The organism is Lysobacter brunescens (genome assembly GCF_042677005.1).
GTDB classification, from domain to species: Bacteria; Pseudomonadota; Gammaproteobacteria; order Xanthomonadales; family Xanthomonadaceae; genus Lysobacter_I; species Lysobacter_I brunescens.
This window is the reverse complement of record NZ_JBHTIF010000001.1, coordinates 2,403,559-2,460,131: the sequence shown is the minus strand read 5'-3', so window position 1 is coordinate 2,460,131 and position 56,573 is coordinate 2,403,559. Positions and strand designations below refer to the sequence as shown.

The following is a 56,573-nucleotide window of genomic DNA, read 5'->3' as shown; positions in this document are numbered from 1 at the left end:
TCGTCGATCCAGCGCACCGGCACGATCTTGATGCGATCGGTGACGGTCTTCGGGATATCAGCGAGATCCTTGCGGTTCTCTTCCGGGATCAGCACGGTGCGGATGCCGCCACGCAGCGCCGCAAGCAGCTTTTCCTTGAGTCCGCCAATCGCCGTGACCTTGCCGCGCAAGGTGATTTCGCCGGTCATCGCGACGTCCGCACGCACCGGCACCTTCGTCAGCGCGGACACCAGTGCGGTGGTCATCGCGATGCCCGCGCTCGGGCCATCCTTCGGCGTCGCGCCATCGGGCACGTGCAGATGCACGTCCTGCTTCTGCAGGAAATCCGGATCGATGCCGAGTCGCTCGGTGCGCGCGCGCACGACCGACAGCGCCGCCGATGCCGATTCCTTCATCACATCGCCAAGCTGGCCGGTGAGCAGCAGCTGCCCCTTGCCCGGCATCAGCGTCGATTCGATCTGCAGCAGATCGCCACCGACTTCCGTCCACGCCAGGCCCGTGACCATGCCGATTTCGTTGTCCTGCTCGGCGCGACCGAAATCGTACTTCTGCACGCCCAGGTACTTGTCGAGGTTCTTCGAAGTCACGGCGACGCGCTTGACGCCCTTGGTCGCGGCCTTCGCGGCCGCCTTGCCCGCGCGCTTGCCCTTCTCCGCCGGCTGCGCACCGGCGAGCGCGATTTCCTTCACCACCTTGCGGCAGATCTTGGAAATCTCGCGCTCGAGGTTGCGCACGCCCGATTCGCGCGTGTAGTAGCGCACGATGTCGCGCACGGCATCCTCGGCGATGCTCAGCTCGGTCGGCTTCAGGCCGTTGGCCTTCAGCTGCTTCGGCAGCAGGTAACGCTGCGCAATGTTGAGCTTTTCTTCCTCGGTGTAACCCGGGATTCGGATCACTTCCATGCGGTCGAGGAGCGGACCCGGAATGTTCAGCGAGTTGGAGGTCGCGATGAACATCACTTCTGACAGGTCGAGATCGACTTCGAGGTAGTGGTCGTTGAACGCGGTGTTCTGCTCGGGATCGAGCACTTCCAGCAGCGCCGCCGACGGGTCGCCGCGGAAGTCCATCGACATCTTGTCGATCTCGTCGAGCACGAACAGCGGATTCTTGCTCGCGGCCTTGTTGAGGTTCTGCACGATGCGACCTGGCATCGAGCCGACATAGGTACGGCGATGTCCGCGGATCTCGGCCTCGTCGCGCACGCCGCCGAGCGACATGCGCACGAACTTGCGGTTCGTCGCCTTGGCGATGCTCTGGCCCAGCGAGGTCTTGCCCACGCCCGGCGGACCGACGAGGCACAGGATCGCGCCCTTCATCTGCTTCACGCGCGTCTGCACCGCGAGGTATTCGAGGATGCGTTCCTTCACCTTCTCCAGACCGTAGTGGTCGGCATCGAGCGTGTCCTGCGCCAGCTTCAGGTCCTTGCGCACCTTGGTGCGCTTGTTCCACGGCACGCCGAGGATCCAGTCGAGATAGTTGCGCACGACGGCGGCTTCCGCCGACATCGGCGACATCTGCTTGAGCTTGTTGAGTTCGGACTTCGCCTTGGTTTCGACCGCCTTCGGCATGCCGGCCTCGGCGATGCGCCGGGTCAGGTCCTCGATGTCGTTCGGCGCGTCGTCCAGGTCCCCCAGTTCCTTCTGGATGGCCTTCATCTGTTCGTTGAGGTAGTACTCGCGCTGGCTCTTCTCCATCTGCGACTTCACGCGACCGCGGATGCGCTTCTCCAGCTGCTGCACGTCGATCTCGCCGTCGACTAGGCCGACCAGGAGTTCAAGGCGCTGCGACACGTCCACCGCTTCGAGCAGGCGCTGTTTCTCGGCCAGGCGCACGCTCAGGTGCGCGGCGATGGTGTCTGCCAGGCGATTGGGTTCGTCGATGCCCGACAGGGTCTGCATCAGCTCCGGCGGCAGCTTGCGGTTGGTCTTGATGTACTGCTCGAACAGGCCCATCAGCGAACGCACGATGGCCTCGACCTCGCGCGGTTCGGACGGGACGTCGGATTCGAGCAGTTCGGGGCGACCGGCGAGCGCGCCTTCGAACTCGCGCACCTGCTTCACGCTCACGCGCGAGACGCCTTCGACCAGCACCTTGATCGTGCCATCGGGCAGCTTCAACAGTTGCAGCACCTGGGCCAGCGTGCCGACTTCGTACAGGTCGGCGGCGGCGGGATCGTCGGTTTCGGGCGACTTCTGCGCGACCAGCAGGATGCGCTTGTCGAGGTCCATCGCGATGTCGAGCGCCTTGATCGACTTCTCGCGACCGACGAACAGCGGGATGACCATGCTCGGGAACACCACCACGTCGCGCAGCGGCAACACGGGCAGTTCGGGCAGGGCGGTGGCGACGGGGTCGGACATGGGGCGTCTCCTGTGGGGTGGCACAGCGCAACGGCGCGGCCGATAGCCACCTTATGGGGGTCTGCGGGTCTGGATGCAAGCGCGGCCCGCCAGAAGGCGAGCCGCGCATGGGAAGCCTCGCGAATGGGCGGGCTTACTCGGCGGACGCGACCTTGTTCGGCGGCGTCTGGTAGATCAGGTAGGGCTCGGACTTGTGCTCGATCACCGACTCGTCGACCACCACCTTGCTGACGTTCTCCAGCGACGGCAGGTCGTACATCGTGTCCAGCAGGACCGATTCGACGATCGTGCGCAGGCCGCGCGCGCCGGTCTTGCGCTTGAGCGCCTTGCGGGCGATGGCCATGAGCGCGTCCTGGCGGAATTCCAGCTCGACACCCTCCATCTCGAAGAGCTTGCGGAACTGCTTGCTGATCGCGTTCTTGGGCTCGGTCAGGATCTTGATGAGTGCAGTCTCGTCCAGCTCCTCCAGGGTCGCGACCACCGGCAGGCGGCCGACGAACTCGGGGATCAGGCCGAACTTGATCAGGTCTTCCGGCTCGACATCGAACAGGACCTTGCTGACATCCGCCTTGCGCTCCGCACTCTTGAGCTTGGCGCCGAAACCTATACCGCCGGCCTCGGTGCTGCGCTGCTGGATGATCTTGTCCAGGCCCGCGAACGCGCCGCCGACGATGAACAGGATGTTGCGCGTGTCGACCTGCAGGAATTCCTGCTGCGGATGCTTGCGTCCGCCCTGCGGCGGCACGCTGGCGACGGTGCCTTCGATCAGCTTGAGGAGCGCCTGCTGCACGCCTTCGCCGGACACGTCGCGGGTGATCGACGGGTTCTCGCTCTTGCGCGAGATCTTGTCGATTTCGTCGATGTAGACGATGCCCTGCTGCGCCTTCTCGACGTCGTAGTCGCACTTCTGCAGCAGCTTCTGGATGATGTTCTCGACATCCTCGCCCACGTAGCCGGCTTCGGTCAGCGTGGTCGCATCGGCGATCGTGAACGGCACGTTGAGCAAACGCGCCAGCGTTTCGGCCAGCAGGGTCTTGCCCGAGCCGGTCGGGCCGATGAGCAGGATATTGGACTTCGCCAGCTCGATGTCGTCGTTCTTCTGACGGCTCTCGATGCGCTTGTAGTGGTTGTAGACCGCGACGGCCAGGGTCTTCTTGGCGCGCGACTGCCCGATCACGTACTGGTCGAGCACCTCCAGGATCTCGCGAGGCTTCGGCAGGTGGCTGCGGGTCGCCTGCGCCTTCTCCTCGAGTTCCTCGCGGATGATGTCGTTGCACAGCTCGACACATTCGTCGCAGATGAACACGCTCGGGCCCGCGATGAGCTTGCGGACTTCGTGCTGACTTTTGCCACAGAACGAGCAATACAGGATTTTGTTGCTGTCGCCGCTGCGGCCTTGCCGGTCTTCGCTCATGCTGCTGTCGATTTCTTTCGCTGGTATCGGGAGGATAGCATCCACGCCCCGGGCCGCAAGCGCGATCCGGGGCGGAATTCCATGCTTTTATGAATCAATCACTTAGGCCGGCTGAATCGATTCTTCCGGCCGGCGCTCGAGGACGTGGTCGACCAGACCGTAGTCGCGGGCGGCCTCGGCGCTCTTGAAATTGTCGCGTTCGGTGTCGCGGGCGATGGTGTCGATCGCCTGTCCGGTGTGGCTGGACAGGATCTCGTTCAGGCGCTGCTTCATGCCCAGGATCTCGCGGGCATGGATGTCGATGTCCGTGGCCTGGCCCTGGAAGCCGCCGAGCGGCTGGTGGATCATCACGCGGGAGTTCGGCAGGGCGTAACGCTTGCCCTTGGCACCGGCCGACAGCAGCAGCGCGCCCATCGAGGCGGCCTGGCCGACGCAGATCGTGCTCACATCCGGCTTAATGAACTGCATGGTGTCGTAGATCGCCATGCCCGCCGTGACGATGCCGCCCGGCGAATTGATGTACAGGCTGATGTCCTTCTCGGGATTTTCGGCTTCGAGGAACAGCAGCTGGGCGACGATGACGTTCGCCATGTAGTCGTCGATCCCGCCGACCAGGAAGATCACGCGCTCCTTGAGCAGCCGGGAGTAGATGTCGTAGGCGCGCTCGCCGCGGCTGGTCTGTTCGACCACCATCGGCACGAGGTTCAGGGCTTTGGTTTCCATGCTCACGTGACACCTGTCTTTGTGGGGGAGGTCCGCGCGATGCGCGCGGACCGGGGCGGAACCGTCTTGAGCGATGCCGCCGGGAGACGGAACCTTACAGCGGCGCGATGGCTTCCTGGAAGCTGAGCGGATGGTCGGTATGGGTGGCGCGCTCGGCGATCCAGTCGATCACTTGCTCTTCCATCACGCGGTTCTGCAGGCCCGACATGAGCTGGCGGTCGTTGCGGTACAAATCAATGACCTGCTGCGGCTCTTCGTAGGTCGACGCGATGAGACGCAGCGTTTCGTTCACGCGCTTCGGGTCGAGGGTCAGGCTGTTGCGGCGGGCGATCTCGCCGACCAGCAGGGCGACGGTGATGCGCTTGCGGGCCGGTTCAAGCACTTCGCGCCAGGCATCGGCCGGCGCTTCGACCTGGCGGCCCTGGCGACGGGACTGCTCGACGGTCTGGGCAACGATGGCGCGCGCCTCGTTCTCGACCAGACGCGGCGGCATTTCAACGTGGGCATAGGCGGCGATCAGCTGCTCGCCGACCTCGCGACGCAGGCGGTTCATCAGCGCGCCCTTGAGCTCGCGCTCGAGGTTGTTGCGGATTTCGACGCGGAACTGCGCCATGTCGCCCGACTTCACGCCGAAGCTCTTGATGAAGTCGGCGTCGGCGTCGGGCAGATGGGCTTCGGAGATCTGTTCGATCTTGACCGACACCTCGGCTTTCTTGCCGGCCAGCTGCGGGACGCGCCAATCGGCCGGGAAATCGACGGTGACGGTCTTCTCGTCGCCGGCGCTCATGCCGACCAGCGCGTTCTCGATCTCGGGATACATGCCGCCGGTGCCGATCACTGTGACGCCGCGCTCGGCGCCTTCCGGCGGCAGGCGCTCACCGTCGACGACCGACCAGGTTTCCAGATCGACCGCATCGCCGGCCTGGGCCGGGCGGGCGACCAGGGTCCAGCTGCGACGCTGCAGGCGCAGGTTCTCGATCATGCGATCGATGTCGTCTTCGGTGACGTCCGCGGTGTGGCGCACGACCTGCAGCTTGGTGACGTCGATGTCGCCGAAGTCCGGGACGATTTCGAAGGACGCCACGAAGGCCATCTCGCCCTCGCCCGCCTCGGCCGACGGCTCGATGCGCGGAGCGCCGGCGACACGCAGTTCGTTCTCGCGCACGCCGCGCTCGAAGCCTTCCTGCAGCAGGTCGTCGAGGATCTCGCCACGGACCTGCGCGCCGAAGCGCTGCTCGATGACCTTGGACGGCACCTTGCCGGGACGGAAGCCCTTGATGCGGGCGGTGCGCGCGATCTCCCGCAGACGACCACCGACCTGGCCTTCGACGCTCTCGGCCGGCACGCGCAGGGTCATGCGGCGCTCGAGATTGCCCACGGATTCGACTGAAACTTGCATGCTGGCGACTCCTGCAGCCGCGCGCGTGTCCGCGGCCCGAAAATTGGTGAAGGTGGATGGGGCGCCCGGGCCTCGAAGGACCCTCGGGCGAAACCGGGGCCAGGGCCCCGGTGGAACGGGATAGTTTGGCGGATTACGCGGCCGGCCGCCAGTTTCAGGGCACAACCCCGACCGGATGCACGATCCGGTCACACAGGTCTCGGTGCGGGCCCATCCCTGAGGTGGTGCGAGAGGGGGGACTCGAACCCCCACACCTTGCGGCGACAGAACCTAAATCTGTTGCGTCTACCAATTTCGCCACTCTCGCATCGGCCCCGGGCGACCGGGGCGCTCAAAGCAAAACGCCCGGCCGAAGCCGGGCGTTGCTGATCTGGTGGGCCGTCAAGGATTCGAACCTTGGACCTATTGATTAAGAGTCAACTGCTCTACCAACTGAGCTAACGGCCCGATCTGGAAAGAATACCGCATTCTTCGGGTCTTCGACAAGCACCCCGTGATTCACGGGAAAGATGCGAGGCGTTCGACGAACAAGAACGACATTCTCGATATGGGGTGGCTGAGGGGACTCGAACCCCCGACAACCGGAATCACAATCCGGTACTCTAACCAACTGAGCTACAGCCACCATTGAAACCTGGTATCACCTGCGGTGCGCTTCCTGCGAAGCGGCCCATTCCGGGCGATCCGCCGCACGGCGTCCTGCCATGCGCTGAAATCCTGTGTCGCGAACCACATGCAGCATTGGCGCGCCCGGCAGGACTCGAACCTGCAACCGCCGGCTTAGAAGGCCGGTGCTCTATCCGGTTGAGCTACGGGCGCAATGCGCTGGATAGCCGATCGGACGAACGGGGCACGCCGGCGGGCGTGCCTGGCTGACGGAAGCGCGCCGACGGGAGCCTTGCCGGCGCGAGCCGGAAGTGGTCGGGGTAGAGGGATTCGAACCCCCGACATCCTGCTCCCAAAGCAGGCGCGCTACCAGACTGCGCTATACCCCGCCGTCGAGCGGCGACTGATGCGGGTGCCCGCAATCCAGCCGGCCCGCTATTTTGCGAATGTCGGCGCGGGATGTCAACGCGGCGGACGACATCGCGAATGGGTATGCTTGGCGCTTCGACCGTACGACACACACACTCAGGAGTTCCCATGCGCAGCGGCAATCCGGTTCTGAAGGATTCGACGTTCCTCGACCTCAGCAGCGGCACCGTCTATCCCGGCAGTGCGAATGCGATGACGCTCAACGGCACGGTCAACAAGACCGGGCTGATGCTGCTGATGCTCACCCTCACCGCAGCCTTTTCGTGGTCGCAGGCCGTCGTGCAGACGCCGGACGGCCCGCAGCTCGCACCGGGCGCGATGCTGTACATCCTCGGCGGCGGCATCGGCGGTTTCGTGCTGGCGCTCATCACCGTGTTCAAGAAGGAATGGTCCCCGGTCCTCGCCCCGGCCTACGCGCTGGTCGAAGGCCTGTTCCTCGGCGCGATTTCGGCGTTCTTCGAAGCCCGCTACCCGGGCATCGTGATGCAGGCGGTGATGCTGACCTTCGGGACGCTGTTCTCGCTGCTGTTCGCCTATCGCTCCGGCCTGATCAAGGCGACCGAGAACTTCAAGCTCGGCGTGGCGGCGGCGACCGGCGGCATCTTTCTGATCTACCTGGCCTCGTTCGTGCTCGGTCTGTTCGGCATCAAGGTGCCCTACATCCACGAGTCGGGGATCATCGGCATCGGCTTCAGCCTGTTCGTCGTGGTCATCGCGGCGCTGAACCTGGTGCTGGATTTCGACTTCATCGAAAGCGGCGTCGAAGCCGGCGCACCGAAGTACATGGAGTGGTTCGGCGCCTTCGGCCTGATGGTCACGCTGGTGTGGCTGTACGTGGAATTCCTGCGCCTGCTGGCCAAGCTGCGCGACTGACCGGCAGCGTGCTTCACCCAGGAAAAAGGGCGCCATCGGCGCCCTTTTTCATTGCCTGCGGCTCAATCTGCCTGCAGGCCGACAGCTGCGGCTCAGAGCCGGCTGGCGATCGCCCTGGCAAACGACATCGTGTTGCCCTCGCCGCCCAGGTCCGGGGTCACCGAATCCTTCGCTTCCAGCGTGGCGACGATCGCGTTGCGCAGGCGCGTGGCGTTCTCCGGCTGGCCGATGTGATCGAGCATCTGGCCGACTGCGAGCAGCAGCGCGCAGGGATTCGCAAGGCCCTTGCCGGCGATATCCGGGGCCGAGCCGTGCACGGCTTCGAAGATCGCCGCCTCGGTGCCGATGTTGGCGCCCGGGGCGAGGCCCAGGCCGCCGACGAGACCGGCGCAGAGGTCGGAGATGATGTCGCCGAACAGATTGGTGGTGACGATGATGTCGAACTGCTCGGGACGCATCACCAGCTGCATGCAGGTGTTGTCCACGATCATCTCGTTGCACTGGATGTCCGGATACTCCGCGGCGACGACGCGCGCGGTGCGCAGGAACAGGCCCGAGGTCGACTTCAGGATGTTGGCCTTGTGGACCACGGTGATTTTCTTCCGGCCGGTCTTGCGGGCCAGCTCGAAGGCGTACCGGACGATGCGCTCGGAGCCGCGACGGGTGATCTTCTGGGTCAGCATCGCGGTTTCGCCGTCTTCCGACAACGACTGGCCTTCGCCGATGTAGGCGCCTTCGGTGTTTTCGCGGACGGTGATCAGGTCGACGCCCGAGGGGAAGCGCGACTTGGTGTTCGGGAACGACTTGGCCGGGCGCACGTTCGCGTACAGGTCGAAGCGCTTGCGCAGCTCGACGTTGATCGAGCTGAAGCCCTCGCCGACCGGGGTGGTGAGCGGGCTCTTGAGCGCGATGCGGTTGCGGCGGATCGAATCCAGGGTCGACTGCGGCAGCAGCTCGCCGTGCTTTTCGAGGGCGACCATGCCGGCATCGGCTTCTTCGTACTGCAGGCCGGCGTTCATGGCGTCGAGCACGAACAGGGCGGCCTCCATGATCTCGGGGCCGATGCCATCGCCACGGATGACGGTAATCGTTTGGGTCATTGTCGGTTCCAGTCAGGCCTGCGCGGACGGTTCCGCCAGGCGGGCCCGGCGCTGCGCGCGGGGCCGCGTTCGTTCGGGTTTGCGGAGGTTGCGGGGTGTCGCGGGTTGCGTGTCTGGCGAAGGCGCGGGCGGCAGAACCGGCGCCTACAACCCGCGAATTATGCCTCAACGGCGCCGATCATGCTCGATCGGCATATCCACATGCCCCCCGACCATCGTCGCAGGCGATCGTCGAATGGGTGGTCACAGACCCCGCTGCGCCCCTGCCGCTCAGCCGTGGTCGTGGGCCGGGACCGCCCCGGTCTCGCCCTGCTCCAGGCGGTCGAGGAAGTCGACGGCGCGACGCAGATGCGGGATGACGATGGAACCACCGACCACCAGGCCGACCGAGAAGGTCTCGAACATCTCGTCCCGGGTGACCCCGGCTTCCTTGCACTGGGCGACGTGGTAGCTAATGCAGTCGTCGCAGCGCAGGACCAGCGAGGCCACCAGGCCGAGCAGCTCCTTGGTCTTCACGTCGAGGGCGCCGGCCTGGTAGGTCTGGGTGTCCAGCGCGAAGAAGCGGCGGACGACTTGGTTGGGCTCGGCGAGGATGCGCTCGTTCATCCGCTTGCGGAAGGCGGTGAACTCGGCGACGCGGTCCTTCTCGTCCTGCCCGCCGCTCATGCGCCCGCTCCCGAAAGCAGCGGCTCGAACTTGCCGTCCCGATGCAGGGCCATCATGTCGTCGAAGCCGCCCACATGGACGTCGCCGACGAAGATCTGCGGCACGCTGGTGCGGTTGGCGCGGGCGACCATGCGCTCGCGCTCGGCCGGATCGGTGTCGACCCGCACCTCGGTCCAGCTCAGACCCTTGCTCTTGAGGAAGTTCTTGGCGGCCACGCAATAGGGGCAGACCAGGGTGGTGTACAGGGTGATCGGCGCGTGCGCCGCGTCGCCGGGGGCGTCGTTCCGGGGGTCGTTCAAGGCCGTCTCCTGTCCGCGTGGGCGCGGCATCTGCTGTCGGGACCGGGATGATGGGGGCCCGCGCCGGGCTTTTCCAGACAGGATTGGGCGCGTGGCGCGCAACACTGCAATGCAGGGAACGTCCGCAGCGCCCGAAGGTCATGGCGGCAGACGCTTAACAGCACATTCACGCCGCCATCGTCCGCAGGCGTCATCCTGTCGCACATCGCACCTCGACTTTCCCGGATACCGCCCATGCGCCTGACGGCCGTCATCGCCGCCCTCACCTGCCTGCTCGCGACCGCGGTCAGCCCGGCCCAGGAGACCCGCCTGCCCGATATCGGCTCCTCCGCCAACGAGGTGCTCAACCCGACCAAGCAGGCCGAATACGGCAGCATGATGCTCAGCCAGCTGCGGCATTACGACTATGTCCTGGACGATCCCCTGGTCGACGCCTGGCTGCAGTCGGTGGGCCACCGCCTGGCTGCGGCCAGCGACCGCCCGGACCACCCCTTCGTCTTCTTCATGCTGAAGGACCGCCAGTTCAACGCTTTCGCGACCCTGGGCGGCTACATCGGCACGAATGCCGGCCTGGTGCTTGTGGCCGAGAGCGAGGACGAGGTGGCCGGCGTGCTGGCGCACGAAGTCGCCCATGTGACCCAGACCCATGTGCTGCGCAGCGTCGAACGCGCACAGAAGGACAGCGTGCCGATCCTGCTGGCGATGCTGGGGGCGATCGCGGTCGCGCAGGCAGCGGGTGGCAACTCCGCAGACGACGCCTCGATCGCGGCGGTGTCCTCGATGCAGGGCCTGATGATCCAGCGCCAGATCGACTACACCCGCTCCAACGAATCGGAAGCCGACCGCCTCGGCATCCAGACCCTGACCCGTGCCGGCTACGACCCGAACGCGATGACCAGCATGTTCGGCCGGATGCAGACCCTGTCGCGCGTCAACCAGGGCGGCGAGCGCGAGCGCACGCCGGACTACCTGCGCACCCACCCGGTGACCACCACCCGCGTCAGCGAAGCGCGCAGCCGCGCCGCCGAACTGTCCCAGCGCGCCCCGGCGCTGGTGCCCGGCAGTGCGATCACCAGCGAAAACCCGCTGATTCCCGCTTCGCTGCGCGTGCAGGGCGGCCAGCGCAAGGCGGAAAACCCGAATTTCGGCTGGGCGCGCGAACGCATCCGCGTGCTGAGCGCGAACACGCCGGTCGAGGCCATCCGCGAGTACGAGCGCATGCGCCAGGCCCGGCCGCTGACCGATGCGCAGCGCTACGGCCTGGCCATGGCCCGCGCCCGCAACGGCGAATACGCAGCCTCCGCCCGCGAGCTGGCGCCGCTGCTCGAGTCGTACCCGGACGACGCCTGGATCGCCATCGGCATCGCCGAAGCGGAAGCCCGAAACGGCCAGATCGCGGCCGCCGACAAGCGCCTCGAAGGGATGCTCGCGCGCATGCCCGGGCATCGCGCCGTCGCCCTGAGCTACGCCCGCCTGCTGGCCGAGCGCAACGACCCGGAAGCCGGCCGTCGCGCCCAGGCCGTGCTGCGTCCGCTGGCGGTCAGCGCCAAGGACGATCCGATCTTCCAGAAGACCTTCGCACGCGCCAGCGAAGTCGCCGGCGACCCGATCCGCGCCGGCGAGGCCCACGCCGAGGCCGAGTACATCAACGGCCGCCCCGAGCGCGCCCTGGTCCAGCTCAACACCCTGCTCAAGCGCGAGGACGTCGATTACTACGCCCGCGCCCGCATCGAGGCGCGGATCGCCTCGATCACCCCGCGCGTGCTCGAACTGCGCCGCCAGGGCGTGCGCGACGACGAACTGCGGCGGCGCTGAGCGGCGGCCCGGGAAAGACCCCGCGCGGCACCCGGGGCAGCCCTCGCGAACGGGCCTGCGCCACCGTCACGGATCAGTCACAAAAATGTCGTCTACTGTGGGCCATCCCCCTCAGCGACCGCCGGAATACCGGACCGACAGCCCCATGCAGAAGCGCATCCTGATCGTCGACGACGAACCCGCGATCCGCGACATGGTCGCCTTCGCCCTGCGCAAGGGCGAATACGAACCCGTCCACGCGGGCGACTCCCGCGAAGCCCAGGCCGCCATCGCCGAACGCGTGCCGGACATGATCCTGCTCGACTGGATGCTGCCCGGCACCAGCGGCCTGGAGCTGGCCCGTCGCTGGCGTCGCGATGCGCTGACCCGCGACATCCCGATCATCATGCTCACTGCGCGCGGCGAGGAGAACGATCGCGTCGGCGGGCTCGAGGCCGGCGTCGACGACTACGTGGTCAAGCCGTTTTCCGCGCGCGAACTGCTCGCCCGCATCCGCGCCGTGCTGCGCCGATCGCGCGAGGACGACGAGGACGGCAGCGTGCAGATCGGTGGCCTGCGCATCGACGGCGCCTCGCACCGCGTGTTCGCCGGCGACGCCCAGGTGCAGATCGGCCCGACCGAATACCGCCTGCTGCACTTCTTCATGACCCACGCCGAGCGCGTCTACACCCGCAACCAGCTGCTCGACCATGTCTGGGGCGGCAATACCTATGTCGAGGAACGCACGGTCGACGTGCACATCCGCCGCCTGCGCCGGGCGCTGGAGCCGGTGCAACTCGAAGGCATGGTGCAGACCGTCCGCGGCGCCGGCTACCGCTTCTCCGCGACGCTGTAACCGCATGCGCGGAGACGCGGCGCCTGTCATTCAATTGAAATAGACTGCACCGATGACCTCCATCGCGCGCTCCGCATGGTTCAAGACGCTCGGACAGCTGGTGCTGATCCTGGCGGGCGCGGTCGCGCTGGGCTTCGCCCTCGACCACGTCTGGCTGGTGGTGACCGTCGCCGCGCTCGGCGTGGTGACCTGGCATTACTGGAAGCTGCGCAACGTGCTGCTGCGCCTGACCGCGCGGCAGCGCGCCATGCCGCCCGAGGGAGACGGCGTCTGGAACGAGCTGGACCGCCTGCTGCACCGCAGCCAGACTGAAATGCGCACGCGCAAGCGTCGGCTGGTCGACATGCTGCGCGCCTACCGCGCCGCCACCGCCGCGCTGCCGGACGCCATCGTCGTGGTCGAGCGCAACAGCCAGCGCATCCAGTGGTTCAACGAAGCCGGACAGCGCCTGCTCGGCCTGCAGTACCCGCGCGACATCGGCGCCGCGCTCAGCGACCGCCTGCAGCCGCTGCCGGTCGCGCAGTGGCTGGCCGCCGGCCGGCACGCCGAACCGTTGCTGGACGTGCCCTCGCCGGTCCAGCCGGACATGCACCTGAGCCTGCGCCTGATCCCCTACTCCGACGAGCTGTGGCTGCTGGTCGCGCGCGACGTCAGCAAGCTGATGCGCCTGGAGCAGATGCGCCGCGATTTCGTGGCCAACGTCTCGCATGAGCTGCGTACCCCGCTGACGGTGGTGCATGGCTACCTGGACATGCTCGATCCGGCCGAGCAGCCCGACTGGGCGCCGATGCTCACCGAAATGCAGCGCCAGTCGCAGCGCATGACCCAGCTGGTCGAGGATCTGCTCACGCTGTCCCGGCTCGAAGCGCAGGAGCAGTTGCCCGAAGAAACGGTATCGATGTCCTCGATGCTGGCCACGCTCAAGCGCGAGGCCGATGCCCTGAGCCAGCAGCGCCACGAGATCAGCGTGGAGGATGCGGCCGGCGTCGACCTCATGGGCTCGACCAAGGAACTGCACAGCGCGTTCTCCAACCTGGTCAGCAACGCCATCCGCTACACCCCGGCCGGCGGGAAGATCCGCATCCGCTTTCTGCCCGAACGCGACGGCGGCGTGAGCCTGGCGGTGGAAGACACCGGCTATGGCATTCCCGCAGCCCATCTGCCGCGCATCACCGAACGCTTCTACCGCGTCTCGACCAGCCGTTCGCGCGAGAGCGGCGGCACCGGGCTGGGCCTGTCGATCGTCAAGCATGTGCTCAACCTGCACCAGGCGCGGCTGGAGATCGAAAGCGAAGTCGGACGCGGCAGCCGCTTCGCCTGTCGTTTCGGCCGCGAACGCGTCCGTGCGCGCGACCACTTCCTCTTCGACGACGAGCGCCTCGATGGCGATCGTGCAGACGACCACGCAGAAGACCACCACAGATGAGTCCCCGCCCCTCCGCACGCACCGCCCCGGCCACCGAATTCCCGCAGGACGACGATCCGCTGCGCGACCCGTCGTTGTACCTCAACCGCGAGCTGTCGCAGCTGGACTTCAACTTCCGCGTGCTGGAGCGGGCGCAGGACGCCAGCATGCCGCTGCTGGAACGCCTGCGCTACCTGTGCATCTCCTGCACCAACCTCGACGAATTCTTCGAGATCCGCGCCGCCACCGTGCGCCATTCGCTGGATTTCGGCATGCCGCCGGCCGCCGACGGCATCTCGCACACCACCCTGCTCAAGCGCATCCACGAGCGCGCCGCGGACCTGGTCGACGCGCAGTACCGCTGCTGGAACGAAGTGCTGCGCCCCGCCCTCAGCGACGCCGGCGTGCGCGTGCTGCACCGCCAGCACTGGACCGCGCGACAGACCCGCTGGCTGCGCGCCTATTTCCGCGACGAGATCATGCCGGTGTTGTCGCCGCTGGGCCTGGACCCGGCGCATCCGTTCCCGAAGATCCTCAACAAGTCGCTGAACATCGTCGTCGTGCTCAAGGGCAAGGACGCATTCGGCCGCGCCGGGCACCTGGCCGTGGTGCGTGCGCCGCGCTCGCTGCCGCGCATCATCCAGCTGCCCGAGAAGATCTCCGGCGGCGAACACGATTTCGTGTTCCTCTCGGCAGTGCTGTCGGCCTTCGTCGACGAACTGTTCCCGGGCATGGAGGTCAAGGGTGCGTACCAGTTCCGCGTGACGCGCAACTCCGAGCTGATCGTCGACGAAGAGGAAGTCGAGAACCTCGCGCTGGCGCTGCGCGACGAGCTGGCCGGGCGCGGCTACCTGCGCGCGATGCGCCTGGAGATCGCCTCCGACTGCCCCAAGCCGATCGTGCACACGCTGCTGCAGAACTTCGACCTGACCGAGAACGCGGTCTACCGCATCAACGGACCGGTCAACCTGAACCGCGCAGCGCAGATCTACGACATGGTGCAGCGGCCCGAGCTGAAGTTCCCGCAGTACCAGCCGCGCCTGCTCAAGGACATGGACAGCATCTTCGAGCGCGCCGCGAGCGGCGACATCCTGATGCACCATCCGTTCGACGCGTTCACGCCGGTGCTGGAGCTGATCAAGCAGGCTGCCGAAGACCCGAACGTGCTCGCGATCAAGCAGACGCTGTATCGCGCCGGCAAGGATTCGCCGATCGTCGAGCATCTCATCCAGGCCGCGCGCAACGGCAAGGACGTGACCGTGGTGATCGAACTGCGCGCGCGCTTCGACGAGGAAGCGAACCTGCGCCTGGCCGATCGCCTGCAGGAAGCCGGCGTGCAGGTGGTGTACGGCGTGGTCGGCTACAAGACCCACGCCAAGATGCTGCTGATCGTGCGCCGCGAGGGCAAGAAACTCGTGCGCTACACGCATCTGGGCACCGGCAACTACCACGCCGGCACCTCGCGCGCGTACACCGACTTCGGCCTGATCACCGCCGATCCGGACATCGGCAGCGACGTGCACCAGATCTTCCAGCAGATCTCCGGCCTGGCACCGGCGATCAAGCTCAAGCGCATCCTGCAGTCGCCCTTCACGCTGCACGCGGGCGTGCTCAAGCGCATCGAGCGCGAGGCGAAGCTGGCGCAGTCCGGTCGTCCCGGCCGCATCGTCGCCAAGATGAACGCACTGAACGAGCCGCAGGTCATCCGCGCGCTGTATCGCGCGTCGCAGGCGGGCGCGAGCATCGACCTGATCGTGCGCGGCGCCTGCACGCTGCGTCCGGGCATGCCCGGCGTGTCGGAGAACATTCGCGTGCGCTCCATCGTCGGCCGCTTCCTCGAACACAGCCGCGTCTGGTGGTTCGGCAACGACGGCGAGCCCGAGCTGTACTGCTCCAGCGCGGACTGGCTGGAGCGCAACCTGCTGCGCCGCGTGGAAGTCGGTTTCCCGATCGTGGCGCCGGACCTCGCCGCGCGCGTGCGCGAGGAATCGCTGGACAACTACCTGCTCGACAACCTCAATGCCTGGGAGCTGCAGGCGGACGGCACCTATCGCCAGCTCCATCCCGTGGGCGATGCCATGCCGCATTCTGCGCAGGCGATGCTGCTGGCACGGATCTGCGGCTGATCGGTCGACGAGGCCCTCCGCCCATGGCGGAGGCCGTCCCGACAGGCTCAGACTTTGGTCCAAGCGCATCCCGGGCGCCCTTGCAAGCCGTTCCGTTCAGCCTGCCGTGTTGGTAGGCTTCGCGACATTCGCCGGCGCATGTCGGCATGCGACACCGGCATTCCCCCCTCCGCTCCGCAGGTCAGCCGCTTGAACCGATCCGCTTCCCCCGGTCGCGCGCCCGCCGCTCCCCTGCAGGACGGCGACTCGCTCGCCGCCATCGACCTCGGATCGAACAGCTTCCACATGGTCGTGGCCCGTACGGTGCTGGGCCAGCTGCGCATCATCGACAGGCTGCGCGAGACCGTGCGCCTCGCCGATGGCCTGGACGGCAAGGGCGGGCTGACCCAGGATGCGCGCCAGCGCGCGCTCGACTGCCTGTCGCGCTTCGGCCAGCGCATCCGCGACCTGCCCTCCTACCGCGTCCGCGCCATCGCGACGAACACCGTCCGCGCGCTGCGTGAACCACAGGTGTTCCTGTCCGATGCGGAAGACGCGCTCGGCCACGGCATCGAAGTCGTGTCCGGCCGCGAGGAAGCGCGCCTGATCTACCTCGGCGTCGCGCATGCGCAGCCGCCCAAACCCGAACAGCGCCGGCTGGTGATCGACATCGGCGGCGGTTCGACCGAATGCATCATCGGCTCAGGCTTCGACACGATCGAACGCGAAAGCCTGCAGGTCGGCTGCGTGGCCAGCACGCGACGCTTCTTCGCCAACGGCAAGCTGTCGAAGAAGCGCTGGAAGGAAGCGCTGACCGAGGTCGAGGCCGAATTCCAGCAATTCGCCGGTCTCTATCGCACGCTGGGCTGGCAGGAAGCGATCGGCTCATCGGGCACCAACAAGGCGATCGGCGAGATCTGCGCGGCGATGAAGCTCACCAAGGGCGCGGTCACCGCCGAGGCGCTGCCGGTGGTGCGCGATCGCCTGCTCGCCGCCGATCGCATCGAGGACATCGACCTGCCCGGCCTGTCCGACGACCGCAAGCCGATCATCGCCGGCGGCATCCTCGTGCTGGAAGCCGCATTCGAGACGCTCGGCCTCAAGCGCATGCTGGTCAGCAAGGCCGCGATGCGCGAAGGCGTGCTCTACGACATGCTCGGTCGCGGCGGCGTGGACGATCCGCGCGACACCTCGATCGATGCGCTGATGCACCGCTACGGCGTCGATCACGCCCAGGCCACGCGCGTGGAAGTCACTGCGATGCGCCTGTTCGACCAGGTCGCGGAACGCTGGAACCTCAATGACGACGACCGGCGCATGCTGGTCTGGGCCGCGCGCGTGCACGAACTCGGTCTTGCCATCGCGCACAGCCAGTACCACGTGCACGGCGCCTATCTGCTCGAACACTCCGACATCGCCGGCTTCTCGCGCCAGGAGCAGCTGTTCCTCGCCGCGCTGGTGCGCAACCATCGCCGCAACATCTCCAACAAGTCGCTGGAAGTGCTGCCGGACCGCCTGCTCGCACCGGCGCGACGCTGCGCTGCCCTGCTCCGTCTGTCGGTGCTGCTGCATCGTTCGCACGAAGCCGGCGCGATCCCGACGCTGGAAGCGCGCGCCGGCGGCAACAGCCTGACCCTGTCGCTGTCTCGCCCATGGCTGCAGGACCGGCCACTGCTGTGCTCGGACCTGGAGCACGAACGCGATGACATCCAGGGCCTGGCGATCGAACTGCGGCTGGATCCCTGAGCGAGGCCCGGCCGTAGAGCGGAGCTTGCTCCGCTCATGCTCTTCATGGCACGCCTGAGCGGAGCAAGCTCCGCTCTACGAAGTGCCTGCGGAGCAAGCCCCGCGCTGCACATGGGCGATCCCGAACCTCAAGCGATTCGCGCCGTCGTCGCGCCGGGGATCATCAGCCTGGCGACGGCGTCATCGCGCTGTCACTGCCCGGCAACGACCGCTTCATCGCGCGCATCCAGACTCTCCCAAACGAGAGGAAGCGGATGCGCTACGCGATCATCACCGAGACCTACCCGCCGGAAGTCAACGGCGTCGCCCTCACCGTGCAGAGCCTGGAGCAGGGGCTCCGCGAGCGCGGTCACGAGGTGACGCTGTACCGGCCGCGACAGTCCCGCGACAGCACGCCCGCCGCCCACGAACACCTGCTGCCCGGCCTGCCGATCCCCCGCTACCCGGGGCTGCGTTTCGGCCTGCCGGCGACAGGCACCCTGGTTCGCCAATGGAAGGCGCATCGCCCGGACGCGATCTACGTGGCCACGGAAGGGCCATTGGGCTGGTCGGCACTGCGCGCGGCAAGGAGGCTGCGCGTACCGGCGGCGACGGGCTTCCATACCCGCTTCGACCACTACATGCGCGACTACGGCGTGCCGTTGCTGCAGCCGGTCGCGCTGCGCTGGATGCGCCACTTCCACAACAGCGCGCAGGCCACGCTGGTGCCGACCGAGGAACTGCGCGCGTCGCTCGACGACATGGGCTTCCGCGACGTGGTGCGCCTGCCGCGCGCAGTGGACACCACGCTGTTCCATCCCGAGCGCCGCGATGATGCGCTGCGCGCGCAATGGGGCCTGCGACCGGAGGCGCTGGCGGTGATCCACCTCGGCCGCATCGCCCCGGAGAAGAACCTCGCGCTGGCGGTACGCACGTTCCGCGAACTGCAGAAGCAGCAGCCCGACGCGCGCTTCGTCTGGGTCGGCGATGGCCCGTCGCGCGAACAGCTCGCACGCGAGAATCCCGACTTCGTGTTTTGCGGCATCCAGCGCGGCGAAGCCCTGGCGCGGCATTTCGCCAGCGCCGACCTGTTCCTGTTCCCCAGCCGCACCGAAACCTACGGCAACGTGACCCTCGAAGCCCTCGCCAGCGGCGTGCCGACGATCGCCTTCGATTCCGGTGCCGCACGCGAATACCTGCGCAACGGACGACACGGCGCGGCGGTGCGCGACGGCCGCGATGGCGATGACGCCTTCATGCGCGCCGCGTTGCACATCACCCGCGACGCACGTCTCCTCGGCGCCATGCGCATGGCCGCGCGCGAGGCCGTGGCATCGCTGCGCCCGGGCCAGGTGGCCGCCGATTTCGACACGATCCTGCAAGGTCTCGCCCACTCGAGGAATGCGCATGAACACGCCCCTGCTGCGTCAACGACTGCGCACCAATGAGGCGCGCTGGTGCCTGCGCGCCAACGCGCTGTGCGACTACGGGCTGATCCGCGGTTTCTTCGCAGTGGTCAGCCGGCTCGGCGACGGCGTGTTCTGGTACGCGCTGATGGGCGCGCTGGCGCTGTTCGGCGGCCGCCTCGGCCTGTCGGCAGCGCTGCACATGGCCGCGATCAGCCTGGTCTCGCTGCTGCTGTACAAGGGCCTGAAGCGCTGGACGCGACGGCCGCGTCCGTGCGCGTCGGACCTGCGGATCCGCGCCTGGGTCGCGCCGCTGGACGAATTCAGCTTTCCCTCGGGCCACACGCTGCACGCGGTCGGCTTCACCATCGTCGCCCTCGCCTACGTGCCCGCGCTGGCCTGGCTGCTGATCCCCTTCGCCGCCAGCGTCGCCGCCTCGCGCGTCGTGCTCGGCCTGCACTATCCCAGCGACGTGCTCGCCGCGACCGGCATCGGCAGCGCGCTGGCGCTGGGCTCGTTCTGGGTGCGAGACGGGATGGTGTTCTTGTAGAGCGGAGCTTGCTCCGCTCGTGGTGTTGTCGGGATATGGGAGCGGAGCAAGCTCCGCTCTACAAGAGCATGGGCGGAGCAAGCTCCGCTCTACAAGAGCATGGGCGGAGCAAGCTCCGCTCTACGGGAAGGTCAGCGGATCTTCGATCCGCTCTACAAGAGCATGGGCGTAGCAGGTTCCGCCCTAAAACGATGGCTCGAGCTTCGCGCGCAGCAGGTTCGGCGCGAGTTGGCCCGGCCAGTCGCGATCGTTCGCGACCTGCGCACCGGCACGACTGTCGGCCAGCGTCGCGATATCGATCTCGGCAAACGTCCACCCCTGGCTCCCGCTGGCCGTCGCGACGATGCCGTCTGCGGGCAGTCCGACATCCATCGGCGCGTACACCGATGCGTCGCCGGTGTTCACGTCCAGCGCCGGACTCCACGCCGCCTCGCCTGCCGTCACCGCCTGCGCGACGAAGCAGCGATTCTCCAGCGCGCGCGCCAGGCAACCGACGCGCACCCGGGTCGCACCCGCAGCGGTGTCGGTGCAGCTCGGCACCAGCAGCAGGCGCGCACCCGCTTCGCACTGCGCGCGCACCGGCAGCGGGAATTCGATGTCGTAGCAGATCGAGAGCCCCGCGCGCAGGCCCTCGATCTCGAACACCTTCAGCGAGTCCCCGCCTTCGATGACGCCGGTCTTCTTCTCGAAACCGGTGAGCTGCAGTTTGTCCTGCCAGCGATGCGTGCCATCGGGCGACAGCAGGTCGGCGCGGTTGCGATGGCGTCCACCGCCGACATCGAGCAGGAAGGTACCGGCGAGGATGTGCATGCCGGTCTCGCGCGACAGGTCGGCGAACAGGCGCAGCCAGTCCTCGCGATACGGCTGGATGCCAGCCAGCGAGGCCGCCAGGTCGCCGCGCACCTCCGGTGGCAGGATCGAGGCCAGCTCCAGCGAGAGGTACTCCGGCAGCACCGCGATGCGCGCATCGGCGTTCGCCGCCTCGTGCAGCCAGCGCCACTGCTTCGCCGCGAAATCCTGGAAATGCGTGAACGCGTCGATCGGATAGGTCGCGACCGCGATCTTCATGCAGCACCTCCTCCCAGCCTGCGCATCCAGAACGTCAGCGCATGTTCGATGTCGCCAAGACCAATCTCGTTCCAGTGCAGGCGCATGGTCATGCCCGGCTGGCGCACGTAGCCGCGTTTGGTCCAGAACGCGTCATTGTCGCGATGTCCGGCGGGCCGGCGCGGATCGGTCGGATCACGATCCACCGCGCAGAACGCGGTCAGCCCGAAACGGCCCAGCGCGCGCGCATGCGCCTCGCGATGGTCGAAGAAGGCATGGCCGATGCCCCGCCCGCGATGCGAGGGCAGCAGCACCGATTCGCCGCAGTAGAACACGCGCGCGGCATCGATGCCGGCGGCGTCGAACGGTGAGCGGAACTCGGCGCTGTCGTCCGCCAGCGGCAGGCCGGTCGAGGCACCGACGATGCGGTCGCCGTCGAAGGCCAGAACAAAGACGCTGTCGGCCGATGCCGCATAGGCCTCCAGGTATTCGCGTTCGTAGGCGACATCGCCGTCGTAGAGGTAGGGCCAGTCGCGGAACACGACGATGCGCAGCGCGGCGACGGCGTCCAGGTGGCGGCGCACGTCGGCGCCGACGACACGTTCGATGCGGAGGTCATGGGTCATGCTCCGGATTCTATCCCCAGCGTCCCGCCCACGAAAAAGCCGCGGCTCTCGCGAGCCGCGGCCTCCACCCGGACGCTGGGGATTGGGCGTCCGGGAAACCGTATCAATCCGTGATCACTCCCTCGGCAGCGGCGGCGGCGTATTGGCGCCGAGGCTGTACCAGTCGACCCGGCGGGTGACGACCATGATCGCGGCGAGGATCAGGAACAGCAGGCCCGCGCCCATCACCATCGCGTTGTCCTCGGAAATCAGCAGGCCATAGAGCACCGCGTAGAGCAGCGAGATCATCAGCGCGAAGCCCAGGCCGCGCATCCATGAGCGAAGAACATGGCTGACGTAGTAACCGAGCAGGCCGATGCACGCGGCGCTGGCGATCAGGTAGGCGATGCCGAAGTCGATGTGTTCCGACAGCGCGACCAGCAGCAGGAAGAAGATCGCCAGGGCCAGGCCGACCAGACCGTACTGGATCGGGTGGATCCGCAACTGCTTGATCAGCTCGAACATGAAGAAACCGACGAAGGTCAGCACGACGAACAGGATGCCGTACTTGCTGGCGCGGTCGGCCTGCGAATAGATGTTCACCGGATCGACCAACGACACCGCCACCGCATCCATGCCCAGGTCCGCTTCGCCGCTCAGGCCAATCGCGCCGGGATTGGGCACCGTGCGACCGCCCAGATACTGCGACTGCGCATTGCTGGCCAGCGAAGACACTTCCCAGTCGGCCTTGAAGCCCTTGTCGCCGATCGACTTGTTGCGCGCGGTGAACGAGCCGCTGAACTGCGGATGCCGCCAAGGCGAGGACAGGGTCACCTGGTTGTTCTGCGCGAGCGGCACGACGGCCAGGTGCTCGGTCCCTTCCAGCGCGAAGCCGAGGTCGGTCGAGAAGCGCAGCGCATCGCCGGCCTTCGGCGTCGCCAGGATCGCATGCAGACCGGTGCCTTCGCGTCCGACGATGCCGCGATTGAGCTTCACCTCGCGCCCATCGACCATCAGCTTCGGCACGCCCGCCACACCACGCACATCGGCGATGCCGAAGTTCAGCACCGGCTGGCCGATCTTCCTCGGCAGGTCCGGATTGGCGTCGGCGGGGATGTTCACGTCGAAACGGGCGACGACCTTGCCTTCGACCTCGTAGCTGCGCACGTCGTGCAGGCCGAGCGATTTGATCCGCGGTTCGATCGTGCCGTCGACCGTCATCGTCGTCGGGAAGAACAGCCACTGGCCGGATTCGCCGTCCTGCTTGACCTTGCGGATGACTTCGCCGTTGGCGTTCTTCTCCTCGACTTCCACGGTGTTCGTGTACGGGACCATCAGCACCGGGCCGGACAGCGCCTGCGGCCCTGCCGTGCCGCGCGCGACCGAACGCACCGCCTCGTCGCGATAGAACTGCCGTTCCTGGATCACGCCCCGGATCATCAGCAGCGGTACGAGCAACAGGATGGTCATGCCGACCACCATCAATATCTTCAGCATCAGGCGCATGGCCGTCTCCGGTGTTGTTGGACGCCGGCAGTGTCGGCGGCAGCGGAGAGGCGGCGATGGTGCGTGCGTGAAGTCCGGGTGAAGTCGGGCCCGGCGCGATGCGATCAGGCCAGCGGCAGCCGCAGGACGGCCACCGCGCCGCCTTCGGCATGGTTGGCCAGCGACGCGCGGCCGTCATGCAGTTCCATCGCCTCGGCGACGAAACACAGGCCCAGGCCGCTGCTGCGGCTGGCGCCTTCGGGACGGGCGAGCGAGTAGAAGCGCTCGAAGACGCGGTCGAGTGCGTAGTCGGGTACGCCCGGCCCGCAGTCGCGGACTTCGAGCAGGGCATCGTCGCCGTCGCGCGCCACGCGCATCACGACCGCGCTGCCGGCCGGCGCGAAATCCGCCGCATTCTCCAGCAGGTTGACGATCGACTGGCGCAGCAGGAAGGCATCGCCGGACACGGTCACGGGCGGGCCGTCCTCGACGATCTCCAGGCGTAGACCGCGCTGATCGAAGCGGGTCGCGACGCGCTCGGCGGCATCCCCCACCACCTCGCGCAGCGCGAGCCGCTGCGGCTGTTCGATGCGCTGGCGGTGCTCGACGGAGGCCAGCGCCAGCAGCTTGTCGATCATTTCCGCCATGCGCCCGCTCTGCGCGCGGATGGTCGCGACGAAGCGCGCACGGTCGGCTTCGGGCATCGGCGTCGCGCCGGGTTCGCCGTCGAGCAGCTCGGCGCTGCCGCGGATCGCGGCGAGCGGACTCTTGAGTTCGTGGGTCAGCGCATGCACGTACTGCTCGACGTACTGCTTGCCTTCCAGCTTCGCGCGCATGGTTTCCAGCGCGCGGCCGAGGTCGCCGAACTCACCGGCGCTGTCCGGCAGCGTGGCGCGCTCGCCGGCAGTCACGGCATCGGCGTAGCGACGCAGCGCACCGAGCTGCCGCGACAGCCACCAGGCGGCGACCAGGCCGATCAGCAGCGCGGCGCCGAGCAGCACGCCGCCCCAGCGCAGGATCACCGCCTGGCTCTGCGCGATGAACGGCGCGATGGTCTGGTTCGGCTTGGCCACGGTCAGCACGCCGATGATGCGGGAGCGTCCCGCTTCACGGACCATGCCGTCACGGATCACGATAGGCGCGGCCACGTGCATCACCGAGCTGTCTTCGTCATTCGGATCGGCGCGGCTGGAGCGCGCGCCGTAACGACCGCGCAGGGTGAGATAGACATCGTTCCACCGCGAATAGTCCTTGCCGACATCGCGGCCGTCGGAATCGAAGACCACGATGCCCTGTGCGTCAGTGACGTAGATGCGCGTGCTGAGCTTGCGCTTGCTGAAGCCCCAGATCTCGGCGCCGATGTCGCGATCGGTCAATTCGCGCACGTTCGATGCGAAGGCGCCGTCGGCGATCCGCCCGGCCAGCAGGTCGTCGCGCGCCTGCGCCGCGAGCAGGTTGGCGGTGTCGACGAGCGTGTCCTCCATCGCCTGTCGCACACCCGGCTTCACCTGCTGCAGGAATACCTTGCCCAGCAGCAGCGCCGCGATCGCGACGATCACGAAATAGCCGAGCAGGATGCGCAGGCCGATCTTCATGTCGCGAGGATCTCAGCCGGCGCCGACATCGATCGAATACCCCAGGCCGCGATGGGTGCGGATCGCATCTTCGGCGGTGACGTCCATCTCGCGCAGCTTGGCGCGCAGTGTCTTGATGTGGGTATCGACGGTGCGGTCCCCGCTGTCCAGCGCATCCGACCACACCCGGTCCATGAGCTGGGCGCGCGACAGCACCGCGCCGGGGCGCTGCAACAGGGCTTCGAGCAGGCCGTATTCGTAGCGGGTCAGGTCGAGCGCCTGGCCGGCGAAACGGATGCGCCGGCCTTCGCGGTCGATCGCGAAGCGACCCAGCGCCTGCCACTCGGTGCTGGCCGGCTGCGCGCGACGGCGCAGGCGCGCACGCACGCGGGCGACCAGTTCGCGCGGCGAGAAAGGTTTGACCACGTAGTCGTCGGCGCCCAGTTCCAGGCCCACGACGCGGTCGATCTCGCCGTCGCGCGCGGTCAGGAAGATCACCGGCAGGTCGCTGAACGTGCGCAGCTGACGGCAGACCTCGAACCCGGTGATGTCCGGCAGGCCCACGTCGAGCACGACCAGATCGACCTTGCCGGACCTCACCTTCGCCGCGACCTCGCCGCCCAGCAGCACGTGCTCGGCCGCGAAGCCCTCGCTGCGCAGCGCGTACAGCACGGTATCGGCGATGGCGGTCTCGTCTTCGGCGACGAGGATGGTCGGGGCGTGCGGTGCGGCCATGGGGCGGAATCGAAACCGGGAAACGGATGGCATCGGCATTGTAGGCCGCATCCCGCGCCCGGTTGGTACCATGCCAGCGATGAACTACCGCCACGCCTTCCACGCCGGCAACCACGCCGATGTCCTCAAGCACGTCGCCCTGCTGGCGCTGTGCGACGCCCTGACCGCCAAGCCCGCGCCGCTGTTCGCGCTGGACACCCATGCCGGTGCCGGCCTCTACGCACTGGCTGGCGAAGAGGCGGGACGCACCGGCGAGGCCGTGGACGGCATCGGCCGCCTGCTCGCCGCGTCTCCAACGGGCACGCCGGTTCACCCCGCGATCCGCCGCTACCTCGACGCCGTGGCCGACTGCCGCGCCGCGCACGGCGAAGACGGCTACCCCGGCTCGCCCTGGCTGCTCGCCCACGCGCTGCGCGAACAGGACCGCATCGCCTGCTGCGAGCTGCGCGACGAGGAAGCGGCGCTGCTGAAGCGCCACGTCGGTGGCGACCCGCGCGTGGCGGTGCATGCGCGGGACGGCTATGCCGCGATACGCGCACTGCTACCGCCGAAGATCGGCGCCGTGCGCTACGCGCGCGGCCTGGTGCTGATCGATCCGCCCTACGAGGCCCAGCTCGCCGAGTTCGACACCGCGCGCGCCGCGCTGCGCGACGCCCTCGTCCTCTGGCCGCAGGCGGTCTACGCCCTGTGGTATCCGATCAAGCGCCGCAGCGCCCTGAATCCCTTCTACCGTTCCGCCGCCACGCTCGAAGCGAAATCGGTGCTCGCCTGCGAACTGCTGGTGCGTCCCGACGACTCGCCGCTGCGCATGAACGGCAGCGGCCTGTTGATCCTCAATGCGCCATGGCAGTTCGATGCCGTCATGCGCAGCGTGCTGGACGCACTGCGCGCCAGGCTCGGCGACACAGGCGCCAGCGCACAACTTGCGTGGTTGAAAGCACCGGCCTGAGCCTGTCGCAGTCGCCGTGGAACGGAACCGGCTCCGCGCACATCTCCCGGAACATCATCAGCGCAGCAAGCTGCGCTCTACGCCAGGCGTGGCGGCAGGATCTCGATCACGCGCTCGGGCGGACGCGCCAGCCGTGTGCCGAGCGGCGAGACCACGAACGGCCGGTTGATCAATACCGGCGTGGCAACCATGGCAGCAAGCAGGTCGTCGTCCGACAGCGATGGATCACCCAGTCCCTGCTCGACATGGACCGCTTCCTTTTCGCGGATCGCCTCGCGCACCGTCAGCCCGGCCGCCGCGATCACCTCGGCCAGACGCGCCTTCGACGGCGGCGTCTTCAGGTACTCGACCACGACCGGCTCGATGCCGGCCTCGCGGATCAGCGCGAGGGCGTTGCGCGAGTTGCTGCAGGCGGGGTTGTGCCAGAGTTCGACGTGCATGATGCGCAAAACCGTGCGGGACTCAGTCGGCACCGGTGGCGATGGCACGCGCGGGATCATCGATCCAGCCGCTCCACGATCCGGTGAACAGGGAAGCGCCGGGCAGGCCGGCATGGGCCATCGCCAGCAGGTGGTGGCAGGCGGTCACGCCCGAGCCGCACATCGCGATGACCTGCGAGGCCGGGCGTCCCGAAAGCAGCGCACCGAACTCCTCCGCCAGTCGCGAGGCCGGCTTGAAGCGGCCGTCTTCGAGATTCAGCGGATACGGCCGGTTGATCGCACCGGGGACGTGTCCGGCGACGCGATCGATCGGTTCGACCTCGCCACGGAAGCGTTCGCCGCCGCGCGCATCGAGCAGCAGGTCGCCGGCGGCGACACGGGCAGCGACGGCGTCGGCGTCGAGCAGGCGTGCATCATCGAAGCGCAGCGGATACGACGTCGCCGCGACATCGCTTGCATCGGCATCGGTGGGCAGCCCCAGGGCAGTCCAGCGCGCGAAGCCGCCGTCGAGCACCGCCACGCGCGCATGCCCGGCGACGCGCAGCATCCACCACAGGCGCGCCGCGAATGCGCCGTCGCCTGCGTCGTAGGCGACGACCTGGATATTGGGTGTGACGCCATTGCGGCCGAGCCAGTCGCCGAACGCCACCGCCGACGGCCAGGGATGACGCCCCGCGCCGGGCGCATGCGGACCGGACAGATCGCGATCCAGGTGCGCGTAGCGTGCGCCCGGCAGATGCGCCTCGGCCCATGCGCGCTCGCCTGCAGTGGTGTCGTTGAGCGCGAAACGGCAGTCGAAGATGCGCAGGTCGGCCTGCTTCGGATCGGCTTCGTGGAGATGCGACGCGAGCGTTTCTGCGTCGACGAGCGTGGTCCATGCAGTCATGCAGCCTCCGGGATGCGTCCGCTCAGGCGGATTCGCGCGCGAGTCGCTCGCGCAGGTTGAACAGGATCGAAGCGGTGACGCCCCAGATGCGATGCTGCGGCGCTTCGGGCGCGCTGCGGAATTCGAGCACGTGCCGCGTGCGCCCGCGATGCTGCAGCTCGATGCGCCGGAGGTTGTCGGGGTGCATCAGGAAATCGAGGCCGACCTCGAAGACTTCGGCGACTTCGCCGGGATCGGGCACCGGCTCGTAGTGCGGTTCGATGCAGGCCACCACCGGCAGCACGCGGAACCCGGTGATCGTGACGAGCGGATCGAGCAGGCCCAGCGGCACGACCAGCGACGGCGCCAGGCCGATTTCCTCCTGCGCTTCGCGCATCGCGGCGGCGATGGCATCGGCATCGTCGTGCTCGATGCGGCCGCCGGGAAAGCTCACCTGCCCGGCATGGTTGCGCAGGCTGTCGGTACGCCGGGTCAGCAATACCCGGGGGCCGTCCGCGCGCGGCACCAGGCCGACCAGCACGGCGGCATCGACCGCAGGGGCATCGCCGAGCAGGTCGGCGAGTTCGTCCAGGTTCCACGGCGATTGCGGCAGGGGCGCACCGGGCGCATGCAGGGCGCGGGACAATTGCGGCAATGACCAGGCCGGCGTCATCGGCGGACGGCGTCCAGCGGCAGCCCTGCGGCGTCACGGGCCTCGCGATCGGGCAGGATCACGGACATGAAGTGCTCGCGGGCGGCATCGCCCATCGACGACCACATCGCGATCTCGGTGCCTGTGCGCCGGCAACCGTCGCAATAGCCCTGCGGATCGAGGGTGCAGACGCCGATGCAGGGGGTGAGCATGGGACGCATGGGCGAGGTCATCGGCGCGGGAATGGGGGGGGGCGACAGGGGGGGCATCGGGTCACGATACGAAATCGCGGCCCGGAAACACATCACGCCGGGCGAACCGGCGTGATGCGGAACCACTGGGGCGAACCGCAGGTCAGTTGCGCGGCTGCGCGGCGCCCTGCTGCTGCGTCGGGGCCGCCACGACCGGACCGACGTTCACCAGCTTGATGTTGAACAGCACGACCTGGTTGGCCATCGGGCCGGCCTTCTCGATGCTGTCGCCGTGGGCGAGCTTGCCCGGGATCGCGACTTCCCAGCGGGCGCCGGACGGCATCTGCTGCAGCGCTTCGCGCAGGCCCGGCAGCGGGATCTCGCTCAGGCGCACGGTGACCGGACCGGCCGGCTGGCCTTCGCTGGCGACGCTGGTGTCGGCGACCACGGTGCCGTCGGGCAGCGTGCTCTTGAATTCGAGGGTGACCTGGTTGGCCTGGGTCGGCTTGGCGCCGCTGCCGGCCTCGACCACCTTGTACTGCACGCCGCTCGGCAGGACCTTCACGCCCGCCTTGCCCTTGTTCTGGGCCAGGTAGGTGTCGCCGTCGGCCTTGTTCTTGGCGGCGCGCTTCTCGAGTTCGGCCTTGTACTTGGCGGCCATGCGGGTGCGCAGGCCTTCCATCGCAGCCTGGAGCTGGTCTTCCGGCACCGCGACCTGCTTGCCGGCCATCGCGTCCTGCACGGCCTTGATGAAGGTGTTCATGTCGACCTGTTCGCCGCTGGCGACGATCGGCTGCAGGCTCATGCCGGCGCGGTAGCCAAGGGCGTAGCTGAGCTTGCCCTTGTCGGACGTGGTGTCCTGGGCCGAGACGGTACCCGCGGTCAGGGCCAGAGCCGCCAGGCTGGCGGCGACGAGCAGACGCAACTTCATTCAGTAACTCTCCGGGATGGGATATGCCGGGACTTCCCGGCAAGGATCGGGGCGGCCGAGCCGCCCCGGTATGGGTTCCATGAACAGCGGACTAGAATACTGTCCGCCGCACTTAACCGCCACTGAGGACTCCCCGTCCGACCGGCGGTCCGCCGACAAGTTCCCCGCCGCCGCCAGGCGGTCCATCCGACTCCGAACAAGGCCCCCGCGACCCATGAGCCAAGACGCCCAGCCCGCTCCCGTCCTGAAGATCGAAGACCGCCCCGTCGAAGGGCATGGCGTCGTCCGGGTGATCGCCGTCGACCGCCCCGAGCGCCTGAACGCCCTGAACTCGGCGACCCTGGACGCCCTGCATGCCGCCTTCGACGCGGCGGCGGCCGATCAGGCCGTGCGCGTGGTCGTGCTGACCGGCAGCGGCCCCAAGGCCTTCGTCGCCGGTGCCGACATCGCCGAGATGAGCGGTCTGACCCCGGCCGAGGCCCGCGACTTCTCGCTGCGCGGCACGCGGATGATGCGACGGGTCGAGAAGATGCCCAAGCCGGTGATCGCGATGGTCAACGGCTTCGCCCTCGGCGGCGGCCTGGAACTGGCCATGTGCTGCCACCTGCGGATCGCTGCCGAGACCGCGAAGGTCGGCCAGCCCGAGATCAACCTCGGCCTGATCCCCGGCTTCGGCGGCACCCAGCGCCTGCTGCGCCTGGCCGGCCGGGCCGCCACGCTCGAACTGTGCCTGCTCGGCACCCCGATCGACGCCGCCCGCGCGGCGCAGCTGGGCATCGTCAACCGCGTGGTCCCGGCCGCCGAGCTGCAGGCCGAGACGATCAAGGTCGCCGAACAGCTGGCCGCGTCCGCGCCGCTGGCCCTGCGCGGGATGATCGACTGCATCAACGTCGGCGGCGAATGCGGGCTGGAGGAAGGCCTGGAATACGAATCCGCGCAGTTCGGCCTGACCTTCTCGACCGAGGACATGCGCGAGGGCACGCATGCGTTCCTGGCGCGTCGCAAGCCGCGCTTCACCGGCCGATGAGCGCCGACGCCTGCCCGGTCTGTCGCGACAGCGGCGTCGCGGCGCTGGCCGATGCCGTCGCCGCAGACAACCTGGATGGTGCGATCGAACGCGGCCTGCTGGCATTTGAAGCGCCATCGGCTGGTTGCGATGCCTGCGCGCCGCGAGTTGCGGCCGTGCTGGCCGCCCGCGATGCGCGCCTGCGCGCGCTGGCCGCGCGTGAACGCTATCGGGCGCGACAGACTCGGCTGGCGGAGCGCGCGGAAGCGAAGGCTCGGCGTCGCGCAGCCGCACTGCCGCCGACCGACCAGCCGAAAGCCGCCCCCGCCCTGCCCTCCGCCGCGCTGGCCGCGCTCGCACGCGCGAAGGCCAAGGCTGCGGCGAAACGATCCGACTGAGCCGCGCATGGCGACGAAGAAGACCGCGAACACCGCAGCCAAGGCCACCCGGAAAGCGGCGAAGAAGGCCGTGAAGAACGCCGTGAAGAAAAAAGCGCCCGGCAGGCGTGCGCCGCGCGGCGGCATGCCGCCCGAGGACATCCAGGTGATGTTCGAGCGCCTGCGCGAGCTGAATCCGCATCCGCAGACCGAGCTGGAATACACGACGCCCTTCGAGCTGCTGGTCGCAGTGGTGCTGTCGGCACAGGCCACCGATGTCGGCGTGAACAAGGCCACGCGGCGGCTGTATCCGGTCGCGAACACGCCGCAGGCGATCGCCGCGCTCGGCGTGGAACGGCTGAAGTCGTACATCTCGACGATCGGGCTGTTCAACACCAAGGCCGCCAATGTGATCACGCTGTGCGAACGGCTGGTCGCCGAGCACGGCGGCGAGGTGCCGCGCGACCGCGAAGCGCTGGAAGCGCTGCCCGGGGTCGGCCGCAAGACCGCGAACGTGGTGCTGAACACCGCCTTCGGCGAGCCGACGATGGCGGTCGATACGCACATCTTCCGCGTGTCGAACCGAACGGGGCTGGCGCCGGGCGCGAACGTGCTCACGGTGGAGCGCGCGCTGCTCGCGCGCGTGCCAGCTGAATTCCTGCAGGATGCGCACCACTGGCTGATCCTGCATGGCCGCTACACCTGCAAGGCGCGCCGGCCCGAATGCTGGCGCTGCCCGATCCGGGATGTCTGCCGGTTCAAGGACAAGAGCGAACACGGCGAGGCATAGCGGATCCGCGCATCGTGCTCCGAAAAAAACGAAACCCCGGCATGCCGGGGTTTCGTTCGACTTCGATCGGAGAGAGATCGATCAGAAGCTGAACTGGGTGCGCAGTGCGTACTGCGCGGTCTCGTCGCCGTTCACTTCGTTCTCGCCCTTCGTGTAGTTGAGCATGAAGCGCAGGTTCGGGTTGACGTAGTAGTTCAGGCCGAGCAGCCAGCTGCTGGCTTCGCGGTTGCGGATGTCCTTGTTCTCGATCGTGTCGTAGCGCGCGGTCAGTTCCCACAGACCGTTCTCGCCGACCTTCGGCGAGCCGAAGAAACCGGTGGCGGACTTGTACGGCTTGTGGCCGCCGTTGAGCATCCAGCTACCCTGCAGGTACCAGGTCACCACGTCCTGGTCCGGGGCGCGGAAGGGCTGCTCGAACGTGGACTGCACGTATTCGCCCTGGAAGAAGGTCGGGCCGAACGAGCCCGCGACTTCGGCGGCATAGGCGGTGATCTTGTCGCCGGACAGACCGTTGACGCTGGCGATGGTCTGCGACGGACCGCGACGACCGGCGTACGACACGCTGGCGCTGGTGGTGGCCGAGCCCTGGTTCAGATCCTCGATGCTGAACCATGCACCCAGGTGCAGGGTCGCGTTGTCGCGGTTGATCGGCGCCCAGGTGAAGCGACCGGCAGCGCCGACGCCTTCATTGCGCACGCCAGCCGCGCCGCGCAGGTTGAAGACCGAGAGACCTGCGGTGTAGCTGTCGGTGCTGCGCTGGTAGCCCACGCCCTGCTGGAACTGGCGACCATTGAACAGGCCCGTGGCCGAAGCGAACGGGCGCTCCATCATCAGCAGTTCGTTCGAGCTGGTCAGCTCTTCCATCGAACGGTACGGCTTGAAATGGCCGATGGTGAACTTGCCGCCGAGCGCGTTCTTCGCGATGTAGAGATCGCGCAGGCCGTCGAGGTTGGTGCCGGCGCCGAAATCCTGCTCCATCACGTAGTCCCAGCCCAGCGCCTTGCCCTTGAGGGTCAGGCGCGCGCGGCGGAACTCGGTGGTGCCGGTCGTCGCCGCGATGTCGCGGTCGAAGGCATAGGCGTCGAAATGGATGCGGCCACCGAGCTGGGCTTCGAACTTCTTGTCCGGGGACGTGATCTTGATGCCGCCCTTGGTCTCGACGGCCGGCGTCTTGGCCGACATGTCATCAAGGCGCTGGGCAGTGTCGATGTTGACGTCGGACTGCGCATCCGTGCGCTCTTCGAGCGACTGGACCTTTTCCATCAGCTCGGCGATCTGCGCCTTGAGGGCCTCGATTTCGCTGTCGCGGGACTGGGCCGACGCATCGAGGCTGGTACCGGCGAGCGCGGCGCCGACGGCGAGCGCGAGAAGGGAATAACGCATGGTGATGTCCTGAGTGGGAATAAATGAGCGGGACTGCGACCGCACCCGCCGGAGGCCGGATGACCGAGGCGGGGAGTCGTTAAGGCCTTGTGAAACCGGGGCAGCTTGCGGCCAAATTCTGACAATCGCGTGTGCCGGACATGACCGTTCGATGACTGCGGTAACAGCGCCCGTCCGGGCACGAAGCCGTGCTGAGAGGTACGGTCGCGCCTTGCCGGTACGCCGGGAACGGATCATGGCAGTCGCGTGAAATTGTAACTTCACTGTCATGTTCGAAACACACGGCTGTCATGCGGGTCCGATGGAATGTGCGCCAACCGGGTGCGTCCCGGTCAGTCACCCTCATGAGGAGCACCTCCGTGTTCAAGTCGTTCAAACTGCAGGCTGCCGCGCTGATCCTGGCCGGCGGCACCCTCTTCAACGCCCACGCCAACGACATCACCGGCGCCGGCGCCACCTTCGTGTTCCCGGTCATGACCAAGTGGTCGGCCGACTACGCCAAGGCGAAGAACGTGCGCGTCAACTACCAGTCCATCGGTTCCGGCGGCGGCATCGCCCAGATCAAGGCCGGCACGGTCGACTTCGGTTCGTCCGATGCCCCGCAGAAGCCGGAAGACCTGGCGAAGGCCGGCCTGGCCCAGTTCCCCTCGGTGATCGGCGGCGTGGTGCCGGTGGTCAACATCCCGGGCGTGGCCTCGGGCGCGATGAAGTTCGACGGTCCGCTGCTGGCCGACATCTTCCTGGGCAAGATCACGATGTGGGACGACCCGCGCATCGCCGCGCTGAACGGCGGCGTGAAGCTGCCGTCGCTGAAGATCACCATCGTGCGCCGTTCCGATGGCTCGGGCACCACCTTCAACTTCACCAACTACCTGTCGAAGGTCAGCGGCGACTGGAAGTCGACGGTCGGCGAAGGCAACTCGGTCAAGTGGCCGGTCGGCGTGGGCGGCAAGGGCAACGAAGGCGTGGCCGCGTTCGTCAAGCAGATCCGCGGCGGCATCGGCTACGTCGAGTTCTCGTACGCGCTGCAGAACAAGCTGACCTACGTCCGCATGAAGAACGCCGCCGGCAACTTCGTGCTGCCGAACGACGAAACCTTCCAGGCCGCCGCCGCGAGCGCCAACTGGGCCTCGGCGAAGGACTTCTACCTGGTCATGACCAACGCCCCGGGCGAGCAGGCCTGGCCGATCGCCGCGACCAACTTCATCCTGATGTACAAGAAGCCGAAGAATGCCGCCGGCGCCAAGGCCGCCAAGGAATTCTTCCGCTGGGTGTACGCCAACGGCGATGCCCAGGCCAAGTCGCTCGACTACGTGCCGCTGCCGGACGCGCTGGTCAAGCAGATCGAAGCCTACTGGGCCAAGACCATGCCCTACTGATCCCCCGGGATCGGCCCTCACGGGATCGAAACACACGACGGCGGGCCTTCGGGCCCGCTTTCGTTTGCCAGCCCGGCGGACCCTCGGGCGGGCATGCGACGGATTCATGACGAAACCGTTCGCGCTGTCATACAGCCGCAACACAAACATCATCTGATATGCGCACCAAGCGCCATCCCCCAGAACCGAACGCCGCAGGGACGCGACGTCTGTCATTCCTTTTCCGGACCCCGGCCCAGCGATGAGCACCGCCGAACTGACCCTTCCCAATCCGCACCGCGACCGTCGCGATACCCGCAACGACCGCGTGTTCAAGACCGTCCTCACCCTGGTCGCGATCTTCGTCCTGTTCAGCCTCGCCGGCGCCGCGCTGTCGATGCTCTGGGGCGGGCGCAGCGTGCTCGCGTCGCAGGGCCTGGACTTCTTCTTCTCCAGCGACTGGAACCCGGTCGAGAACAAGTACGGCGCGCTGGTGCCGATCTACGGCACGGTCGTCACCGCGATCATCGCGATGCTGATCTCGGTGCCGGTGAGCTTCGGCATCGCCTTCTTCCTGACCGAAGTCGCGCCGCGCTGGCTGCGCACGCCGATCGGCACCGCGATCGAACTGCTCGCCGGCATCCCGTCGATCATCTACGGCATGTGGGGATTCTTCATCCTGATGCCGGTGATGCGCGACCACCTGATTCCGTGGATGAACGACAACCTCGGGCCGCTGCCGGTGATCGGCGCGCTGTTCCAGGGGCCGCCGATCGGCGCAGGCATGCTGACCTCGGGCCTGGTGCTCGCGATCATGGTCATCCCCTTCATCTCCTCGGTGATGCGCGACGTGTTCCTCACCGTGCCGGGTCGCCTGAAGGAATCGGCCTACGCGCTGGGTTCCACGCGCTGGGAAGTGGTCTGGGACATCGTCCTGCCCTACACCCGCTCCGCGGTGATCGGCGGCATCTTCCTCGGCCTCGGCCGCGCGCTGGGTGAAACCATGGCGGTGGCCTTCGTGATCGGCAACAACGTCGCCTTCACCAAGTCGCTGCTCGAACCCAGCACCACCATCGCCGCGCTGATCGCCAACGACTTCGGCGAAGCCACGGCCGACTACCGCGCCGCGCTGCTGCTCCTCGGCTTCGTGCTGTTCCTCGTCACTTTCGTCGTGCTGGCGCTGGCGCGCCTGATGCTGATGCAGCTGTCGCGCAAGGAGGGCAACTGATGAACGCCAGCAGCAACCCCGCTTTCTCGCTGTCGCCCGAGACGCGCAGGCTGTACCGGATGCGCGACGTCAAGAACGCTGTCGCCATCCTCTTCGCCTGCGCCACTGCGGTGTTCGGCCTGTTCTTCCTCGGCTGGATCCTCTGGACCCTGCTGCAGAAGGGCATCGCCGGCATCGACCTGGCGCTCTTCACGATGGACCAGCCGGCGCCGATGGAAGTCGGCGGCCTGCGCAATGCCTTCATCGGCAGCATCCTGATGTGCGGCATGGGCATCCTGCTCGGCACGCCGATGGGCATTGCGGCAGGCACCTGGCTGGCCGAGTACGGCAACCACCGCAAGCTGGGCACCGTGGTCCGTTTCGTCAACGACATCCTGCTGTCCGCGCCGTCGATCGTGCTGGGCCTGTTCGTCTACGCGATCTTCGTCATGCAGTTCAGCCAGGGCCAGTTCTCCGCCATTGCCGGTGCGGTCGCGCTGGGTTTCATCGTGCTGCCGGTGGTGGTCCGCACCACCGACGAAATGCTGCGCCTGGTGCCGGCGCAGATGCGCGAAGCCGCGCTGTCGCTGGGCGTGCCGCAGTGGAAGGTGATCGTGCAGGTGCTGTACCGCTCGGCGCTGCCGGGCATCGTCACCGGCGTGCTGCTCGCGCTGGCGCGCATCTGCGGCGAAACCGCGCCGCTGCTGTTCACCGCGTTCGGCAACAACTTCTTCAGCCTCGACATCACCCAGCCGATGGCCGGCGTGCCGCTGGTCATGAACCAGTACGCCGCCAGTCCCTTCGACAACTGGATCGAGATCGCCTGGGCCGGCGCGCTCGTGCTGACCCTGTTCGTGCTCGCGGTCAGCCTGGTCGCACGCGCGATCCTGCTCCGCAACAAGATCACCCATGACTGATACGTACACGACCGAAGCCTCCGGAACCATCGACATGAACGACACCGCGACCCCCATCGCTTCGAACGATCACGGCGCGCAGCGGATGGGCATCGCCGCCACGCATCGCGAGGCCGGGCCGGCGACGCCGGTCAAGCTCAGCGCGCGCGGCCTGAACTTCCACTACGACAAGTTCCACGCGCTGAAGAACATCGACCTGGACATCCCCGAGAAGCGCGTCACCGCGCTGATCGGCCCGTCGGGCTGCGGCAAGTCGACCCTGCTGCGCATCTTCAACCGCATCTATGCGCTGTACCCGAAGATGACGGCCAGCGGCCAGGTACTGCTGGACGGCGAGAACATCCTCGACGACAAGTACCCGATGAATCGGCTGCGCAGCCGCGTCGGCATGGTGTTCCAGAAGCCGGTCCCGTTCCCGATGACGATCTTCGAGAACGTGGCCTACGGCATCCGCCACCACGAGCGCATGTCGAAGGCGGACATGGCCGCGCGCGTCGAGGAGGCCCTGCGCCAGGCGGCGCTGTGGGACGAAGTGAAGGACAAGCTCAACCAGAGCGCGCTGGGCCTGTCCGGCGGCCAGCAGCAGCGCCTGTGCATCGCGCGCGCGGTCGCGCTGCGTCCCGACGTGCTGCTGCTCGACGAACCGACCTCGGCGCTCGACCCGATCTCGACCAGCCGCATCGAGCAGCTGATCGAAGAGCTCAAGCAGAAGTACACGATCGCGATCGTCACCCACAACATGCAGCAGGCGGCGCGCGTGTCCGATTACACCGCCTTCATGTACCTGGGCGACCTGATCGAGCACGACGTGACCGAGAAGATCTTCTCCAAGCCCTCGAAGCAGCAGACCGAGGACTACATCACCGGGCGATTTGGGTAAGGCAGGCCGCCTGCGCGGCACTGCCGCGCGGCCTGCCGAACGCCCGGCCACGGACGGCCGGGCCGGACTTGCCGGAGGCATCACTGCCTCGCCATGGACGGCATCGCCAAGTCGCGAACGACGCGTTGCATCGCTGCAAACCGCCCAATCCCACTTTCGACGAGACAGCACCATGAACAGCCAACCCCACGACCACATCCTCAAGAGCCACGACGAGGAACGCCGGATCCTGCTGGAGGAGATCCTGCGCATGGGCGAGATCGCCGCCTCGCAGCTCGAAGCCGCGCTGGACGTGGTGGAACGGCGCGACGGCAAGGCCGCCGAGCGGATCATCGCCAACGACGAAGAAATCGACGCGCTGGAACTGCGGGTCAGCCACGACGCGATGAAACTCGCACTGCGCGGTCCGCTCGCGCGCGACCTGCGCGAGATCCTCGCGGCGCTGCGCATCGCCTCGGACATCGAGCGGATCGGCGACTACGCATCGAACATCGCCAAGCGTTCGATGGCGCTCAACCTGTCCCCGCCGCTGCCGCATACCCGCGGCCTCGGCAGCCTCGGCCGGCTGGTCGTTCGCCAGGTCCGCGCCGTGCTGCAGGCCTATCGCGATGGCGACGCCATGGCGGCCGAAACGATTCGCGCCGACGACGCCGAAATCGATGCCGCATACACCGGCCTGTTCCGCGAGCTGCTGACCTACATGATGGAAGACCCCCGGGTCATCACGCCCTGCACCCACCTGCTGTTCATGGCGAAGAACCTGGAGCGCGTGGGCGACCATGCGACCAACATCGCCGAGAACATCTGGTTCCAGGAACACGGCGAAGGCCCGATGCCGCCGCGCGAGAAGCGCGACGAGACCAGCAGCGCCGCCTGATCCGATCGCCCCCTCACGATCGATCAAGACCGATCGGCCCATCCCGGCCGATCGGTATCGCCGCCCGGCCCTGCCCGGACGCGGCCCCCTGCCTGCCGTCGATCGGCCGAGCCTAAACCGGACCTGAACCCGGACGCTCCCGGGACGCAACCGTCCCCTGCCCGTCTAACTCTTTGTGCACAAACGCGGCCTTGTTCCCGCGTACAGTGCGCAACCGAGGAGAGACACGGTGCAGGATCCGGGATTCCAGATGGCCCTCCAGCAGGCACGCCAGGGAGACAGGCAGTCGCTCGAACAGGTGCTGGCGCGTTCGCGTCAGGACCTCCGGCGCTACGCCGAATACCACTGCGCGATCAACGACGTCGAGGACGCCGTGCAGGAAAGCCTGCTGCTGGTGTCGCGCAAGCTCGCCAGCCTGCGCGAACTGGGCGCCTATGCCTCCTGGCTGTTCCGGATCGTCAAGCGCGAGTGCAACCGCATGAAGCGCGCCGCCCGCATCCTGCTGCTCCAGCCATCGGACCTCGAAGAGCTCGAAGGGCCGCACTACCCTGCCCCGACCGGCCTGCTGCGCGATGTCGCGCATGCGCTCGCCAGGCTACCGGCCCATTACCGCGATGCCATCCTGATGCGCGACCTCGAAGGCCGCAGCATCGCCGAAATCGCCGCTGAACTGTCGCTGCATCCCGAAGCGGCGAAGGCGCGCATCCACCGCGCCCGCAGCCTCGCCAGACACTATCTTTCGCCGTCCGACGCCGATGGCGTCCCGGCCCTCGCCGCGGACGGTTGACCCCGCCCCGCGTCATGCCCCACGGTGTGCCCTCGCATTCCGAGACCCCGCCAACACGTTCCACCACCACTCAGGAGAGACCCGATGTCGAATACCAAGACCACCGCCAAGAAACCCGTCACCCTCGCGATGACCGCCACCCTCGCCGGCGGCCTGCTGCTGACCGGCTCCACCTTCGCCTCGACCCACCTCGCCCAGGGCTACCTGCTCGGCGCCGACGCGGCCGCGAAGGCCGTCGAAGGCAACTGCGGCGGTGCCAAGCCGACCGAAGGCAAGTGCGGCGAGGGCAAGTGCGGTGGCGAGAAGGCCGCCGAAGGCAAGTGCGGCGAAGGCAAGTGCGGCTTCGCCAAGCTCGACACCAACAAGGACGGCAAGATCTCAAAGGCCGAATACGACGCGGCCCACAAGAACGGCGGCGGCAACTTCGCCAAGCACGACACCAACAAGGACGGCAGCATCAGCGCCGAGGAGTTCAAGGCCGCGCACGAAGGCAAGTGCGGTGAAGGCAAGTGCGGCGGCGCCAAGGCCGGCGAAGGCAAGTGCGGTGGCGACAAGAAGGCCGCCGAAGGCAAGTGCGGCGAAGGCAAGTGCGGCGGTTCGATCTGATCGGCACGCGCTGATCGATCCAGACGCAGGGCCGCCGTCGGCGACGGCGGTCCACCGGGGCGGTCGCCATGCGGCCGCCCTTCGCCCCGACAATTCCCCCGTTCAAACCATGACGCCGACGCCCCTCGCACCCGACTCGGCCGGTCTCGGCCTGCGCCGCACGCTCCTGCCCGACATGCGCCGGGCTGCGTCCGGCGGCTTCGATTTCGTCGAGGTCGCACCCGAGAACTGGATCGGCGTCGGCGGCGCGCTCGGCGACGGCTTCGCCGATCTCGCGTCGCGCTATCCGGTGGTCTGCCACGGCCTGTCGTTGTCGGTCGGTGGCCCCGCCCCGCTCGACGAGACCTTCCTGGCCAAGGTCCGCCGCTTCATGGACACCCACCGCTGCCCGCTCTACAGCGAACACCTCAGCGCCTGTGGCGACAGCCGCGGCCAGCTCTACGACCTGCTGCCCCTGCCCTTCAGCGAGGAATCCGTGGCCCATGTCGCCGCGCGCATCCGCCGGGTGCAGGACATCCTCGGCCAGCGGATCGCGATCGAGAACATTTCCTACTACGCCGCGCCGTTCCAGAAGATGCGCGAGATCGATTTCGTCAACGCCGTGCTCGCCGAGGCCGACTGCCTGCTGCTGCTCGACGTGAACAACATCGTGGTCAACGCCACCAACCACCGCTACGACCCGTCTGAGTTCCTCGCCGCGCTGCCGGGCAAGCGTGTCGCCTACATCCACGTCGCCGGCCACTACGACGAGGCCGAGGACCTCAAGGTCGACACCCACGGCAGCGCAGTCAATGCCCAGGTCTGGGGCCTGCTCGAAGAGGCGTATCGCCGCTTCGGTCCGCGCCCGACCCTGCTGGAACGCGATTTCAACCTGCCGCCGTTCGAGGACCTGCTCGACGAACTCGGCCAGGTGCGTCGCCGGATCGCCGGCGCAGGGGCACGGAAGCAGCGTCATGCCGCCTGAGTCCGCCGCGCAGCCTGTGACCGACACCCTCGCCGCGCAGCAGGACGCGCTGGCCGCGCACATCCGCGACCCCGACCGCGTGCCGCCACCGCCGGGCATCGAGGAGCGCCGGCTGAAGATCTACCGCGACCTGTTCTTCAACAACGTGGAGAGCCTGCTCGCCGGCAACTTCCCGGTGCTGCGCCGCATCCACGGCGACGCCGGCTGGCGCATGCTGATCCGCGATTTCTACCGCGACCACGACTGCCAGACCCCGCTGTTCACCGAGCTGGCGCGCGAGTTCATGCGCTACCTCGAAGCCCGCGCGGACACCGATGCCGGCCACGACGACCCGCCCTGGCAGCGCGAGCTGGCGCATTACGAGTGGGTCGAGCTGGCCCTGCAGATCAGCGAGGCGCGCGTCGAGGATGCCGCCCATGATCCGGATGGCGACCTGCTGGCCGGTGCGCCGGTGGTGTCGCCCCTGGCCTGGCCACTGGCCTATGCCTGGCCGGTCCACCGCATCGGACCGGAATACCAGCCGGAGACACCACCCGAGGCCCCGACCCTGCTGATGCTGCGCCGCGAACCCGACGGCAACGTCAGCTTCCACGCGCTCACCCCGCTGGTGTTCCGCCTGCTGCAGCGGCTGGAGGAGTTGCCGGCGCTGTCCGGCGAGGCGCAGCTGCGCGCCCTCGCCGCCGAGGCCGGCACGCCGGATGTGGATGCCTTCCTGGCCGAGGGCGCCGGCATGCTCGCCACCCTGCGCGCCGAGGGCACCCTGCTGGGCACCGCGACCTGAAGCGCAGGGCGCGCGGGTCGACCGGTTCGCGACACCGCCATCCGGCGGCATGGACGGGTCTGCTACCCTTTCGCGCATGAGCGAAACACCCGTGGCTTCCGTCCCCCTCGTCCGCAGAAAGATGTCCGAACGTTTCCGGGGTTACCTGCCGGTCGTCGTGGACGTCGAGACCGGCGGTTTCGACTGGAACCGCCACGCGCTGCTGGAGATCGCGGTCCAGCCGGTCGATCTCGACGACGAGGGCCGCCTGGTGCCTGGCGACATGGCCAGCGCGCACCTCGTCCCGGCACCGGGCACCGAGATCGACCCCAAGTCGCTGCAGGTCACCGGCATCAAGCTGGACCATCCGTTCCGCCTCGCCAAGCCCGAGAAGGACGCACTGGACCACGTCTTCGCCACCGTGCGCGCCGCCGTGCGCAAGCACGACTGCCAGCGCGCGATCCTGGTCGGCCACAACGCCCACTTCGACCTGAACTTCCTCAACGCGGCGGTCGCGCGCACGCAACACAAGCGCAACCCGTTCCACCCGTTCAGCGTGTTCGACACCGTCAGCCTCGCCGGCATCGCCTACGGCCAGACCGTGCTCGCCCGCGCCGTCATGGCCGCCGGCCTCAGCTGGAACAGCGACGAAGCGCACTCCGCCGTCTACGACACCGAACGCACCGCCGAGCTGTTCTGCAAGATCGTGAATGCGTGGCCGCAGATGGGTTGACATCCCCGGGCTGAGTCGGTTTCAAGCGCTGCCTTGGCAACCACGCGACAATCATTGGTTGCAGATCATGGACATCAGCGCGAAAAGGCCATGCAGACAACTTCGGCCCCCTTCCGCTGGCGACACACTTCGATCAGATCACCGAGGACTTCGAGGAGCCTGTCCGAAGTCATTCCATCCAGTGCGTATTCCTCGTTGTATCGCCAATATTCTCCCCATCTGCGACCCAGCCAACCGCCATATCGCACGCAGACCGGCTCTTCCTGATAGATCGACATGATCGTTTCATGCCATCTGGCGACAACCCTCTCCCACTCGCACTCAGGCAACCGAGCCAGACTACGCGCCAACTTTCGGTCGAGCTGCCAGACACCTTCCAGAAAGAAACCGTCGCGCGAATGGAGTGCCGGCTCAACTTCAAGCACCGTACCGAGCTCATCGAAAGCGCGTGGACTGACGCCGGCAAATGCAGAGGAACATCGGAATTCAGCCAGCGGAAGCATTCCTGCATGGAATCGCATTGCGTCATCGCAAACGAACAATACGCCTCCGCAATCAGTCTCCAGTGCGTTGCACTCGGGCACACGGGTTTGCTGCGTGTAATCGAAGCCACATCGCAACGGAAACAACATCAGCGTCTCGAGGTCGCACCATTCCAAGCTGCGCGGAATACGGAAGTGCGTGTAGAACTCACCAAATTCATCCGTCGGATCAAACACAAGCCCCCCATTCAGATCGGCTACTGCGGCTCCCTGCGCGCCCGCACACCCCGCACGATCCCGTACACGCTGATCGCGATCCACGTGCATTGCAGGAGGGCGACGGCGACGTTGAAGCCGCCGGCCAGCGAGACGAGGATGCAGCCGGAGCCGGCGATGTTCAGCCATTGATAGATGAGGCTGGTGCCCGACAGCCGGCCGCTCTGCAGCATGAAATAGCTGCCGACGACAATCGCCGTGCCGAGCAGGCCGACGAGGTCGTACCAGTGCAGGCTCATATCGATAGCGCCCCGGTCACTGCCGCTGCCGCACCGCCTCGAACAGCGCCACGCCGCTGGCAACGGAGACGTTGAGGCTTTCCACGCCCGGGGAATGCGCGAGGCCCGGCATCGGAATGGTGACGAGCTGGTCGCAGTGCTCGCGGGTCAGGCGACGCAGGCCGTCGGCCTCGCCGCCCAGGGCCAGCGCGACGTTGCCGCGCAGGTCGATCGAATACAGCGACGCGGTGGCTTCGCCGGCGAGGCCGTAGATCCACACGCCCATCTGCTGCAGGTCGCGCATCGCACGCGCGAGGTTGGTCACGCGCACCACCGGGATGCTGTCGGCGGCGCCGGCCGAGGTCTTGCGCACGGTGGCATTCACCTGCACGGCCTTGTCCTTGGGGATGACCACTGCGGTGACGCCCGCCGCGGCCGCGCTGCGCAGGCAGGCGCCGAGGTTGTGCGGGTCCTGCACGCCGTCCAGCACCAGCAGCAGGGCCTTGCCGGCGGCGGCCTCGACCAGTTCGGCCAGATCGTCTTCGTTGTAGGTCTTCGAGGCCGCGTAGCGCGCGACCACGCCCTGGTGGCGCAGGCCGCCGGCGACGCCGTCGAGCGCGTTGGTCGCGACCCGGCGCACGTCGATATCCTTGCGGCGGGCGTTTTCCTCGATCTCGGTCAGGCGCGGGTTCTTGGCACCGGCTTCGATCAGGACTTCGCGGACGTGGTCCGCATCGTGTTCGACCGCCGAGGCAACCGCATTGATGCCGGCGATCCATTGGGATGATTTGCTCATGGCGCTATTGTGCCCGGACCTCCGGGGATTTGCCCGCATCGCGCTATGATCCGCGCCCGCTCCGCCACCCACGCCCACCGCGTCCCATGACCAGCTCAGCTCCCGAAACCACCCGGATCGCGATCATCGGCGGCGGCCCCGCCGGGCTGATGGCGGCCGAGGTGGCGAACGCGGCCGGGCTGCAGGTCGATCTGTTCGAGGCCAAGGGCTCGGTCGGCCGCAAGTTCCTGATCGCCGGCAAGGGCGGGCTCAACCTGACCCACGGCGAAGCGCGGCCGGCCTTCGATGCGCGCTACGGCGAGCGCGCCGCCGAGCTTGCGCGCTGGCTCGACGCCTTCGACGGCGAGGCGTTGCGCGACTGGGCGCGCGGCCTGGGCGTGGAGACCTACGTCGGCAGCTCCGGCCGCGTATTTCCGAACGACCGCAAGGCCGCGCCGCTGCTGCGCGGCTGGGTGCGGCGCCTGCGCGAGGCCGGCGTGCGTTTCCACGTCCAGCACCGCTGGCTGGGCTGGACCGACGACGGCGCGCTGCGCTTCGCCACGCCCGACGGCGAGCGCATCGTGCGCGCGGACGCGACCGTGCTCGCCCTTGGCGGCGCGAGCTGGCCGGAACTGGGCTCGGACGGCACGTGGGTGGACCTGCTCGCCGCGCGCGGCATCGACATCGCCCCGCTGCGCGCATCGAACTGCGGCTTCGACATCGGCTGGAGCGCCGTGCTCGCGGAGAAACACGCCGGCGCGCCGTTGAAACCGGTGGTCGCGCACTGGACCGACGACGCTGGCGCACCGCAATCGCTGCAGGGCGAATGCGTGCTCACCGCGACCGGCGTCGAAGGCAGCCTGATCTACGCGCTGTCGGCAATGCTGCGCGAACGCATCGCCCGCGATGGTGAAACGACACTGTGGCTCGACCTCGCACCGGGTCGCGACGAAGCGCGCCTGGTTCGCGACCTGCAGACGCCGCGCGGCAAGCGCAGCATCGGCGATCACCTCAAGCGCCAGACCGGTCTGGATGCCGCGAAGGCAGCGCTCGTCTTCGAAATGCTGCCGCGCGAGGCGATGAGCGACGCCACGCGCATCGCCTCGACGATCAAGCGCTGCCCGCTGCACCTGCGCGCCACGCGCCCGGTCGCCGAAGCCATCAGCACCGCCGGCGGCGTGCGTCTGGAAGCGCTCGACGATTCGCTGCAATTGAAGTCGATGCCCGGCGTGTTCTGCACCGGGGAAATGCTCGATTGGGAAGCCCCCACCGGCGGCTATCTGCTCACCGCCTGCTTCGCCAGCGGCTTGATCGCCGGGCGTGGGGCGATCGCCGCAGCATCATAGGGTGCGCCTCGGCGCACCGCTTGAATTGCATCGACGTTCAAAGCCGGTGCGCCGAGGCGCACCCTATATCAATACTTCTGCTTTACCCGCTTCGCCGGCTGCCCGCGCGGCGGCGGTGGTTTCACACCGCGTTCCTCGGCGAGGCGGAAGTCGATCTTGCGCTCTTCCAGGCTGGCCTTGAGCACGACGATGCTGACGCGGTCGCCGAGGCGGAACACGCGGCCGACGCGTTCGCCGCTGAGCGTCTTGCGGATCGGGTCGAAGTGGTAGAAGTCATGCGGCAGCTGGGTAACGTGGACCAGACCGTTCACCTTCGAGGCGTCCAGTTCGACGAACAGGCCGAAGCTGGTGACGCCGCTGATGACGCCGTCGAACTCGCCGCCGATGTGCTTTTCCATCCACGCGGCACGGTAGCGTTCGTCGACCTCGCGCTCGGCCTCGTCGGCACGACGCTCGCGCTCGGAGCACTGCAGCGTCAGCGCGCCCATCGCGCCTTGCGAGTAGGCGAACGACTCGGCCTTGCCGCCGAGCAGCGCATGCTTGATCGCGCGATGCACCAGCAGGTCGGGATAGCGGCGGATCGGCGAAGTGAAATGCGCATAGGCCTCCAGCGCCAGGCCGAAATGGCCGACATTGTCCGGCGAATACACCGCCAGCGACTGCGAGCGCAGCAGCACAGACTCCAGCAGCGTGGCGTCGGCACGGTCGCGGATCTTGGTCAGCAGCGCGGTGAAATCGCGCGGCTCGACCTTGGCCCAGGCCGGCATCCGCAGCTTGAACTCCTTCAGGAATTCGAGCAGATCGGCGTACTTGCTTTCCGGCGGCTTCTCGTGGATGCGATACGGCGCCGGGACCTTCTTTTTCAGCAGATAACGCGCAGCCTCGACATTGGCCGCGATCATGCATTCCTCGATCAGCTTGTGCGCGTCGTTGCGCTGGAGCATGCCGGCCTGCACGACCTCGCCCTGCGGACCCAGCACGAAACGCACCTCGCCGGATTCGAACTCGATGGCGCCACGCGCCTTGCGCGCCTTCGCCAGCAGCTGATAGAGCTGGTGCAGGCGCTCGACCTGCGGCATCAGCGAGCCGATTTTCGCGATCGCCTCTTCGTCACCCTCGCCCACCGCGTTCCAAACCTGGGTGTAGGTCAGGCGCGCATGCGAGTGCATCACGGCTTCGTAGAATTTCGACTTCGTGACCTCGCCGTCGAAATCGACCTGCATGTCGCAGACGAAGCACAGGCGGTCGACCTTCGGGTTGAGCGAGCAGATGCCGTTCGACAGGGTCTCCGGCAGCATCGGCACGACGAAACCCGGGAAATACACCGAGGTCGCGCGCAGCTGAGCTTCGTCGTCGAGCGGCGCACCGGGACGCACGTAATGCGACACGTCGGCGATGGCGACGATCAGGCGGAAGCCGGACTTGTTCGGTTCGCACCAGACCGCGTCGTCGAAATCCTTCGCGTCCTCGCCGTCGATGGTGACCAGCGGCAGTTTGCGCAGGTCGACGCGGCCTTCGATGTCGGCGGCGGTCACGTCCAGCGGTACCGCCATGGCTTCGGCGATCACCTGCGGCGGGAATTCGTGCGGCAGGTCGTGGCCGTGAATCGCGGCTTCGACCACCAGCGACGGCGTCAGCTTGTCGCCGAGCACGGTCAGCACGCGGCCGATCGGCGGGCGGTAGGCGTCGGGCGCATGGACGATCTCGCAGACGACCAACTGGCCGTTGCGCGCATCCATGCGGGCATCGGCGGGAATCTGCACGTTACGCTGGATGCGGGCGTCGTCTGGCACGACGTAGCTGATGCCGGCTTCGAGCGTGAAACGACCGATCAGGCGGGTGAGTCGCCGTTCGAGCACTTCGACGATGGCGCCTTCGCGACGGCCGCGACGGTCGAGCCCGGTGACGCTGACCATCACACGGTCGCCGTGCATGACCTTGCGCATCTCCATCGGCGGCAGGAACACGTCGTCGCCGCTCACCCCATCGGGACGCAGGAAGCCGAAGCCGTCGCGATTGGCGATGACCGTGCCGGGAATCAGGTCCAGGCGCTCGGCCGGGGCATAACCGCCACGGCGGTTCTGCAACAGCTGGCCGTCGCGGACCATGGCGCCGAGGCGCTTGCCCAGCGCCTCGCGGCGCTCGAAGGTGTCGAGCCCGAGAGCGTCGGCGATCGCTTCGGCCAGCATCGGACCATCGGCCTCGGCCAGCAGCTTGAGGATGGCCTCGCGACTGGGGATCGGATCGGCGTAGCGCTGGGCCTCGCGCGCGGCGTGCGGATCCTGGAAACGGACCGGCGCGGATTCAGGCGCGCGGGAGGGGCGGGACGCTGGCGCTGCGGCCGGTCGGGATGCACCGCGAGCGGCCGGCCTGGCCGGCGGCAGATCGGGCATCCACGGGGCGGTCTTCTTCGGCTTGCCACGGGAACCGGTCGCGGCCGGCGTGGCGGCGGAACGGTCGGGCTTGGCCGACTTGCCGGGCTTGCCTGACACGGCCTTCGCGACGTTGCGCGAGGAGCCCCGGGAAGCGGCATCGGCAGATGGAATGGATGCGCCGCTTGCGGCGCGCGTGGCACGAGGGCCCTTGCTCTTCTTGGTGTTTTTAGACATTGACAGCCAGTATACGTGCCCAGGCGGGGATCGGAACCGTCCGGAGCGACCGCCGGGCGGACACGGGTGCCCGGCGGAACCGAAAATTTTTTCGAAATCAACCGTTGACATCACCCCCGCCGCGACGCAACATACGCGCCCCGATGCCCAGGTGGCGGAATTGGTAGACGCACTAGTTTCAGGTACTAGCGGGTAAAACCGTGGAGGTTCGAGTCCTCTCCTGGGCACCAAGATCGGAAAGAAAACCCCGCGAAAGCGGGGTTTTTTTATTGCTTCAATCCAGCACGACACCCCGCGAAGGCGGTTTTTTTGTTGCCCAGGATCCAGTGCGAGACCCGGCGAAAGCTGGGGGTTTTACTCGCCCGGGCAACGGCGCCCACCCCGATCGAGCCTTGGCTTCAGCCATCACGCGCCCGGCTCACGCGCACCATCTCGACCCCCTGCAACCGCAGCGACGGATCGTCTTCCCGGGACTCGTTCGCTACCGGCGACCGGTGACCCGCTCCGGGTAGAATCGACCCTCACGCTTCCCCGGGTTCCAAGATGTCCGACACGCTCCGCCCCGCCTTCCACGGGTTCGAACAGATCCCCCTGCGCGAATACGCCGAACGCGCCTATCTCGACTACTCGATGTACGTGGTCCTGGACCGCGCCCTGCCCTTCCTCGGCGATGGTCTGAAGCCGGTGCAGCGGCGGATCATCTATTCGATGAGCGAGCTCGGCCTGAACGCCGCGGCCAAGCCGAAGAAGTCCGCGCGCACCGTCGGCGACGTGATCGGCAAGTATCACCCGCACGGCGACAGCGCCTGCTACGAGGCCCTGGTGCTGATGGCGCAGCCGTTCTCGTACCGCTATCCGCTGATCGATGGCCAGGGCAACTTCGGTTCGAGCGATGACCCGAAGTCGTTCGCGGCGATGCGCTATACCGAATCCAAGCTGACCCCGATCGCCGAAGTGCTGCTGGGCGAGATCGGCCACGGCACCGTGGACTGGACGCCGAACTTCGATGGCACGCTGGAGGAACCGACCTGGCTGCCGGCGCGCCTGCCGCACCTGCTGCTCAACGGCACCACCGGCATCGCGGTCGGCATGGCCACCGACGTGCCGCCGCATAACCTCAACGAGATCGTCAGCGCCTGCGTGCGCCTGCTCGACGATCCCGATGCCACCGTGCGCGACCTGTGCGAACACGTGCGCGGCCCGGACTACCCGACCACCGCCGAGATCATCACCCCGACCGCCGACCTGCTGTCGCTGTACGAGACCGGCCACGGCAGCGTGCGCGCCCGCGGCACATATGTCCGCGAGCAGGCGAACATCGTGGTCACCGCGCTGCCCTACCAGGTCAGCCCGAGCAAGGTGATCGAGCAGATCGCGCAGCAGATGCGCGCGAAGAAGCTGCCGTGGCTGGAGGACATCCGCGACGAGTCCGACCACGCCAACCCGACGCGCATCGTGCTGATCCCGCGCAGCAACCGCGTTGACGCCGAACAGCTGATGGGCCATCTCTTCGCCACCACCGACCTGGAGAAGAGCTACCGCGTCAACATGAACGTGATCGGGCTCGACGGCCGCCCGCAGGTGAAGAACCTGAAGATGCTGCTGTCGGAATGGCTGGCCTTCCGTGCCGACACCGTCACCCGCCGGCTCAAGCATCGGCTGGAGAAGGTCGACCGCCGCCTGCACCTGCTGGCGGGCCTGCTGGTCGCCTTCCTCAACCTCGACGAAGTCATCCGCATCATCCGCACCGAGGACGAGCCGAAGGACGTGCTGATGGCGCGCTTCGCGCTGAGTGAGGACCAGGCCGACTACATCCTCGACACCAAGCTCAAGCAGCTCGCCCGCCTGGAGGAGATGAAGATCCGCGGCGAGCAGGCCGAGCTGGAGAAGGAGCGCGAGAAGCTGTCGGGCATCCTGGACAGCAAGGCCAAGCTGCGCAAGCTCATCAAGGACGAACTGCTGGCCGACGCGAAGAAGTTCGGCGACGCGCGCATGTCGCCACTGGTCGCACGCGAGGCCGCGCAGGCGATCGACGAGACCGAGCTGGTCGCCAGCGAACCGATGACGATCGTGCTGAGCGAAAAGGGCTGGATCCGCGCGGCGAAGGGCCATGATGTCGATGCCGCAGCGCTGAGCTATCGCGATGGCGACGGCCTGCTGTGCGCGGTGCGCGGCCGCAGCACGCTGCAGGTCGCGTTCTTCGACGCCACCGGGCGCAGCTATTCGGCACTGACGCATACCCTGCCCAGTGCCCGCGGCAACGGCGAACCGCTGACCGGGCGCTTCTCGCCGCCGGCCGGCGCCGGCTTTCAGACCATGGCAACCGGTGGCAACGACGACCGCTTCGTGCTCGCCTCGTCGCACGGCTACGGCTTCGTCACGAAGTTCGAGAACCTCACCGGGCGCAACAAGGCCGGCAAGGCGATGCTCTCGCTCAGCGAAGGCGCGACCGTGCTGACCCCGGCGTTCACCGCGAATGTCGATGCCGACCGGATCGTCGCCGTCACCAGCGCCGGCCACCTGCTCGCCTTCCCGCTGAGCGAACTGCCGGAACTCGACAAGGGCAAGGGCAACAAGATCATCGAAATCCCCAAGGCCAAGCGCGGCACCGAAAAAGTCGTGTCGATCGCCGTGGTCCCGCCGGGCGGCACGCTCACCGTGAAATCCGGCGCACGCACGATGTCGCTGTCGTTCAAGGAACTCGACCCCTACATCGGCCCGCGCGGCAGCCGAGGCGGCCTGCTGCCGCGTGGCTGGCAGAAGGTCGAGGCGCTGGGGGTGGAGTGAATCTGTTTCCTGACGGCAGTTCCCCGGCAGTGTCATTCTGCTCGCGATTCGTGATTGATGAAGTCGCCGAAGATGTGCCTGCACTGGACTTGACGTCGGAAATCAACTCACAGGCCTTGACGAACATGGCCATGATCCCCTTGTGCGCTCCTTTCGCAGACGAGGAGAATCGGGATTCGTTTCGCGATGTCCTGCAAGCAGCGTTCCACTACTACGCAGGACTTCTGGATCTTTCGGAGCACCCACATGGTTTTCTTTTCTACGCATGGGTAGACGCACAGGCCAGTCAATTGCGCATCAGCGCAATCAACGGATCATTTTCGTCACCGCCCTTCGGATGCGATTGCGATTTCAGTGCATCCATCGATGACATCGCAGCGGACTGCACGATCCGCGACCATTCACTCTTTGGCCCAAGAAACAGACTTGCAGTCTGGACGCAAAGACTGCCAAACACCTGAGACCCCATGAACCCCGACTTCTGGCACCAGCGTTGGCACGACAACCGCATCGGCTTCCACCAGGCCGAGGTCACGCCGCTGCTGCAGGCGCACTGGGACGCGGTCGGCGCGCCTGAAGGCTGCACAGTGTTCGTGCCGCTGGCGGGCAAGTCGCTGGACATGGTCTGGCTGGCGTCGCGCGGGCATCGCGTGCTGGGCGTGGAGCTGTCGCCGCTCGCCGTCGAGCAGTTCTTCGCCGAACACGGCCTCGCGCCCGAGGTGTTCGAGACCCGCTACGGCCGCCACCATCGCGCCGGCGGCATCGAACTGATCTGCGGCGACGCCTTCGCGCTGGATGCGGACGCGCTGGCCGATTGCGCCGCCGTGTTCGACCGCGCCGCGATGATCGCGCTGCCGCCCGACCTGCGCACGCGCTATGTCGACGAACTCTACGGCGCCCTGCCCGCGCACTGTCGTGGCCTGCTGGTCACGCTCGAGTATCCCGAGCACGAAAAGGAAGGCCCGCCGTTTCCGGTGACCGAGGCCGAAGTCCGTACGCGCTTCGCCACGCGCTGGCACGTCGACCTGCTGGAACGCCAGGACATCCTCGCCGACCAGCCGGGCTTCCAGGCCGAAGGCGTGACCGCGCTGGAGACCTGCGCGTTCCGACTCGTGCGCGCATCTGGCTGAGATCGCTTCGCGGCGGATGCCGCACCACGCAACACAGCTCACCACAGGACGTCGTCGATGAAGAAGTGGCTCAAACGGATCGTGCTCGGCGTGCTGGCGCTGCTTCTCCTCGCCGTCGGCACTGGCTGGTGGCTGGTGCGCGGCAGCCTGCCAGAACTCGACGGCGAACTCGCGCTGACGGGACTGTCCGCGCCGGTGACCGTGCAGCGCGACGCCAACGGCACCGTGACCATCGACGCCGCCAACGAAACCGACGCCCTGCGCGCGCTCGGCTACGTGCATGCGCAGGAACGCTATTTCGAGATGGACCTGATGCGGCGCATGTCCGCCGGCGAACTGTCCGAACTGTTCGGCGCGATCGCGATCGACACCGACAAGCGCCAGCGCGCGCACCGCATCCGCGCCCGCGTCGAAGCGAACCTCGACGACATCCTCGACGGCACGCGCCCGCAGGCGCAGGCCTACGTCGATGGGGTGAACGCCGGGCTCGCCGCGCTCGACGTGAGACCGTGGCCCTACCTGCTGCTGCGCCAGCAGCCGCGCCCGTGGACCCTGCCGGATTCGGCGGTCACCGGGCACGCGATGTATTTCGACCTGCAGGACGCGAGCAATCGCAACGAACTGGCGATGTGGCGGATGCAGCCGCACCTGCCGCCGGCGCTGTACGCGTTGCTGCGCACCGACGGCAGCCGATGGGACGCACCGCTGATGGGCGAAGCGCGCGGCGATGCGCGCCTGCCCGGTCCCGATGAAGTGAACCTGCGCGCCCTGCCGGCGCCCACCGGCGACCACGGCACGTTCGCGCCCGACGACATCGTGCCCGGCAGCAACAATTTCGCCGTCGCCGGCACGGTGACGAAGGACGGCCGCGCCATCGTCGCCGACGACATGCACCTGGGCCTGCGCGCGCCGGGCATCTGGTTCCGCGCGCGACTGCGCTATCCCGACGCGCGCGCCCCCGGCGGCAAGGTCGATGTCACCGGCTTCACCCTGCCCGGCCTGCCGGTGGTGGTGGTCGGCAGCAATACACATGTCGCCTGGGGCTTCACCAACAGCTACGCCGACACGGCGGACTGGCGCATCGAAACCGCCTGCCCGGCCGGCAGCGCGGTCGTCGGCTGCACGAAGCCGACGGTGCATCGCGAGACCATCCGCGTCGCCGGTGGCGCACCCGTCGTGCACGAGATCGAGGAAACCGCGTGGGGCCCGGTGCTGCATCGCGACGGTAACCGCATGTTCTCGCTGCGCTGGAACGGCCATGTGCGCGGCGCGCTGGGCTACGGACTGAGCCAGTTTCCGCTGGCCCGCGATCTCGACCACGCGCTGGCGCTCGCCGACCAGGCCGCCGTGCCGACGCAGAACCTGCTGATCGGCGACGCGAAGGGCCGCATCGCCTGGCGCCTGATCGGCCCGCTGGCGCAGCGCGATGCCACCTGTACCGGCCGCGTGCCGATGGCAGCGGATGTCGCCTGCGCACCCTGGACCATCGTCACCGACCGCTCGCCGCGCGTCGTCGATCCCGCGAACGGTCGGCTGTGGACCGCTAACAACCGCACCACCGACGGCGAGATCCTGGCGACCGTCGGCGACGGCGGCTATGCGCTCGGCGCACGCGCGCGGCAGATCCGTGATGGCCTGCTGGCGCGCGAGAAGATCGACGAACGCGACCTGCTCGCGATCCAGCTCGACGATCGCGCGCTGTTCCTCGCACCGTGGTGGTCGCTGCTGCGCGACACTGCGACATCGGCGAAGACGCCCTCGCTGGCGAAACTCGCCGAGGCCTCGAAAGAGTGGGAAGGCCGCGCCAGCGTCGATTCGGTCAGCTACCGCATCGTGCGCGCCTGGCGTCTGGCCGTGCTCGCGCGCATCGCCGACGGCCTGACCGCACCGGCGCGCGCGAAGCTCGACAAGGACTTCGAGATGCCCGCCTTCACCCAGCTCGAAGGCGTGGCCTGGCCGATGGTGACGCAGCGGCCGATGCACCTGCTCTCGCGCCGCTTCGACAGCTGGGACGCGCTGTTCGAGGATGCCGCGAAGGAAGTCGCGAGCGAACTGGAAAAGACCGGCCCGCTGCACCAGCGCACCTGGGGCGAACGCAACACGATGGCGATCTGCCATCCGCTGGCCGGCGCGATCCCGGTGATCGGCAAGCGCGCGCTGTGCATGCCGCCCGACCAGGTGCCCGGCGACGGCGGCATGCCGCGCGTGGTCGGCCCGAGCTTCGGCGCATCCGAGCGCATGGTGGTCTCGCCCGGTCGCGAAGCCGACGGCATCACCCACATGCCCGGCGGCCAGAGCGGCCACCCGCTGTCGCCGTTCTGGGGCGCCGGCCACGACGACTGGGTCAAGGGCCGGCCGACGCCGTTCCTGCCCGGCAAGACGAAGTACACGCTGACCTTCAAGCCAAAGACGCAATAACGTCACTTCGAGCGCATGTGCTCCCTCCCCCGCCTGCGGGGGAGGGCTGGGGTGGGGGCGCATTGCAACGCGCGAGCCCCCATCCCGACCTTCCCCCGCGATGCGGGGGAAGGAGAACGGCAAACGCGATCAGATCACGCCGGCAACGCCGCCTGGTGCACCCCCGCCACCGCGCGGCCCGATGGGTCGGCTGCCTTGGCGAAGGCTTCGTCCCAGGCGATCGCGGCGGGCGAGGAGCAGGCGATCGACTTGCCGCCCGGCACGGTCTTCGCGCAGCCATCGCCCGGGAAATGCTGCTCGAAGATCCGGCGATAGAAATACGCTTCCTTGGTCTGCGGCGGGTTGATCGGGAAGCGCTGCTCGGCCTGCGCGAATTCCTCGTCGCTGACGTTGGCTTCGGCGTGCGCCTTGAGCCCGTCGATCCAGCCGTAGCCGACACCGTCGCTGAACTGTTCCTTCTGCCGCCACAGGATCTCGTCCGGCAGCACGCCCTCGAAGGCCTCGCGCAGCACGGCCTTCTCGATCTTCCCGCCGCCGGCCATCTTCGCCTGCGCATCCATGCGCATCGCCACGTCGAGGAACTCGGTGTCGAGGAACGGCACGCGCGCTTCGACGCCCCAGGCCATCATCGACTTGTTCGCGCGCAGGCAGTCGTAGTTGTACAGCGCATCGAGCTTGCGGATGGTCTCGGCGTGGAACTCGCGTGCGTTCGGCGCCTTGTGGAAGTAGAGATAACCGCCGAAGACCTCGTCGCTGCCCTCGCCCGACAGCACCATCTTCACGCCCATCGCCTTGATCCGCCGCGCGAGCAGGTACATCGGCGTCGACGCACGGATCGTGGTGACGTCGTAGGTCTCGATGTGGCGGATCACCTCGGGCAGCGCGTCCAGGCCTTCCTCGAAGGTATAGGTGAAGCCGTGATGCACCGTGCCCAATGCTTTCGCGGCGATCTCGGCGGCGGCCAGGTCCGGCGAGCCCTTCAGGCCGATGGCGAAGGAATGCAGGCGCGGCCACCACGCTTCGGATTCGTCGCCGTCCTCGATGCGCCGACGTGCGAAGCGCTCGGCACAGGCTGCGACCAGCGAGGAATCCAGCCCACCCGACAGCAGCACGCCGTAGGGCACGTCGCTCATCAACTGGCGATGCACCGCCGCCTCGAACGCGGCGCGCAGCTCGCGTCCGGACACCTGCACGCCTTCGGTCGCTTCGTAGTCGCGCCAGGCGCGTTCGTAGTAGCGATGCAGTTGGCCGTCGGCACTGTCGAAATAGTGGCCCGGCGGGAACTGCGCGACATCGTCGCAGACACGGACCAGCGCCTTCATCTCCGACGCGACCCACACACGACCATCGGCGTCGTGGCCCCAGTACAGCGGACAGATGCCCATGTGGTCGCGGGCGATGATGAAGCGACCGGCGGCGCGATCCCACAGCGCGAAGGCGAAGATGCCGTTGAGTCGATCGAGCCAGGTGCCGACATCGCCACCGTCACGGTAGAGCGCGTTGATCACTTCGCAATCGGAGCCGGTCTGGAACGCGTAGGGCTTGCGCAGCGCGCCTTCGAGCAGGCGATGGTTGTAGATCTCGCCGTTCACGGCGAGGGTGAGGTCGCCATCCTCGGAATGCAGCGGTTGCGCACCGCCGTTGGGATCGACGATGGCCAGGCGCTCGTGGACCAGCAGCGCGCGGGGTTCGACATGCACGCCGGACCAGTCGGGGCCGCGATGGCGCTGTCGCGCGGAGAGAGAGAGGGCAAGCGGTCGGAGAGGGCCGAGATCGGCGCCGGGGCGCAGGTCGAACACACCGAGAATCGAACACATGACGAAGGCTCCTTGGGGTTTTGCGGGAGCCGAAAGCGCGAAACCCGCGCTTTCGGCGCGGGTTTCGGGGACTGGGCGGTGTTGCTGGATCTTATGCCTGGTCGCCGTTTCGCCTCGCGCGCACGGATTCGCCGCAATTGTTATTGCGGTTGTTCAGGCGATTATTGAGGCGGGCGAGACGGCAGGTCATTGGCTCACCGTAACCCGGCCCCGGGATGCTGGCAAGCCCCTGAATGGGCTCATGCGCGATTGTCATGTCCGCCCGGAACAGATGAAGGGCTGTCTCGTGCGCGGGCCGCGTGGAGGTCTCTCCACGCGGTGCGCATACCGCGTACCCAGCGGTCGTGCGGGTCGCGTCCGTGCCACGGGGCCTACTGCTGCCGCAGCGCCTCGATCGGGTCGAGCTTCGCGGCCTTGCTGGCCGGGTAGTAGCCGAAGAACAGGCCGGTGGCGATGGAGAAGCCGGCAGCGAGACCGATGACCTGGCTGTTCAGCGCGACCGGCAGCGCGCCGATCTTGCTGACCGCGAGCGCGCCGACCACGCCGATCGCGATGCCGATGATGCCGCCGATGAGCGAAATCAGCATGGCCTCGGCGAGGAACTGGCGACGGATGTCGCGCGGGCCCGCGCCCACGGCCATGCGCAGGCCGATCTCGCGGATGCGCTCGGTCACCGACACCAGCATGATGTTCATGATGCCGATGCCGCCGACGATCAGCGAAATGCCGGCGACCGCGCCGAGCAGCCACGACATCAGCTTGGTCGTCTGCGTGCGCGTCGCGACGATCTCGGCGAGGTTGCGCACGTTGAAATCGTCCTCGGCACCAGGCTGGATCTTGTGGCGCTGGCGCAGCAGGGCTTCGATCTCGGCCTGCGCGGTCGACA

General features: G+C 67.6%; 49 protein-coding genes, 6 tRNA genes and 1 pseudogene (2 of these 56 only partly in view). 28 read left to right on the top strand and 28 right to left on the bottom strand.

The window, feature by feature from the left end; all coding sequences use genetic code 11:
- The 9 genes from lon to ACFQ0E_RS10820 form a co-directional block, all read right to left on the bottom strand.
- Positions 1 to 2,360 carry the 5' portion of an endopeptidase La gene (gene lon / locus ACFQ0E_RS10860; protein WP_386823654.1) on the bottom strand. The gene continues 121 nt to the left of window position 1, outside the view, so only the first 2,360 of its 2,481 coding nucleotides appear in the window; it begins with the start codon at positions 2,358 to 2,360; its stop codon lies off the left edge, out of view.
- A 133-nt stretch (positions 2,361 to 2,493) separates the two neighbouring features.
- Complete coding sequence (gene clpX, locus ACFQ0E_RS10855) at positions 2,494 to 3,774, bottom strand: ATP-dependent Clp protease ATP-binding subunit ClpX (RefSeq protein WP_137851501.1); 1,281 nt, start codon at positions 3,772 to 3,774, stop codon at positions 2,494 to 2,496.
- Positions 3,775 to 3,876: 102 nt separating this feature from the next.
- Positions 3,877 to 4,503, bottom strand: a complete 627-nt coding sequence (gene clpP, locus ACFQ0E_RS10850; RefSeq protein ID WP_137851502.1) for an ATP-dependent Clp endopeptidase proteolytic subunit ClpP — start codon at positions 4,501 to 4,503, stop codon at positions 3,877 to 3,879.
- 88 nt (positions 4,504 to 4,591) lie between these two features.
- Positions 4,592 to 5,896, bottom strand: coding sequence for a trigger factor (gene tig / locus ACFQ0E_RS10845; RefSeq protein ID WP_386823653.1), 1,305 nt, complete (start codon positions 5,894 to 5,896; stop codon positions 4,592 to 4,594).
- Between the two features lie 222 nt (positions 5,897 to 6,118).
- Positions 6,119 to 6,203: transfer RNA gene (locus ACFQ0E_RS10840), tRNA-Leu, on the bottom strand.
- Positions 6,204 to 6,267: 64 nt separating this feature from the next.
- Positions 6,268 to 6,343: transfer RNA gene (locus ACFQ0E_RS10835), tRNA-Lys, on the bottom strand.
- Between the two features lie 101 nt (positions 6,344 to 6,444).
- Positions 6,445 to 6,521: transfer RNA gene (locus tag ACFQ0E_RS10830), tRNA-His, on the bottom strand.
- A gap of 117 nt (positions 6,522 to 6,638) precedes the next feature.
- Positions 6,639 to 6,715, bottom strand: a tRNA-Arg gene (locus ACFQ0E_RS10825).
- Between the two features lie 99 nt (positions 6,716 to 6,814).
- Positions 6,815 to 6,891, bottom strand: a tRNA-Pro gene (locus tag ACFQ0E_RS10820).
- 148 nt (positions 6,892 to 7,039) lie between these two features.
- Between ACFQ0E_RS10820 and ACFQ0E_RS10815 the strand changes: the two genes are divergently transcribed.
- Positions 7,040 to 7,804, top strand: a complete 765-nt coding sequence (locus ACFQ0E_RS10815; RefSeq protein ID WP_386823652.1) for a Bax inhibitor-1/YccA family protein — start codon at positions 7,040 to 7,042, stop codon at positions 7,802 to 7,804.
- Between the two features lie 92 nt (positions 7,805 to 7,896).
- Here ACFQ0E_RS10815 and ACFQ0E_RS10810 read toward each other — a convergent pair whose 3' ends face one another.
- The 3 genes from ACFQ0E_RS10810 to grxC form a co-directional block, all read right to left on the bottom strand.
- A complete protein-coding gene (locus ACFQ0E_RS10810; RefSeq protein ID WP_386823651.1) occupies positions 7,897 to 8,904 on the bottom strand; it encodes an isocitrate dehydrogenase in 1,008 nt (335 codons plus the stop codon).
- 270 nt (positions 8,905 to 9,174) lie between these two features.
- The gene (locus ACFQ0E_RS10805; protein ID WP_386823650.1) at positions 9,175 to 9,570 is read right to left on the bottom strand and encodes a carboxymuconolactone decarboxylase family protein; all 396 of its coding nucleotides are present in this window, start codon (positions 9,568 to 9,570) and stop codon (positions 9,175 to 9,177) included.
- Positions 9,567 to 9,869 carry a glutaredoxin 3 gene (gene grxC / locus ACFQ0E_RS10800; protein ID WP_386823649.1) on the bottom strand — a complete coding sequence of 101 codons (303 nt, stop codon included), beginning with the start codon at positions 9,867 to 9,869 and terminating at the stop codon, positions 9,567 to 9,569. Before grxC ends, ACFQ0E_RS10805 begins: the two co-directional genes overlap by 4 nt.
- 234 nt (positions 9,870 to 10,103) lie before the next feature.
- Between grxC and ACFQ0E_RS10795 the strand changes: the two genes are divergently transcribed.
- The 7 genes from ACFQ0E_RS10795 (at position 10,104) to ACFQ0E_RS10765 (ending at position 19,710) form a co-directional block, all read left to right on the top strand.
- Entirely contained in the window at positions 10,104 to 11,684 is a 1,581-nt protein-coding gene (locus ACFQ0E_RS10795) for a M48 family metalloprotease (RefSeq protein ID WP_386823648.1), read from the top strand.
- Positions 11,685 to 11,829: 145 nt separating this feature from the next.
- Entirely contained in the window at positions 11,830 to 12,519 is a 690-nt protein-coding gene (gene phoB / locus ACFQ0E_RS10790) for a phosphate regulon transcriptional regulator PhoB (RefSeq protein WP_137851509.1), read from the top strand.
- A 52-nt stretch (positions 12,520 to 12,571) separates the two neighbouring features.
- A complete protein-coding gene (gene phoR / locus ACFQ0E_RS10785) occupies positions 12,572 to 13,945 on the top strand; it encodes a phosphate regulon sensor histidine kinase PhoR (RefSeq protein WP_386823647.1) in 1,374 nt (457 codons plus the stop codon).
- A complete protein-coding gene (gene ppk1, locus ACFQ0E_RS10780; RefSeq protein ID WP_386823646.1) occupies positions 13,942 to 16,050 on the top strand; it encodes a polyphosphate kinase 1 in 2,109 nt (702 codons plus the stop codon). Before phoR ends, ppk1 begins: the two co-directional genes overlap by 4 nt.
- Before the next feature lie 189 nt (positions 16,051 to 16,239).
- Positions 16,240 to 17,775 (top strand): exopolyphosphatase, encoded by a 1,536-nt coding sequence (gene ppx / locus ACFQ0E_RS10775; RefSeq protein ID WP_386823645.1) that lies wholly within the window; start codon positions 16,240 to 16,242, stop codon positions 17,773 to 17,775.
- A 254-nt stretch (positions 17,776 to 18,029) separates the two neighbouring features.
- Complete coding sequence (locus tag ACFQ0E_RS10770; protein WP_386823644.1) at positions 18,030 to 19,202, top strand: glycosyltransferase family 4 protein; 1,173 nt, start codon at positions 18,030 to 18,032, stop codon at positions 19,200 to 19,202.
- Positions 19,162 to 19,710, top strand: coding sequence for a phosphatase PAP2 family protein (locus ACFQ0E_RS10765; protein ID WP_386823643.1), 549 nt, complete (start codon positions 19,162 to 19,164; stop codon positions 19,708 to 19,710). The genes ACFQ0E_RS10770 and ACFQ0E_RS10765 overlap by 41 nt, the downstream gene beginning before the upstream one ends.
- A 183-nt stretch (positions 19,711 to 19,893) precedes the next feature.
- Here the strand turns inward: ACFQ0E_RS10765 and ACFQ0E_RS10760 are convergent, their stop codons facing one another.
- The 5 genes from ACFQ0E_RS10760 to creB form a co-directional block, all read right to left on the bottom strand.
- Positions 19,894 to 20,778 (bottom strand): carbon-nitrogen hydrolase family protein, encoded by an 885-nt coding sequence (locus tag ACFQ0E_RS10760; protein WP_386823642.1) that lies wholly within the window; start codon positions 20,776 to 20,778, stop codon positions 19,894 to 19,896.
- A complete protein-coding gene (locus ACFQ0E_RS10755; RefSeq protein WP_386823641.1) occupies positions 20,775 to 21,383 on the bottom strand; it encodes a GNAT family N-acetyltransferase in 609 nt (202 codons plus the stop codon). The genes ACFQ0E_RS10760 and ACFQ0E_RS10755 overlap by 4 nt, the downstream gene beginning before the upstream one ends.
- A 114-nt stretch (positions 21,384 to 21,497) precedes the next feature.
- A complete protein-coding gene (creD, locus tag ACFQ0E_RS10750; protein ID WP_386823640.1) occupies positions 21,498 to 22,868 on the bottom strand; it encodes a cell envelope integrity protein CreD in 1,371 nt (456 codons plus the stop codon).
- Positions 22,869 to 22,972: 104 nt separating this feature from the next.
- A complete protein-coding gene (gene creC / locus ACFQ0E_RS10745) occupies positions 22,973 to 24,442 on the bottom strand; it encodes a two-component system sensor histidine kinase CreC (protein ID WP_386823639.1) in 1,470 nt (489 codons plus the stop codon).
- Positions 24,443 to 24,454: 12 nt separating this feature from the next.
- Positions 24,455 to 25,156: a two-component system response regulator CreB gene (gene creB, locus ACFQ0E_RS10740; protein ID WP_386823638.1), complete on the bottom strand. Its 702-nt coding sequence runs from the start codon at positions 25,154 to 25,156 to the stop codon at positions 24,455 to 24,457.
- A 79-nt stretch (positions 25,157 to 25,235) separates the two neighbouring features.
- On the opposite strand from creB, the gene ACFQ0E_RS10735 reads away from it, so the two are divergent.
- A complete protein-coding gene (locus tag ACFQ0E_RS10735) occupies positions 25,236 to 26,105 on the top strand; it encodes a 23S rRNA (adenine(2030)-N(6))-methyltransferase RlmJ (RefSeq protein WP_386823637.1) in 870 nt (289 codons plus the stop codon).
- 77 nt (positions 26,106 to 26,182) lie between these two features.
- On the opposite strand, the gene arsC is transcribed toward ACFQ0E_RS10735, so the two are convergent.
- The 4 genes and pseudogenes from arsC to ACFQ0E_RS10715 all read right to left on the bottom strand — a co-directional run bounded on the left by arsC (position 26,183) and on the right by ACFQ0E_RS10715 (position 29,184).
- Positions 26,183 to 26,545 carry an arsenate reductase (glutaredoxin) gene (gene arsC / locus ACFQ0E_RS10730; protein ID WP_386823636.1) on the bottom strand — a complete coding sequence of 121 codons (363 nt, stop codon included), beginning with the start codon at positions 26,543 to 26,545 and terminating at the stop codon, positions 26,183 to 26,185.
- 22 nt (positions 26,546 to 26,567) lie between these two features.
- The gene (locus ACFQ0E_RS10725; protein ID WP_386823635.1) at positions 26,568 to 27,431 is read right to left on the bottom strand and encodes a sulfurtransferase; all 864 of its coding nucleotides are present in this window, start codon (positions 27,429 to 27,431) and stop codon (positions 26,568 to 26,570) included.
- A gap of 22 nt (positions 27,432 to 27,453) precedes the next feature.
- Positions 27,454 to 28,295 (bottom strand): annotated as a pseudogene (locus ACFQ0E_RS10720) (NUDIX hydrolase).
- Between the two features lie 121 nt (positions 28,296 to 28,416).
- Positions 28,417 to 29,184, bottom strand: a complete 768-nt coding sequence (locus ACFQ0E_RS10715) for an FKBP-type peptidyl-prolyl cis-trans isomerase N-terminal domain-containing protein (protein WP_137852400.1) — start codon at positions 29,182 to 29,184, stop codon at positions 28,417 to 28,419.
- A 214-nt stretch (positions 29,185 to 29,398) separates the two neighbouring features.
- Between ACFQ0E_RS10715 and ACFQ0E_RS10710 the strand changes: the two genes are divergently transcribed.
- The 3 genes from ACFQ0E_RS10710 (at position 29,399) to nth (ending at position 31,357) form a co-directional block, all read left to right on the top strand.
- Complete coding sequence (locus ACFQ0E_RS10710; RefSeq protein WP_386823634.1) at positions 29,399 to 30,211, top strand: enoyl-CoA hydratase/isomerase family protein; 813 nt, start codon at positions 29,399 to 29,401, stop codon at positions 30,209 to 30,211.
- Positions 30,208 to 30,588, top strand: a complete 381-nt coding sequence (locus tag ACFQ0E_RS10705; RefSeq protein ID WP_386823633.1) for a hypothetical protein — start codon at positions 30,208 to 30,210, stop codon at positions 30,586 to 30,588. Before ACFQ0E_RS10710 ends, ACFQ0E_RS10705 begins: the two co-directional genes overlap by 4 nt.
- 124 nt (positions 30,589 to 30,712) lie before the next feature.
- A complete protein-coding gene (gene nth / locus ACFQ0E_RS10700; RefSeq protein ID WP_386824115.1) occupies positions 30,713 to 31,357 on the top strand; it encodes an endonuclease III in 645 nt (214 codons plus the stop codon).
- A gap of 81 nt (positions 31,358 to 31,438) precedes the next feature.
- Here nth and ACFQ0E_RS10695 read toward each other — a convergent pair whose 3' ends face one another.
- Positions 31,439 to 32,740, bottom strand: a complete 1,302-nt coding sequence (locus ACFQ0E_RS10695; protein WP_386823632.1) for a porin — start codon at positions 32,738 to 32,740, stop codon at positions 31,439 to 31,441.
- A 344-nt stretch (positions 32,741 to 33,084) separates the two neighbouring features.
- Between ACFQ0E_RS10695 and pstS the strand changes: the two genes are divergently transcribed.
- The 10 genes from pstS (at position 33,085) to rnt (ending at position 41,829) form a co-directional block, all read left to right on the top strand.
- Complete coding sequence (gene pstS, locus ACFQ0E_RS10690) at positions 33,085 to 34,119, top strand: phosphate ABC transporter substrate-binding protein PstS (RefSeq protein ID WP_386823631.1); 1,035 nt, start codon at positions 33,085 to 33,087, stop codon at positions 34,117 to 34,119.
- Positions 34,120 to 34,360: 241 nt separating this feature from the next.
- Entirely contained in the window at positions 34,361 to 35,326 is a 966-nt protein-coding gene (gene pstC / locus ACFQ0E_RS10685) for a phosphate ABC transporter permease subunit PstC (RefSeq protein ID WP_386823630.1), read from the top strand.
- Positions 35,327 to 35,385: 59 nt separating this feature from the next.
- The gene (pstA, locus tag ACFQ0E_RS10680; protein WP_386824113.1) at positions 35,386 to 36,222 is read left to right on the top strand and encodes a phosphate ABC transporter permease PstA; all 837 of its coding nucleotides are present in this window, start codon (positions 35,386 to 35,388) and stop codon (positions 36,220 to 36,222) included.
- An 85-nt stretch (positions 36,223 to 36,307) separates the two neighbouring features.
- Complete coding sequence (gene pstB / locus ACFQ0E_RS10675; RefSeq protein ID WP_386824111.1) at positions 36,308 to 37,102, top strand: phosphate ABC transporter ATP-binding protein PstB; 795 nt, start codon at positions 36,308 to 36,310, stop codon at positions 37,100 to 37,102.
- A gap of 172 nt (positions 37,103 to 37,274) precedes the next feature.
- The gene (gene phoU, locus ACFQ0E_RS10670; protein WP_386823629.1) at positions 37,275 to 37,979 is read left to right on the top strand and encodes a phosphate signaling complex protein PhoU; all 705 of its coding nucleotides are present in this window, start codon (positions 37,275 to 37,277) and stop codon (positions 37,977 to 37,979) included.
- 229 nt (positions 37,980 to 38,208) lie between these two features.
- A complete protein-coding gene (locus tag ACFQ0E_RS10665) occupies positions 38,209 to 38,766 on the top strand; it encodes an RNA polymerase sigma factor (protein ID WP_386823628.1) in 558 nt (185 codons plus the stop codon).
- 84 nt (positions 38,767 to 38,850) lie between these two features.
- Positions 38,851 to 39,372: an EF-hand domain-containing protein gene (locus tag ACFQ0E_RS10660; RefSeq protein ID WP_386823627.1), complete on the top strand. Its 522-nt coding sequence runs from the start codon at positions 38,851 to 38,853 to the stop codon at positions 39,370 to 39,372.
- 109 nt (positions 39,373 to 39,481) lie between these two features.
- Entirely contained in the window at positions 39,482 to 40,336 is an 855-nt protein-coding gene (locus tag ACFQ0E_RS10655; protein ID WP_386823626.1) for an HvfB family MNIO-type RiPP peptide maturase, read from the top strand.
- Entirely contained in the window at positions 40,326 to 41,117 is a 792-nt protein-coding gene (locus tag ACFQ0E_RS10650; protein ID WP_386823625.1) for an HvfC family RiPP maturation protein, read from the top strand. The genes ACFQ0E_RS10655 and ACFQ0E_RS10650 overlap by 11 nt, the downstream gene beginning before the upstream one ends.
- Positions 41,118 to 41,193: 76 nt before the next feature.
- Positions 41,194 to 41,829, top strand: a complete 636-nt coding sequence (gene rnt / locus ACFQ0E_RS10645) for a ribonuclease T (RefSeq protein WP_386823624.1) — start codon at positions 41,194 to 41,196, stop codon at positions 41,827 to 41,829.
- Between the two features lie 74 nt (positions 41,830 to 41,903).
- Here rnt and ACFQ0E_RS10640 read toward each other — a convergent pair whose 3' ends face one another.
- Genes ACFQ0E_RS10640 through rlmB form a run of 3 tightly spaced genes read right to left on the bottom strand, consistent with a single transcriptional unit; the run spans position 41,904 to position 43,601 of the window.
- Positions 41,904 to 42,632 (bottom strand): hypothetical protein, encoded by a 729-nt coding sequence (locus tag ACFQ0E_RS10640; protein WP_386823623.1) that lies wholly within the window; start codon positions 42,630 to 42,632, stop codon positions 41,904 to 41,906.
- A complete protein-coding gene (locus ACFQ0E_RS10635) occupies positions 42,569 to 42,826 on the bottom strand; it encodes a CBU_0592 family membrane protein (RefSeq protein WP_386823622.1) in 258 nt (85 codons plus the stop codon). The genes ACFQ0E_RS10640 and ACFQ0E_RS10635 overlap by 64 nt, the downstream gene beginning before the upstream one ends.
- Before the next feature lie 16 nt (positions 42,827 to 42,842).
- On the bottom strand, positions 42,843 to 43,601 hold the full coding sequence (rlmB, locus tag ACFQ0E_RS10630) for a 23S rRNA (guanosine(2251)-2'-O)-methyltransferase RlmB (protein ID WP_386823621.1): 759 nt from the start codon (positions 43,599 to 43,601) through the stop codon (positions 42,843 to 42,845).
- An 86-nt stretch (positions 43,602 to 43,687) separates the two neighbouring features.
- Between rlmB and ACFQ0E_RS10625 the strand changes: the two genes are divergently transcribed.
- The gene (locus tag ACFQ0E_RS10625; protein ID WP_386823620.1) at positions 43,688 to 44,926 is read left to right on the top strand and encodes a TIGR03862 family flavoprotein; all 1,239 of its coding nucleotides are present in this window, start codon (positions 43,688 to 43,690) and stop codon (positions 44,924 to 44,926) included.
- Between the two features lie 68 nt (positions 44,927 to 44,994).
- Here the strand turns inward: ACFQ0E_RS10625 and rnr are convergent, their stop codons facing one another.
- Positions 44,995 to 47,535, bottom strand: a complete 2,541-nt coding sequence (gene rnr / locus ACFQ0E_RS10620; protein ID WP_386823619.1) for a ribonuclease R — start codon at positions 47,533 to 47,535, stop codon at positions 44,995 to 44,997.
- Positions 47,536 to 47,680: 145 nt separating this feature from the next.
- On the opposite strand from rnr, the gene ACFQ0E_RS10615 reads away from it, so the two are divergent.
- From ACFQ0E_RS10615 to ACFQ0E_RS10595, 5 genes are all read left to right on the top strand, one after another.
- Positions 47,681 to 47,765, top strand: a tRNA-Leu gene (locus ACFQ0E_RS10615).
- Between the two features lie 313 nt (positions 47,766 to 48,078).
- Positions 48,079 to 50,322 (top strand): DNA topoisomerase IV subunit A, encoded by a 2,244-nt coding sequence (gene parC, locus ACFQ0E_RS10610; RefSeq protein ID WP_386823618.1) that lies wholly within the window; start codon positions 48,079 to 48,081, stop codon positions 50,320 to 50,322.
- Positions 50,319 to 50,783, top strand: coding sequence for a hypothetical protein (locus ACFQ0E_RS10605; protein WP_386823617.1), 465 nt, complete (start codon positions 50,319 to 50,321; stop codon positions 50,781 to 50,783). Before parC ends, ACFQ0E_RS10605 begins: the two co-directional genes overlap by 4 nt.
- A gap of 6 nt (positions 50,784 to 50,789) precedes the next feature.
- The gene (locus ACFQ0E_RS10600) at positions 50,790 to 51,452 is read left to right on the top strand and encodes a thiopurine S-methyltransferase (protein ID WP_386823616.1); all 663 of its coding nucleotides are present in this window, start codon (positions 50,790 to 50,792) and stop codon (positions 51,450 to 51,452) included.
- 57 nt (positions 51,453 to 51,509) lie between these two features.
- Positions 51,510 to 53,870, top strand: coding sequence for a penicillin acylase family protein (locus tag ACFQ0E_RS10595; RefSeq protein WP_386823615.1), 2,361 nt, complete (start codon positions 51,510 to 51,512; stop codon positions 53,868 to 53,870).
- 134 nt (positions 53,871 to 54,004) lie between these two features.
- Here ACFQ0E_RS10595 and asnB read toward each other — a convergent pair whose 3' ends face one another.
- Positions 54,005 to 55,687, bottom strand: a complete 1,683-nt coding sequence (gene asnB / locus ACFQ0E_RS10590) for an asparagine synthase B (RefSeq protein WP_386823614.1) — start codon at positions 55,685 to 55,687, stop codon at positions 54,005 to 54,007.
- A 371-nt stretch (positions 55,688 to 56,058) separates the two neighbouring features.
- A protein-coding gene (locus ACFQ0E_RS10585) for an ABC transporter permease (RefSeq protein ID WP_386823613.1) crosses the window boundary here: on the bottom strand, positions 56,059 to 56,573 show its final stretch. Its footprint extends 751 nt past the window's final position; the window shows 515 of its 1,266 coding nt (coding positions 752-1,266); its start codon lies beyond the right edge, outside the window — the gene reads right to left on this strand; its stop codon occupies positions 56,059 to 56,061.

Bases quoted from the DNA above. Each gene is read 5' to 3' on its own strand.
- tig (WP_386823653.1), bottom strand. From the start codon at position 5,896: ATGCAAGTTTCAGTCGAATCCGTGGGCAATCTCGAGCGCCGCATGACC.
- ACFQ0E_RS10595 (WP_386823615.1), top strand. From the start codon at position 51,510: ATGAAGAAGTGGCTCAAACGGATCGTGCTCGGCGTGCTGGCGCTGCTT.
- ACFQ0E_RS10635 (WP_386823622.1), bottom strand. From the start codon at position 42,826: ATGAGCCTGCACTGGTACGACCTCGTCGGCCTGCTCGGCACGGCGATT.
- creB (WP_386823638.1), bottom strand. From the start codon at position 25,156: ATGGCCGCACCGCACGCCCCGACCATCCTCGTCGCCGAAGACGAGACC.
- creC (WP_386823639.1), bottom strand. From the start codon at position 24,442: ATGAAGATCGGCCTGCGCATCCTGCTCGGCTATTTCGTGATCGTCGCG.
- ACFQ0E_RS10770 (WP_386823644.1), top strand. From the start codon at position 18,030: ATGCGCTACGCGATCATCACCGAGACCTACCCGCCGGAAGTCAACGGC.
- ACFQ0E_RS10600 (WP_386823616.1), top strand. From the start codon at position 50,790: ATGAACCCCGACTTCTGGCACCAGCGTTGGCACGACAACCGCATCGGC.
- asnB (WP_386823614.1), bottom strand. From the start codon at position 55,687: ATGTGTTCGATTCTCGGTGTGTTCGACCTGCGCCCCGGCGCCGATCTC.
- ACFQ0E_RS10725 (WP_386823635.1), bottom strand. From the start codon at position 27,431: ATGACTGCATGGACCACGCTCGTCGACGCAGAAACGCTCGCGTCGCAT.
- ACFQ0E_RS10695 (WP_386823632.1), bottom strand. From the start codon at position 32,740: ATGCGTTATTCCCTTCTCGCGCTCGCCGTCGGCGCCGCGCTCGCCGGT.
- ACFQ0E_RS10815 (WP_386823652.1), top strand. From the start codon at position 7,040: ATGCGCAGCGGCAATCCGGTTCTGAAGGATTCGACGTTCCTCGACCTC.
- rnt (WP_386823624.1), top strand. From the start codon at position 41,194: ATGAGCGAAACACCCGTGGCTTCCGTCCCCCTCGTCCGCAGAAAGATG.
- nth (WP_386824115.1), top strand. From the start codon at position 30,713: ATGCCGCCCGAGGACATCCAGGTGATGTTCGAGCGCCTGCGCGAGCTG.
- ACFQ0E_RS10625 (WP_386823620.1), top strand. From the start codon at position 43,688: ATGACCAGCTCAGCTCCCGAAACCACCCGGATCGCGATCATCGGCGGC.
- ACFQ0E_RS10795 (WP_386823648.1), top strand. From the start codon at position 10,104: ATGCGCCTGACGGCCGTCATCGCCGCCCTCACCTGCCTGCTCGCGACC.
- phoR (WP_386823647.1), top strand. From the start codon at position 12,572: ATGACCTCCATCGCGCGCTCCGCATGGTTCAAGACGCTCGGACAGCTG.
- pstC (WP_386823630.1), top strand. From the start codon at position 34,361: ATGAGCACCGCCGAACTGACCCTTCCCAATCCGCACCGCGACCGTCGC.
- ACFQ0E_RS10760 (WP_386823642.1), bottom strand. From the start codon at position 20,778: ATGAAGATCGCGGTCGCGACCTATCCGATCGACGCGTTCACGCATTTC.
- ACFQ0E_RS10810 (WP_386823651.1), bottom strand. From the start codon at position 8,904: ATGACCCAAACGATTACCGTCATCCGTGGCGATGGCATCGGCCCCGAG.
- pstA (WP_386824113.1), top strand. From the start codon at position 35,386: ATGCGCGACGTCAAGAACGCTGTCGCCATCCTCTTCGCCTGCGCCACT.
- creD (WP_386823640.1), bottom strand. From the start codon at position 22,868: ATGCGCCTGATGCTGAAGATATTGATGGTGGTCGGCATGACCATCCTG.
- ACFQ0E_RS10705 (WP_386823633.1), top strand. From the start codon at position 30,208: ATGAGCGCCGACGCCTGCCCGGTCTGTCGCGACAGCGGCGTCGCGGCG.
- ppk1 (WP_386823646.1), top strand. From the start codon at position 13,942: ATGAGTCCCCGCCCCTCCGCACGCACCGCCCCGGCCACCGAATTCCCG.
- ACFQ0E_RS10715 (WP_137852400.1), bottom strand. From the start codon at position 29,184: ATGAAGTTGCGTCTGCTCGTCGCCGCCAGCCTGGCGGCTCTGGCCCTG.
- rlmB (WP_386823621.1), bottom strand. From the start codon at position 43,601: ATGAGCAAATCATCCCAATGGATCGCCGGCATCAATGCGGTTGCCTCG.
- phoB (WP_137851509.1), top strand. From the start codon at position 11,830: ATGCAGAAGCGCATCCTGATCGTCGACGACGAACCCGCGATCCGCGAC.
- ACFQ0E_RS10805 (WP_386823650.1), bottom strand. From the start codon at position 9,570: ATGAGCGGCGGGCAGGACGAGAAGGACCGCGTCGCCGAGTTCACCGCC.
- clpX (WP_137851501.1), bottom strand. From the start codon at position 3,774: ATGAGCGAAGACCGGCAAGGCCGCAGCGGCGACAGCAACAAAATCCTG.
- ACFQ0E_RS10655 (WP_386823626.1), top strand. From the start codon at position 39,482: ATGACGCCGACGCCCCTCGCACCCGACTCGGCCGGTCTCGGCCTGCGC.
- rnr (WP_386823619.1), bottom strand. From the start codon at position 47,535: ATGTCTAAAAACACCAAGAAGAGCAAGGGCCCTCGTGCCACGCGCGCC.
- ACFQ0E_RS10735 (WP_386823637.1), top strand. From the start codon at position 25,236: ATGAACTACCGCCACGCCTTCCACGCCGGCAACCACGCCGATGTCCTC.
- ACFQ0E_RS10660 (WP_386823627.1), top strand. From the start codon at position 38,851: ATGTCGAATACCAAGACCACCGCCAAGAAACCCGTCACCCTCGCGATG.
- ACFQ0E_RS10650 (WP_386823625.1), top strand. From the start codon at position 40,326: ATGCCGCCTGAGTCCGCCGCGCAGCCTGTGACCGACACCCTCGCCGCG.
- arsC (WP_386823636.1), bottom strand. From the start codon at position 26,545: ATGCACGTCGAACTCTGGCACAACCCCGCCTGCAGCAACTCGCGCAAC.
- ACFQ0E_RS10710 (WP_386823634.1), top strand. From the start codon at position 29,399: ATGAGCCAAGACGCCCAGCCCGCTCCCGTCCTGAAGATCGAAGACCGC.
- phoU (WP_386823629.1), top strand. From the start codon at position 37,275: ATGAACAGCCAACCCCACGACCACATCCTCAAGAGCCACGACGAGGAA.
- parC (WP_386823618.1), top strand. From the start codon at position 48,079: ATGTCCGACACGCTCCGCCCCGCCTTCCACGGGTTCGAACAGATCCCC.
- pstB (WP_386824111.1), top strand. From the start codon at position 36,308: ATGGGCATCGCCGCCACGCATCGCGAGGCCGGGCCGGCGACGCCGGTC.
- ACFQ0E_RS10765 (WP_386823643.1), top strand. From the start codon at position 19,162: ATGAACACGCCCCTGCTGCGTCAACGACTGCGCACCAATGAGGCGCGC.
- ACFQ0E_RS10755 (WP_386823641.1), bottom strand. From the start codon at position 21,383: ATGACCCATGACCTCCGCATCGAACGTGTCGTCGGCGCCGACGTGCGC.
- pstS (WP_386823631.1), top strand. From the start codon at position 33,085: ATGAGGAGCACCTCCGTGTTCAAGTCGTTCAAACTGCAGGCTGCCGCG.